This is a genomic window from Pseudomonas sp. Irchel 3F3 (assembly GCF_900187545.1).
Classification (GTDB): Bacteria; Pseudomonadota; Gammaproteobacteria; order Pseudomonadales; family Pseudomonadaceae; genus Aquipseudomonas; species Aquipseudomonas fortuita.
Genome location: NZ_FYDS01000016.1, coordinates 64,913 through 109,328, shown reverse-complemented (window position 1 = coordinate 109,328; position 44,416 = coordinate 64,913). Strand labels below are relative to the sequence as shown.

42 protein-coding genes and 2 pseudogenes are annotated in these 44,416 nt (G+C 61.0%); 12 read left to right on the top strand and 32 right to left on the bottom strand.

Annotated elements, in window-relative coordinates; genetic code table 11:
- Nucleotides 1-283 precede the first annotated feature (283 nt).
- The 12 genes from CKW35_RS26270 to CKW35_RS26215 form a co-directional block, all read right to left on the bottom strand.
- Entirely contained in the window at nt 284-1,066 is a 783-nt protein-coding gene (locus CKW35_RS26270; protein ID WP_016485494.1) for a TatD family hydrolase, read from the bottom strand.
- 30 nt (nt 1,067-1,096) lie between these two features.
- Nucleotides 1,097-2,083 (bottom strand): DNA polymerase III subunit delta', encoded by a 987-nt coding sequence (locus tag CKW35_RS26265; RefSeq protein ID WP_016485493.1) that lies wholly within the window; start codon nt 2,081-2,083, stop codon nt 1,097-1,099.
- Nucleotides 2,076-2,708: a dTMP kinase gene (tmk, locus tag CKW35_RS26260; protein ID WP_023048963.1), complete on the bottom strand. Its 633-nt coding sequence runs from the start codon at nt 2,706-2,708 to the stop codon at nt 2,076-2,078. The genes CKW35_RS26265 and tmk overlap by 8 nt, the downstream gene beginning before the upstream one ends.
- A gap of 9 nt (nt 2,709-2,717) precedes the next feature.
- Nucleotides 2,718-3,908 carry an endolytic transglycosylase MltG gene (gene mltG / locus CKW35_RS26255; protein WP_023048962.1) on the bottom strand — a complete coding sequence of 397 codons (1,191 nt, stop codon included), beginning with the start codon at nt 3,906-3,908 and terminating at the stop codon, nt 2,718-2,720.
- A gap of 4 nt (nt 3,909-3,912) precedes the next feature.
- Nucleotides 3,913-4,728 carry an aminodeoxychorismate lyase gene (pabC, locus tag CKW35_RS26250; protein ID WP_070086992.1) on the bottom strand — a complete coding sequence of 272 codons (816 nt, stop codon included), beginning with the start codon at nt 4,726-4,728 and terminating at the stop codon, nt 3,913-3,915.
- Nucleotides 4,728-5,972 (bottom strand): beta-ketoacyl-ACP synthase II, encoded by a 1,245-nt coding sequence (gene fabF / locus CKW35_RS26245; RefSeq protein WP_012271164.1) that lies wholly within the window; start codon nt 5,970-5,972, stop codon nt 4,728-4,730. The genes pabC and fabF overlap by 1 nt, the downstream gene beginning before the upstream one ends.
- Before the next feature lie 189 nt (nt 5,973-6,161).
- A complete protein-coding gene (gene acpP, locus CKW35_RS26240; protein ID WP_008096410.1) occupies nt 6,162-6,398 on the bottom strand; it encodes an acyl carrier protein in 237 nt (78 codons plus the stop codon).
- A 203-nt stretch (nt 6,399-6,601) separates the two neighbouring features.
- Complete coding sequence (gene fabG, locus CKW35_RS26235; protein WP_016485489.1) at nt 6,602-7,342, bottom strand: 3-oxoacyl-ACP reductase FabG; 741 nt, start codon at nt 7,340-7,342, stop codon at nt 6,602-6,604.
- A 15-nt stretch (nt 7,343-7,357) separates the two neighbouring features.
- Nucleotides 7,358-8,296 (bottom strand): ACP S-malonyltransferase, encoded by a 939-nt coding sequence (fabD, locus tag CKW35_RS26230; protein WP_095117217.1) that lies wholly within the window; start codon nt 8,294-8,296, stop codon nt 7,358-7,360.
- Nucleotides 8,297-8,423: 127 nt separating this feature from the next.
- The gene (gene plsX / locus CKW35_RS26225; RefSeq protein ID WP_023048420.1) at nt 8,424-9,434 is read right to left on the bottom strand and encodes a phosphate acyltransferase PlsX; all 1,011 of its coding nucleotides are present in this window, start codon (nt 9,432-9,434) and stop codon (nt 8,424-8,426) included.
- A gap of 3 nt (nt 9,435-9,437) precedes the next feature.
- Nucleotides 9,438-9,620: a 50S ribosomal protein L32 gene (gene rpmF, locus CKW35_RS26220; protein WP_016485486.1), complete on the bottom strand. Its 183-nt coding sequence runs from the start codon at nt 9,618-9,620 to the stop codon at nt 9,438-9,440.
- Nucleotides 9,621-9,633: 13 nt separating this feature from the next.
- Complete coding sequence (locus CKW35_RS26215; RefSeq protein WP_016500896.1) at nt 9,634-10,161, bottom strand: YceD family protein; 528 nt, start codon at nt 10,159-10,161, stop codon at nt 9,634-9,636.
- A gap of 96 nt (nt 10,162-10,257) precedes the next feature.
- Between CKW35_RS26215 and CKW35_RS26210 the strand changes: the two genes are divergently transcribed.
- Nucleotides 10,258-10,836 (top strand): nucleoside triphosphate pyrophosphatase, encoded by a 579-nt coding sequence (locus CKW35_RS26210; RefSeq protein WP_023048422.1) that lies wholly within the window; start codon nt 10,258-10,260, stop codon nt 10,834-10,836.
- A gap of 281 nt (nt 10,837-11,117) precedes the next feature.
- Here the strand turns inward: CKW35_RS26210 and CKW35_RS26205 are convergent, their stop codons facing one another.
- Genes CKW35_RS26205 through rluC form a run of 3 tightly spaced genes read right to left on the bottom strand, consistent with a single transcriptional unit; the run spans nt 11,118 to nt 13,748 of the window.
- Nucleotides 11,118-12,107 carry a S49 family peptidase gene (locus CKW35_RS26205; RefSeq protein WP_016485483.1) on the bottom strand — a complete coding sequence of 330 codons (990 nt, stop codon included), beginning with the start codon at nt 12,105-12,107 and terminating at the stop codon, nt 11,118-11,120.
- A gap of 6 nt (nt 12,108-12,113) precedes the next feature.
- A complete protein-coding gene (locus CKW35_RS26200; protein WP_016485482.1) occupies nt 12,114-12,788 on the bottom strand; it encodes an HAD family hydrolase in 675 nt (224 codons plus the stop codon).
- Between the two features lie 3 nt (nt 12,789-12,791).
- Complete coding sequence (gene rluC, locus CKW35_RS26195; protein ID WP_024718201.1) at nt 12,792-13,748, bottom strand: 23S rRNA pseudouridine(955/2504/2580) synthase RluC; 957 nt, start codon at nt 13,746-13,748, stop codon at nt 12,792-12,794.
- A 795-nt stretch (nt 13,749-14,543) separates the two neighbouring features.
- On the opposite strand from rluC, the gene rne reads away from it, so the two are divergent.
- Complete coding sequence (gene rne, locus CKW35_RS26185) at nt 14,544-17,846, top strand: ribonuclease E (RefSeq protein ID WP_016485480.1); 3,303 nt, start codon at nt 14,544-14,546, stop codon at nt 17,844-17,846.
- Nucleotides 17,847-17,961: 115 nt separating this feature from the next.
- Here the strand turns inward: rne and murB are convergent, their stop codons facing one another.
- From murB to CKW35_RS26145, 8 genes are all read right to left on the bottom strand, one after another.
- A complete protein-coding gene (murB, locus tag CKW35_RS26180; protein ID WP_016485479.1) occupies nt 17,962-18,981 on the bottom strand; it encodes a UDP-N-acetylmuramate dehydrogenase in 1,020 nt (339 codons plus the stop codon).
- Entirely contained in the window at nt 18,978-19,442 is a 465-nt protein-coding gene (locus CKW35_RS26175) for a low molecular weight protein-tyrosine-phosphatase (RefSeq protein ID WP_023048424.1), read from the bottom strand. Before CKW35_RS26175 ends, murB begins: the two co-directional genes overlap by 4 nt.
- A complete protein-coding gene (gene kdsB, locus CKW35_RS26170; protein ID WP_095117215.1) occupies nt 19,442-20,206 on the bottom strand; it encodes a 3-deoxy-manno-octulosonate cytidylyltransferase in 765 nt (254 codons plus the stop codon). The genes CKW35_RS26175 and kdsB overlap by 1 nt, the downstream gene beginning before the upstream one ends.
- Nucleotides 20,203-20,388: a Trm112 family protein gene (locus CKW35_RS26165; RefSeq protein WP_003247142.1), complete on the bottom strand. Its 186-nt coding sequence runs from the start codon at nt 20,386-20,388 to the stop codon at nt 20,203-20,205. Before CKW35_RS26165 ends, kdsB begins: the two co-directional genes overlap by 4 nt.
- A gap of 44 nt (nt 20,389-20,432) precedes the next feature.
- Nucleotides 20,433-21,434 (bottom strand): tetraacyldisaccharide 4'-kinase, encoded by a 1,002-nt coding sequence (gene lpxK / locus CKW35_RS26160; protein ID WP_016485477.1) that lies wholly within the window; start codon nt 21,432-21,434, stop codon nt 20,433-20,435.
- Nucleotides 21,434-21,868, bottom strand: a complete 435-nt coding sequence (locus tag CKW35_RS26155; RefSeq protein WP_016485476.1) for a biopolymer transporter ExbD — start codon at nt 21,866-21,868, stop codon at nt 21,434-21,436. Before CKW35_RS26155 ends, lpxK begins: the two co-directional genes overlap by 1 nt.
- Nucleotides 21,865-22,500, bottom strand: coding sequence for a MotA/TolQ/ExbB proton channel family protein (locus CKW35_RS26150; RefSeq protein ID WP_016391244.1), 636 nt, complete (start codon nt 22,498-22,500; stop codon nt 21,865-21,867). Before CKW35_RS26150 ends, CKW35_RS26155 begins: the two co-directional genes overlap by 4 nt.
- Before the next feature lie 204 nt (nt 22,501-22,704).
- The gene (locus tag CKW35_RS26145; RefSeq protein ID WP_016485474.1) at nt 22,705-24,918 is read right to left on the bottom strand and encodes a DNA internalization-related competence protein ComEC/Rec2; all 2,214 of its coding nucleotides are present in this window, start codon (nt 24,916-24,918) and stop codon (nt 22,705-22,707) included.
- A gap of 142 nt (nt 24,919-25,060) precedes the next feature.
- Between CKW35_RS26145 and CKW35_RS26140 the strand changes: the two genes are divergently transcribed.
- Nucleotides 25,061-25,687, top strand: a complete 627-nt coding sequence (locus tag CKW35_RS26140; RefSeq protein ID WP_016485473.1) for a DUF2062 domain-containing protein — start codon at nt 25,061-25,063, stop codon at nt 25,685-25,687.
- Here CKW35_RS26140 and CKW35_RS26135 read toward each other — a convergent pair.
- The 3 genes from CKW35_RS26135 to CKW35_RS26125 all read right to left on the bottom strand — a co-directional run bounded on the left by CKW35_RS26135 (nt 25,571) and on the right by CKW35_RS26125 (nt 28,038).
- A complete protein-coding gene (locus tag CKW35_RS26135; protein WP_016485472.1) occupies nt 25,571-26,350 on the bottom strand; it encodes an ABC transporter permease in 780 nt (259 codons plus the stop codon). The two genes, CKW35_RS26140 and CKW35_RS26135, sit on opposite strands and share 117 nt — an antisense overlap.
- Entirely contained in the window at nt 26,347-27,279 is a 933-nt protein-coding gene (locus CKW35_RS26130) for an ABC transporter ATP-binding protein (protein WP_016485471.1), read from the bottom strand. The genes CKW35_RS26135 and CKW35_RS26130 overlap by 4 nt, the downstream gene beginning before the upstream one ends.
- Before the next feature lie 135 nt (nt 27,280-27,414).
- Nucleotides 27,415-28,038, bottom strand: coding sequence for a glutathione S-transferase (locus tag CKW35_RS26125; RefSeq protein ID WP_095117212.1), 624 nt, complete (start codon nt 28,036-28,038; stop codon nt 27,415-27,417).
- Nucleotides 28,039-28,304: 266 nt separating this feature from the next.
- Here CKW35_RS26125 and CKW35_RS26120 point away from each other — a divergent pair, with 266 nt between their 5' ends.
- Nucleotides 28,305-30,752 carry an acyl-CoA dehydrogenase gene (locus CKW35_RS26120; RefSeq protein ID WP_024718202.1) on the top strand — a complete coding sequence of 816 codons (2,448 nt, stop codon included), beginning with the start codon at nt 28,305-28,307 and terminating at the stop codon, nt 30,750-30,752.
- A 51-nt stretch (nt 30,753-30,803) separates the two neighbouring features.
- On the opposite strand, the gene CKW35_RS26115 is transcribed toward CKW35_RS26120, so the two are convergent.
- A complete protein-coding gene (locus CKW35_RS26115) occupies nt 30,804-32,327 on the bottom strand; it encodes a hypothetical protein (protein WP_016485469.1) in 1,524 nt (507 codons plus the stop codon).
- Between the two features lie 142 nt (nt 32,328-32,469).
- Here CKW35_RS26115 and CKW35_RS26110 point away from each other — a divergent pair, with 142 nt between their 5' ends.
- The 3 genes from CKW35_RS26110 (at nt 32,470) to CKW35_RS26100 (ending at nt 34,397) form a co-directional block, all read left to right on the top strand.
- Nucleotides 32,470-32,880, top strand: a complete 411-nt coding sequence (locus tag CKW35_RS26110) for a PA2817 family protein (RefSeq protein WP_016485468.1) — start codon at nt 32,470-32,472, stop codon at nt 32,878-32,880.
- 169 nt (nt 32,881-33,049) lie between these two features.
- Nucleotides 33,050-33,601 carry a fimbrial protein gene (locus CKW35_RS26105; protein WP_016485467.1) on the top strand — a complete coding sequence of 184 codons (552 nt, stop codon included), beginning with the start codon at nt 33,050-33,052 and terminating at the stop codon, nt 33,599-33,601.
- Between the two features lie 58 nt (nt 33,602-33,659).
- Nucleotides 33,660-34,397 (top strand): molecular chaperone, encoded by a 738-nt coding sequence (locus tag CKW35_RS26100; RefSeq protein WP_016485466.1) that lies wholly within the window; start codon nt 33,660-33,662, stop codon nt 34,395-34,397.
- 9 nt (nt 34,398-34,406) lie between these two features.
- Here the strand turns inward: CKW35_RS26100 and CKW35_RS26095 are convergent, their stop codons facing one another.
- The 5 genes and pseudogenes from CKW35_RS26095 to CKW35_RS26075 all read right to left on the bottom strand — a co-directional run bounded on the left by CKW35_RS26095 (nt 34,407) and on the right by CKW35_RS26075 (nt 41,081).
- A complete protein-coding gene (locus CKW35_RS26095) occupies nt 34,407-35,855 on the bottom strand; it encodes a hypothetical protein (protein WP_023049044.1) in 1,449 nt (482 codons plus the stop codon).
- Between the two features lie 64 nt (nt 35,856-35,919).
- Nucleotides 35,920-37,119 (bottom strand): annotated as a pseudogene (locus CKW35_RS26090) (autotransporter outer membrane beta-barrel domain-containing protein); the annotation flags it as partial.
- The gene (locus tag CKW35_RS26085; RefSeq protein ID WP_095117210.1) at nt 37,104-37,316 is read right to left on the bottom strand and encodes a hypothetical protein; all 213 of its coding nucleotides are present in this window, start codon (nt 37,314-37,316) and stop codon (nt 37,104-37,106) included. The pseudogene CKW35_RS26090 and the gene CKW35_RS26085, both read right to left, overlap by 16 nt.
- Nucleotides 37,317-37,485: 169 nt before the next feature.
- A complete protein-coding gene (locus tag CKW35_RS26080) occupies nt 37,486-39,429 on the bottom strand; it encodes a hypothetical protein (RefSeq protein ID WP_143499816.1) in 1,944 nt (647 codons plus the stop codon).
- Nucleotides 39,430-39,668: 239 nt separating this feature from the next.
- Nucleotides 39,669-41,081, bottom strand: coding sequence for an RHS repeat domain-containing protein (locus tag CKW35_RS26075; RefSeq protein WP_143499814.1), 1,413 nt, complete (start codon nt 41,079-41,081; stop codon nt 39,669-39,671).
- Between CKW35_RS26075 and CKW35_RS26070 the strand changes: the two genes are divergently transcribed.
- From CKW35_RS26070 to CKW35_RS29000, 5 genes and pseudogenes are all read left to right on the top strand, one after another.
- Nucleotides 41,028-42,038: a hypothetical protein gene (locus CKW35_RS26070; RefSeq protein WP_095117204.1), complete on the top strand. Its 1,011-nt coding sequence runs from the start codon at nt 41,028-41,030 to the stop codon at nt 42,036-42,038. The genes CKW35_RS26075 and CKW35_RS26070 overlap by 54 nt on opposite strands.
- A gap of 294 nt (nt 42,039-42,332) precedes the next feature.
- The gene (locus tag CKW35_RS26065) at nt 42,333-42,857 is read left to right on the top strand and encodes a hypothetical protein (protein WP_095117202.1); all 525 of its coding nucleotides are present in this window, start codon (nt 42,333-42,335) and stop codon (nt 42,855-42,857) included.
- 21 nt (nt 42,858-42,878) lie between these two features.
- Nucleotides 42,879-43,841 carry a hypothetical protein gene (locus CKW35_RS26060; protein ID WP_095117200.1) on the top strand — a complete coding sequence of 321 codons (963 nt, stop codon included), beginning with the start codon at nt 42,879-42,881 and terminating at the stop codon, nt 43,839-43,841.
- 389 nt (nt 43,842-44,230) lie between these two features.
- Nucleotides 44,231-44,371, top strand: a pseudogene (locus CKW35_RS29005) (hypothetical protein); the annotation flags it as partial.
- Nucleotides 44,359-44,416, top strand: a 58-nt coding sequence (locus tag CKW35_RS29000; RefSeq protein ID WP_371855236.1) for a hypothetical protein, incomplete at its 3' end; no start/stop codon positions are given. The pseudogene CKW35_RS29005 and the gene CKW35_RS29000, both read left to right, overlap by 13 nt.

Here is a 44,416-nt window from a genome sequence, read left to right as displayed (position 1 = left end):
ACGCGACAAAAAGTAACCAAAAAACGCTGCGCTCCCATCATCCGGCCCCTACGCTGCGCTCCGGGGTCCCCTCGCTCCGGGCTTGCTCCCGGGAGGACCGCGCTGCAGGCCCCATCCTGGGGCCCAGCGCTTGACGGGCATCCATGCCCGTCACCTCCCTCCGCAAGCCCTGCGCTTGGCCTCCTGAAGTCGCAATCTGCGTTGCCTGAGCTACCGCGCGCTTAGAAGCCAAAGCCGAAGCAAGAGCAAGAGCAAGAGCAAGAGCACTCAGGCTCGTGGGCCATCAGGCCACCCGCGCCAACGGGAACAACCGCTTGAAGTTGGCAGTAGTCTGCTCAGCCAGTTGGTCATAACTGGCGCCCCGCAACGAAGCCACATACTCAGCCACTTCCCGTACATACTGCGGAAGGTTCGGCTTGCCACGGTACGGAATGGGTGCCAGATACGGCGAATCGGTCTCGACCAGCAAACGATCGACCGGCACCTGCCGAGCCACTTCACGCAGGGCATCGGCGTTGCGGAAGGTTACGATGCCAGACAGCGAGATGTAATACCCCAGGTCCAGCGCGGCCTTGGCCATCTCCCAGTCTTCGGTGAAGCAATGCAGCACGCCAGCCTGTGGCAGGTTGGCTTCACGCAGCAGCGCCAGGGTATCGGCACGTGCCGCCCGGGTGTGCACGATGACCGGCTTGCCGGTCTGCCGCGAGGCTTCCAGGTGCAGGCGGAACGAAGCCTGCTGCAGCTCGGCAGCTTCCGGCTCATAGTGGTAATCCAGCCCGGTTTCGCCTATCGCCACCACATGGGGGTGGGCCAGTTCGCGCAGCAACCATTCCAGCGCCGGGGTTTCACCCGGCGCCAGGTCAAGCGGGTGCACGCCCACCGAGCAATCGACATCGGCGTACTGCTCGCTCAACGCCTTCACGGCACCGGCGTTTTCGGCACTGACGCCAATACACAGAAAATGACCGACCCCACGCTCACGCGCTGCCTGCAAAGCGGCATCGAGGGAGCCCTGGTGGGCGCTCAGGTCAAGACGGTCGAGGTGGCAATGGGAATCTACGAGCATAGGATGACGACACACATGAAAAAGTGAAAATCAGCGGGTACCGGGCAGTTGCAGCCAGTGAGCCAGCAGCGATTCGAGCAGCAGGGCGCGGTTGAGGTTGGCCTTGCCCAGCACCTTCTGACGCTGCTCCAGGATCCAGGCCTGCACCTCCAGCACCTTGGCCTGGCGGCTCTTCTGCGCCAGGTATTGCACCACCTTGCGCATATCAGCCAAGCCTAACCCCTCCTCGTCCTGGGTCAACTGGTAGCGCAGGATCAGATGCGACCAATCGCAGAACCAGTCGAACAGCAACAGCAGTGGCACGCCGTTCCAGGCATCGGCCAACTGGCTGGGCGATTGCTGCTGCTTGATCAGCTTCTTCACCCCGTCAGTAACCAGCGCACGTTGCTCGCGCACACCTTGTGCCTGCAGGCTGACCGCCATCAATGGCGAACCGGCAGCCAGCGTCAGTAGCTCGTCACGCTCGGCCTCGTCACTGTCAGGCAACGCACCCGCCAGCCAGGCCTGGCTCTGGGCCAGGCTTGGCTGCGGGCACGCCACCTGCTGGCAGCGGCTCTTGATAGTCGGCAACAAGCGGCTGGGCTGGTGCGTGACCAGCAGCAGCACCGTGTCGCCAGATGGCTCTTCGAGGCTTTTGAGCAGCGCGTTGGAGGCGTTGACGTTCATCGCCTCGACAGGCTCGATCAGCACCACCTTGCGCCCACCCAATTGCGCAGTTTGCACCACGAACGCCACCAGCTCGCGCACTTGGTCGACCTTGATCGGTTTGTCGGCCTCTTCAGGCTCAAGCACAAAATTGTCCGGGTGGCTGCCGGCCTTGAGCAACATGCAGGCCTTGCACCCGCCGCAGGCATCCAGCCCTTGGGGCTGCTGGCACAGCAGGCGGGCCATCAGGCGTTCGGCCATGGCCCGCTTGCCGATACCCTGCGGCCCGTGCAGCAGGTAGGCGTGCGCGTGCTGGCTGCGGCCGGCCAGCTGCTGCCAAATAGCCTGCTGCCAGGGGTAGGCGTCAGCCACGGCAACGCTCCACAATCGCCGGGAGTAGCACATCGATAGCGCGCTGCACGGCCTCCAGCGATTGTGCGGCATCGAGCAGGCTGTAGCGCTGCGGCTCGCGCTGGGCGCGCTGCAGGTAAGCCTGGCGTACAGCTTCGAAGAACGCCTGGCCCTCCTGCTCGAAACGGTCCAGGCGGCCGCGGGCGGCAGCACGGGCCAAGCCCACTTCCACTGGCAGGTCGAAAACCAAGGTCAGGTCCGGGCGCAGGTCACCCTGGACGAATTGCTCCAGGGTGGCGATGCGCTCGACCAACAAACCGCGCCCACCGCCCTGATAGGCATAGGTAGCGTCGGTGAAGCGGTCACACAGCACCACGGCGCCGCGGGCCAGCGCCGGGCGGATTACCTGCGCGAGGTGTTGGGCGCGCGCCGCGAACACCAGCAACAGTTCGGTGTCGGCCGCCATGCTTTCATCGGTGGGGGCCAGCAGCAGCTCGCGCACTTTTTCGGCCAGCGGCGTACCACCCGGCTCACGGGTCAGCACGACATCCAGGCCCTGCTCGCGCAAGCGTGCAGCCAGGTAGTCGCGGTTGGTGCTCTTGCCCGCACCTTCGGGGCCTTCCAGCGTAATAAACAAGCCGCTCACAGGCAGTCCTTAATGTTGTTCGTCAGGCGTCGGCCGTTCGGCCGCTTGCGCGCCACCCGCAGGGGCATCCTGCGCAGGCGGCGCTTCGGGTGATGGCTGCGCAGCCGGCTCGTCAGTTGCAGGCACCTGGGGCTGGGCGTCGTCAGTACCCGGCTGTGCCTCTTGCTGCGGTGCGGGGCTGGAGCGGTAGCCTGCACGTCGCTTGAGCTGGAACTCACGCACCGCCGAGTTATGGTCGTCGAGGTCGTCGGAGAACACATGGCTGCCATCGCCGCGGGCGACGAAGTACAAGCTGGTGCCATCGGAAGGGTTGAGCGCCGCGTGAATCGCTTCACGGCCGACCATGGCAATCGGCGTGGGCGGCAACCCCGTCATGGTATAGGTGTTGTAGGGTGTCGGTTCGCGCAGATCGGCGCGGGTAATCTTGCCGTTGTACCGCTCACCCATGCCGTAGATCACCGTCGGATCGGTCTGCAGCATCATGCCCAGGCGCAGGCGCCGCACAAATACACCGGCAATCTGCCCACGCTCCTGGGGGATACCGGTTTCCTTTTCCACCAGCGACGCCATGATCAACGCCTGGTACGGATCGCGATACGGCAGGTCGGTGGTGCGCTCGGCCCATTCCTTTGCCAGCACTTCGTCCAGGCGCATGTAGGCCTGCTGCAGCAGCTCGACATCGCTCATGCCACGTACAAAGCGGTAGGTGTCCGGGAAAAAGCGCCCTTCCGGGAACACACCGGTATGGCCGAGCTTGTCCATCACCTCGGAATCCGACAGGCCGTCCAGGGTATGCTTGATTTTTTCATGCTTGGCCACGGCCGAGCGTACCTGACGGAAGGTCCAGCCTTCCACCAGGGTGAGGTTGTATTGCACCACGTCGGCCCGGCGCCAGGCGTCGAACAACTGTTCGACCGTCATGCCTGGGGTAAGGCGATACTCGCCTGTGTGCAGGGCAGTGCCTGCCATGTTGAAGCGCCAGTACAAGCGCAACCAGACGGCGTCGTCCAGCAAACCTTCTTGCTCCATGCGATAGAACATGCGGTTTGGGTTGGTGCCATTGGGCACGTCGAGCAGGCGCTCCTGCGTCACGTGCAAGGGCTGCTCAAGGACCGAGTTGACCTTCCAGGCCGACCAGCCAAGCGCCAACCCGGCAATGATCAGGCCCATTTCCAGCAGTAGCAGGAATTTACGTCTCACGAATTCAGGTTTCCAGTAACGTACGGGCAACGGCCTGCAGTTTACGGGTGAGCGGGCCAGGCGACCAGTTTAGCGCGGCTACGCCTCGCACGGGCCAGATGCCGTAAACGCTATTGCAAACAAATACTTCATCTGCCTGCTCCAACGCGTCGAACGGCAGGTCACATACCTGCGCCGGAATGCCCAGCAGCGCGGCCTGTTCCAGCAGTGCCGCACGCATCACCCCGGCCACACCACAACGGCTGAGGTCGGCAGTGAACAGCACGCCATCGCGCACCAGGAACAGATTGCTGTACACCCCTTCGATCAGCCTGCCCTGCCCGTCACGCATCAGGCCTTCGGCATGGTCGCTGTCCTGCCATTCGGCACGGGCCAGCACCTGCTCCAGGCGGTTGAGGTGTTTGAGGCCGGCCAGCAGCGGTTGTTCCCCAAGCCGGGTCTGGCACAGGAACAAGCGCACGCCCTGCTCGGCATGCTCGACAGGATAGCCGGGTAACGGGCTGCCCTGCAGAATTCGCCGCGGCGCAGCACCGGCAACCGGCGCATAGCCACGCTGGCTGTCACCACGGGTAAGGATGAGTTTGGCTACACCGTCACCGAGCTGGCTGGCATAGCGCAGGAGTTCGTCGCGCACCAGCACCAGGTCGGCGCTGAGCGCCAGGCGCTGGCAACCCAGCGCCAGGCGTGCAAGGTGGCCTTCCAGCAAGCGGGGCTGGCCACCACGCACAGCGATGGTTTCAAACAGCCCATCGCCGTAGGCCAGGCCGCGGTTCTGCAGGTTGACTGCAACCGCAGGCTGGCCATCGACCCAGCTCTGCATCAACCGGCGAACCGGCGGAACACCAGCGAGCCGTTGGTGCCACCGAAGCCGAACGAGTTGGACAGCACCACGTCGATCGGCATGCTGCGCGCCTGGTGCGGCACGAAGTCGAGGTCGCAACCTTCGTCCGGTTCGTCCAGGTTGATGGTGGGCGGGGCCATCTGGCTGTTGATCGCCAGCACACTGAAGATCGCTTCCACCGCGCCTGCGGCGCCCAGCAGGTGGCCGGTCATCGACTTGGTCGAACTGACAGCCAGCTTGTAGGCATGTTCACCGAATACGCGCTTGATCGCGGCCACTTCGGCCACGTCGCCCGCAGGGGTCGAGGTACCGTGGGCGTTGATGTAGCTGACCTCTTCCGGCTGGATACCGGCATCGCGCAAGGCGTTGGCCATGCAGCGGGCAGCACCCTCGCCGGTGTCGGGTGGCGAAGTCATGTGGTAGGCGTCGCCGCTCATGCCAAAGCCAACCAGCTCGGCATAGATGGTCGCACCACGGGCCTTGGCGTGTTCCAGCTCTTCGAGTACCAGGGCACCGGCACCGTCGGACAATACAAAGCCGTCACGGCCCTTGTCCCACGGGCGGCTGGCCCGACTTGGCTCGTCGTTGCGGGTGGACAGCGCACGGGAGGCACCGAAACCGCCCATGCCCAGGCCACAGGCAGCCATCTCTGCGCCACCTGCAATCATCACGTCAGCTTCACCGTAGGCGATATTGCGCGCTGCCATGCCGATGCAATGGGTGCCGGTGGTGCAGGCGGTGGCAATGGCGTAGTTCGGCCCCTGCAGGCCCAGGTGGATCGACAGGAACCCGGAGATCATGTTGATGATCGAGCCCGGCACAAAGAACGGGGAAATGCGACGCGGCCCCGAATCGTGCAGCGTACGGCTGGTTTCCTCGATATTGGTCAGGCCGCCGATTCCCGAGCCCATGGCCACGCCAATGCGCTCACGGTTGGCGTCGGTAACCTCCAGGCCGGCATTTCGCACCGCCTGGAAACCGGCCGCCAGGCCGTACTGGATGAACAGGTCAAGCTTGCGGGCCTCTTTGGCCGACAGGTATTGCTCAACCTCGAAGCCTTTCACCGAGCCGCCAAAACGGGTGGAGTAAGCAGACAGGTCCGTGTGTTCGATCGGACCAATGCCACTGCGGCCAGCCAGAATGCCCTGCCAGGTGCTCGGTACATCGGTACCCAGTGGCGACAGCATACCCATACCGGTGACCACGACGCGTCTACGCGACACAGTACTCTCCTTTTCTAATAACAGAGTCTCTTGCGATTACATTCAAGCGCTGGAATGGAATGGCAACAGGCTCTTGGTGCGCGGTGAGCGAAGCCGGCTCGCCAAAAAGCAGCACGTTCGCAAAGAAAAAACCGCACGCCGGCAAAGGCAGTGCGGTTTTTCTCGTCAAGTAGCGACGACTACAGCGTCTTAGGCCTTGTGGCTGTTGACGTAGTCGATAGCGGCTTGAACGGTAGTGATTTTCTCGGCTTCTTCGTCAGGGATTTCGGTCTCGAATTCCTCTTCCAGAGCCATCACCAGCTCAACGGTGTCAAGCGAATCGGCACCCAGGTCATCGACGAAGGACTTCTCGTTAGTCACTTCCTCTTCCTTCACGCCCAGTTGCTCGGCGACGATTTTCTTGACGCGTTCTTCGATGGTGCTCATACCTAGTTTTCACTCCTAATGGATATATGTCAGGCAGCTGGCCGGTGGCTAATTTTATAGAAAGACGTTCGCTTTTCAAGCTAAACGCACTCTCAGGCTAGACACCCTACCCGCTGCCTGGAATCTGGTTGCAGCTTTATAACGGATTTTAGGCTCGCAGTATGACTCTTTTTTTACGAAATCCGTCACATTGAGTTGCAGTGTTACATGTACATCCCGCCGTTGACCGGCACGGTAGCGCCGGTCACGTAGGCTGCACCGTCGGACGCCAGGAACGACACCACCTTGGCGATTTCGTCGGCCTGGCCCAGGCGGCCCAGCGGAATCTGGGTTTGCAGGGCTTCACGCTGCGCTTCTGGCAGCTCGCGGGTCATGTCGGTGTCGATGAAGCCCGGAGTCACCGAGTTTACGGTGATGCCACGCGAGCCCACTTCACGCGCCAGGGCGCGGCTGAAGCCTTCCAGGCCAGCCTTGGCGGCGGCGTAGTTGGCCTGGCCCGCGTTACCCATGGCACCGACGACCGAGCCGATGCTGATGATACGACCCCAACGTGCCTTGGTCATGCCACGCAGCACGCCCTTGGACAGACGGTAGAGGCTGTTCAGGTTGGTGTCGATCACGTCGAACCATTCGTCGTCCTTCATGCGCAGCATGAGGTTGTCGCGGGTGATACCGGCGTTGTTGACCAGGATGGCCGGCGCGCCAAACTGCTCGGCGATTGCACCCAAAACAGTTTCAACGGATTCGGCGCTGGTCACGTTCAGTTCCATGCCGGTGCCGGTGATACCGTGCTCTTTCAGGGTGGCAGCAATACGCTCGGCGCCGGAGGCCGAAGTGGCGGTACCGATCACGGTCGCGCCCTGGCGGCCCAGCTCGAGGGCGATGGCCTGGCCAATGCCACGGCTGGCGCCGGTGACCAGTGCAACTTTACCTTGCAGGCTCATGCAAGCTTCTCCAAATCAGGCCAGTGCCGCGCGGGTGGCGGCAACGGCGTCAGGGGTATTGAGGTTGTAGGTGGTCACGCCGTCGGCGCAACGCTTGTTCAGGCTAGCCAGGACCTTGCCCGGGCCGCACTCGACCAGGTTGACCGCACCGTTGGCAGCCAGGGTCTGCACGCACTCGACCCAACGCACAGGCTGGTACAGCTGTGCCAGCAGGTCATGCTTGAGGGCATCGAGGTCAGGGGCAATGGCAGCGGTGACGTTCTGCACCACCGGAATTTGTGGCGCCTTCCATTCGATGGCGTTCACGTTCTCGGCGAAACGCTCGGCGGCCGGCTTCATCAGGGCACAGTGCGACGGTACGCTGACCGCCAGTGGCAGGGCGCGCTTGGCACCAGCCTCTTTGCACAGCTCCATGGCACGGTCCACCGCAGCCTTGTTGCCAGCAATCACAACCTGGCCCGGCGAGTTGAAGTTCACCGCGCTAACCACTTCGTCTTCGGCCGCCCTACCACAGATCTCGACCACCACGGCGTCATCCAGGCCGAGGATTGCGGCCATGGCGCCATGGCCGGCCGGGACGGCTTCCTGCATCAGCTGGCCGCGACGCTCGACCAAGCGCACGGCATCTTTCAGCGACAGGCTGCCTGCGGCAACCAGGGCGCTGTATTCACCCAGGCTGTGACCAGAAACGAAAGCCGGCGTGGCGCCGCCCTCCTCCAGCCACAGGCGCCACAGCGCGATGGAAGCGGTGAGGATCGCAGGCTGAGTCTTGTCGGTTTGATTGAGTTGTTCTTCCGGGCCTTCCTGGACCAGCTTCCACAGGTCGTAACCCAGAGCGTCGGAGGCCTCCTTGAAGGTCTCAACGATCACCGGCTTTTCGGCGCCCAGTTCCTTGAGCATGCCCAGGGACTGGGAACCTTGACCGGGGAAGACGAATGCGAGGGATGCAGACATTGAACAAGCCCTTATGATCTTGTCGTCGAATGAGGTGCGCCGAGCCGTGGGCTGGACGCAGAATCTGAAAACTTGGATGAATACGCAGACCAAGCGGTCACATTTAAGCACTTCATCGGCGAAATGCCTAAGGCAACAAATCTTCAAGGCGGCCATGCAGGCGCTGCGGCAGGTTTTCCTGAATTTCGATCAACGCCCTCTGGATGGCGCTCTGGAAGCCCTGCACGCCGGCCGAGCCATGGCTCTTGATGACGATACCCTGCAACCCCAGAAAGCTCGCACCGTTGTGCCGCGCCGGCGCCAGGTCGGCCTGCAGGCGCTTGAGCAACGGCATGGCCATGACCCCGGCAACCCGGGCAAAAGCACCGCCCTTGAACAGTTTTTCGATGCGCGCACCGATCATCGTCGCCAAGCCCTCGCTGGACTTGAGCAGGATGTTGCCGACAAAACCGTCGCACACCACCACGTCCGCCTCACCCCTGTACAGGCCATCCCCTTCGACGAAACCGACATAGTTGAGGCCGCGAGCGTTCTGCAACAGCGTGGCCGCCAGCTTTACCTGCTGATTACCCTTGATGTCCTCGGTGCCGATGTTAAGCAATGCCACACGCGGCCGATGCACACCCAGGGCCTGGGCGGCCACCGAGCCCATCACCGCGAACTGATAGAGGTTTTCTGCACTGCAGTCGACGTTGGCGCCGAGGTCGAGCAACTGACAGTAACCCGCCTGGGTGGGAATCGCCGCCACCATGGCTGGCCGATCGATACCCGGCAAGGTCTTGAGCACGAAGCGTGACAGCGCCATCAGCGCCCCGGTGTTGCCGGCACTGACGCAGGCCTGGGCCTTGCCGTCGCGCACCAGTTCGAGGGCGATGCGCATCGACGAGTCCGGCTTGCCGCGTAGCGCCTGCGATGGCCGCTCGTCCATACCGATCACCTCACTGGCGGCGACAATCTGCAGGCGCGCGCGATCCGCAGCTGCAAGGCCACTGACAAGATCTTCTAGGAGGGAGGGTTGACCGACGAGGGTCAGGTGCAGCGAGGGGGTAGCCGAAAGGCAGGCAATGCTAGCCTGGACAATGCTGCGGGGACCGAAGTCCCCGCCCATTGCGTCGATCGCGATGATCTGAGCAGACAAGGATTACTCGTCAGCGCCCTTATCGATCACTTTACGACCACGGTATACGCCTTCTGGCGAAACGTGGTGACGCAGGTGAATTTCACCGGTGGTCTTTTCTACCGACAGCGCGTTTTCCGACAGGGCGTCGTGCGAACGGCGCATGTCACGGGCAGAGCGGGATTTTTTGTTCTGCTGAACAGCCATAATTGATTAACTCCTAAACGTTTGGGTCACGCTTTAACTGCGCCAAAACACTGAACGGGTTGGACCGCGATACCTCGTCCTTGCTCGATTCGGGCTCGTCTGCGCCCGCCGGCTGCTGGCATTCTTCCGGATGGTGAGCAGGCACGATTGGCAAGGCGAGCAGAAGCTCTTCCTCGACCAATGCCTGCAGATCCAAAGGATCTTCGCCCAGTTCCAGCACGTCATAGCCTTTCGGCAACGACTGGGTATTCGCACCCTCCTTCACCACAGCGTATGTACATTCGCTGTAGATCGGCAGGGTGACCAGCTCAAGACAACGCTGGCAAACCATCTTGACCTCGACGTTCAGCTCGGTGTGGATAACCACTACGTGCTGCTCATCTCGTTCAAAATCGAACTTCGCCTGCACCGTACCGACATTGTCGGAAAGCGGGTCGCAGAGTCTTTCCAAATCAGCGAGTTGCAGCGAACCGTTAAGGGTTACGCCACGATCGGCTAATTTGCGCGGGTCAACGTGAGGTGGAATCGGGTCATTCAACATAGGCGCAGCATTCTAGGGATGCCCCCCGCCCCTGTCAAAGGAAATTAGGCGGCATCGTGCGTGATAGGATTGGTTCAACCGAACCCGGAGTCTACCATGCTTCCTTTGTTACTGGCTTCCAGCTCTGCCTACCGCCGCGAACTGCTCACACGCCTGCGCCTGCCCTTCACCTGGGCAAGCCCTGATATAGACGAACAGCGACAGGATGACGAGCCCGCCGTGGACCTGGTGCGCCGACTGGCCAGGCAAAAGGCCGAGGTATTGGCGGGCAGCCACCCCGGGCACCTGATCATCGGCTCGGACCAGGTTGCGGTGCTGGGCGAACAGGTACTGGGCAAGCCGCACACCTTCGAGCGGGCTTGCGAGCAACTGCTGGAGTGCAGCGGTCAGCAGGTGAGTTTTCTGACCGGGCTGGCACTGCTGAACAGCGCCACCGGGCACTGCCAGGTGGATTGCGTGCCGTTTACCGTGACGATGCGCGAGCTGAGCCGCGAGCGGGTGGAACGCTATGTGGCGGCGGAACAACCACTGGATTGCGCGGGGAGCTTCAAGGCGGAGGGGCTGGGGGTGAGTTTGTTTCAGAGGACCCATGGGTGCGATTCGACCAGCCTGATCGGGCTGCCGTTGATTCGGTTGGTGGATATGTTGACCCGGGAGGGGGTGGTTGTCCCTTGAGCCTGGCTCGAGATTTTCTGCGCCTGTGAGACCGAGCGCCGCCCGCGCGGCGCTTCGCGGGGCAAGCCCGCTCCCACATCTGTTTCAGGCCAATTTCTCCTGTCACCATTGGCGCGCGGACCCTTTGGCGCATGACACGATATCGCGTCGTACCTCCAAGGGGGCGCGCACCAATGGCTCAGGACTGAACGGCCCAAAACAAATGTGGGAGCGGGCTTGCCCCGCGAAGCGCCGCACGGACGGCGCTCGATCTCACAGGCACCGCAAAATGCACGCCGAACTCAACGCAACTGCGGCCCCTGGAACCCCATCCACATCGCCAGGTGCTCAGCCACGCTGGCACCTACGCGCTTGGAGAAGCGATCGAAAGGCGATTCCTGAACGGTAAAGTCCACCAGCTCCTTCTCGCCAACAATCTCACGTGCCACATAGCTGGCACTGCCCAGCCCATCCACCAAGCCCAGCGCCTTGGCCTGCTCGCCCGACCAGACCAGGCCGCTGAACAACTCAGGATGTTCCTTGTCCTTCAAGCGTTCGCCACGTCCCTGCTTGACCATGGCAATGAACTGCTGGTGCGTGGTATCCAGCACACCCTGCCAGAACCGGGTTTCTTCGGGCTTTTCAGGCGAGAACGGATCAAGGAAGGCCTTGTGCTCACCCGAGGTGTAGGCGCGCCGCTCCACGCCCAGCTTTTCCATGGTGCCAACAAAACCGTAACCGGCCGCCGTCACACCAATGGAGCCCACCAGGCTGGCTTTATCGGCGTAGATTTCGTCCGCCGCACTGGCAATGTAATAGGCACCAGAAGCGCCGAGATCGGCGATGACTGCATACAGCTTGATAGCCGGGTATTCAGCACGCAGGCGGCGGATTTCGTCGTACACGTAACCCGCCTGCACCGGACTGCCACCCGGGCTGTTGATGCGCATTACCACCGCCTTGGTCTTGCTGTCCTTGAACGCCTCGCGCAGGCTCTTGACGATATTGTCCGCGCTGGCGGCCTCCTGATCGGCAATCACCCCGCGCACCTCGACCAGCGCGGTATGGCTGGCACTGCGCGATGCCGCCTTGTCGAAATCCATCAGCGGCGTGAACAACGCCAGGAAGCCGAACAGGTAGATGAAAGTCAGCAGCTTGAAGAAGATCCCCCAGCGCCGCGCCCGGCGCTGCTCCTGCACACTGGCCAGCAAGGTCTTTTCCAGCAGCTGCCAGCTCTTGCGCCCTTCGCGCTCCTCGGGTTCGGCCTCGGGGGCTTTCCATTCGTCTGCCATGCTTACCTACCTTGGAAGTGGAATTGCGGAACCACCCAGCCACTCGCGCAGCTGGGAAAAATGATCGATGCACACCTGCGGACCAAACTCGGCCAGCGCCTGCAGCGGCATGGCACCATAGCCCACCGCCACCGAATGCATCCCGGCATTGCTGGCCATCTGCAGGTCGAATGCCGAATCTCCGACCATCAGCGCACGCGCCGGTTCGACGCCGCAATGGCCGAGGATTTCCTCGAGCATCAGCGGGTGCGGCTTGCCACGGGTTTCGTCGGCAGCACGGGTGATGTCGAAGAACTGCTCCCAGCCATTGGCCTTGAGTACCCGGTCCAGCCCGCGACGCGCCTTGCCCGTAGCCACCGCCAGGCGGTAACCCTCGGCACGAAAGGCATCCAGCGACTCGACCACGCCCTCGAACAGTGGCGAAGGCTGCTGATCCAGCGCCATGTAGATATCAGCATAGTGCTGACGGAAGCTGTCGACCTGCGCAGGTGCCAGGTGCGGGTACAGGGTATGGATCGCCTCACCCAGGGCCAGACCGATGATGCCCTTGACCGCATCCTCACGGCTGGCGACCTCGCCGGCACGCTCGGCGGCGGCATTCATGGCCTCGACAATACGCCCGATAGAATCGGCCAGGGTACCGTCCCAGTCGAAGATCAGTAGCTCATAGCCTTTCTTCATGGATCAGGACGCACTCAGACGTTCAATGGTTTTCGCCCAGACTTCATCCACAGGCGCTTCAAGCTTCAGCTCACCACCATCCGGCAGCGGCACAGTCAGCGCATAGGCATGCAAGAACAGGCGTTTGCCCCCCAGCTCGCGAATTTCGCGGCTGAAGTCTTCGTCACCGTACTTGCTGTCACCGGCAATCATGTGCCCCGCATGCAGGGTATGCACGCGAATCTGGTGGGTACGCCCCGTGATCGGACGGGCCTCGACAATGGTGGCGAACTCGCCAAAGCGGCGGAGCACGCGGAACAGGGTCAACGCGTCCTTGCCCTCTTCGTTCACTTCAACCATGCGCTCGCCGGAGCGCAGGTTGCTCTTGAGCAACGGCGCATTCACCTGCTTCTTCGACGTCGGCCAGTGGCCGCGCACCAGCGCCATATAGCGCTTGTCGACCCCGTCACCGCGCAGGGCGGCATGCAAGTGGCGCAGCATGCTGCGCTTCTTGGCAATCATCAGCAGGCCAGAGGTGTCGCGGTCCAGGCGGTGCACCAGTTCGAGCTCCTTGGCGTCCGGGCGCAGCTGGCGCAGTGCCTCGATCACACCAAAGCTCAGGCCGCTACCGCCATGGACGGCAATGCCGGACGGCTTGTTCATCACGATCAGCGCCTTGTCTTCGTAGACAATGGCCGCCTCAAGGCGCTGCAGCAGGCCCTGGGCCACCGGTGCCGGCTCGTCACGCTCCGGCAGGCGGACGGGCGGCACCCTCACGATGTCGCCGGCCTGGATCTTGTACTCAGGCTTTACCCGACCCTTGTTCACCCGCACTTCACCCTTGCGCAGGATGCGGTAGACCAGCGTTTTGGGCACGCCCTTGAGGGCCGTGATGAGGAAATTATCAATGCGTTGGCCGGCAAGCTCCGGCGCGACTTCGATCAGCTGAACGCCGGAAGTCGGAGGGGTATTGGTCGTCATTGCGGGATCATAACAATTTTTTATGGAATTGAAGCACTTAATCATTGCTGCTATAGTCGCGAACGCCGCCAAAAGCGGCAGGCCAGCGGCAACAGGCTTTCAGCCGGCCCTGACCAACGCAATTCTCCAGGACGCGAGGCCGTCCTACGGGGTGTTCGCCAGTTTACCGAATTGCCTGGAATCGCCACCAGCGCCGTGTAGAGAAGACCGAAAAAAAACGACAAGCGCGGTGTTTCACCTGCTTACCCGATTCTTTTCGCAGCCCCTCTGCCCGCCCCGTCGCTTCCACGCAACGCACGGCGAATGCTTCGGAAATACCTGCCTTGGATATGAATGGCGCCAGTGCAGTACCTGCAGTGGCGAAAAATGCAACCCGTTGCGGATTCAGCGCGCGGCAGCACCCGAATTATCAGGGATACGTGCAGGGTGGAGATGCACAGCCCTCGGACCGTGTAGCACCGCGTCCGGCCACCAGCCCACTGACGGCTGGCGAGCGGATAAGGTCCTGAACAGATGCCCCCGGGCGTCCACGGCTGAAGGTTGATTCCTCCTCCTGACTGAGTGCACAAGGCCCGCTTGGTTGATTCGATCTCCATTCGAAGCCACCGGGGCCTTGTTGGCACCGCAGCAAACAGGACGCGTCGTCGCGACAACGGCAGGCTGGGCAACTGGCTGGTGCCGAACGTCGCTCGACACGGGGGTGGCCCGGCCACCCTTTGCGCACCTTGGCACCGACCATGAGAAGTCGTGTGTGCCGAACGCCGTTTCCGGCAGCCCGGAAACCGACGGTACAACATGAAAAGAATGCTGATTAACGCAACTCAACCCGAAGAGTTGCGTGTAGCCCTGGTGGATGGCCAACGCCTCTACGACCTGGACATCGAGTCTGGTGCGCGCGAGCAGAAAAAGGCCAACATCTACAAAGGCAAGATCACCCGCATCGAACCCAGCCTCGAAGCCGCCTTCGTCGACTTCGGTTCCGAACGTCACGGCTTCCTGCCGCTGAAAGAAATCTCCCGCGAATACTTCAAGAAAGCCCCCGAAGGCCGGGTGAACATCAAGGAAGTGCTCAGCGAAGGCCAGGAAGTCATCGTCCAGGTCGAGAAGGAAGAGCGCGGCAACAAAGGCGCAGCCCTCACCACCTTCATCAGCCTGGCAGGTCGTTACCTGGTGCTGATGCCCAACAACCCACGTGCCGGCGGCATCTCCCGCCGCATCGAAGGCGAAGAGCGCAACGAACTGCGCGAAGCCCTGAACGGCCTGACCGTGCCGGGCGACATGGGCCTGATCGTGCGCACTGCCGGTCTTGGCCGCAGCAGCGAAGAAATGCAGTGGGACCTCGACTACCTGCTGCAGCTGTGGACTGCCATCAAGGAAGCGTCCCTGGACCGCGCTGCGCCATTCCTGATTTATCAGGAAAGCAACGTCATCATCCGCGCTATCCGCGACTATCTGCGCCAGGACATCGGCGAAGTGCTTATCGACAGCATCGATGCCCAGGAAGAAGCCCTGACCTTCATCCGCCAGGTAATGCCGCAGTACGCCAGCAAGGTGAAGCTGTACGAAGACAGCGTACCGCTGTTCAACCGCTTCCAGATCGAAAGCCAGATCGAAACCGCCTTCCAGCGCGTGGTCGACCTGCCGTCCGGTGGTTCGATCGTGATCGACCCGACCGAAGCCCTGGTGTCCATCGACATCAACTCGGCGCGGGCCACCAAAGGCAGCGACATCGAAGAAACCGCCCTGCAGACCAACCTGGAAGCGGCCGAGGAAATCGCCCGCCAGCTGCGCCTGCGTGACATTGGCGGCCTGATCGTCATCGACTTCATCGACATGACCCCGGCGAAAAACCAGCGTGCCGTGGAAGAGCGCGTACGCGAGTGCCTGGAGGCAGACCGTGCCCGTGTTCAGGTCGGCCGCATTTCGCGCTTCGGCCTGCTGGAAATGTCCCGTCAGCGCCTGCGCCCATCGCTGGGCGAAAGCAGCGGCATCGTCTGCCCACGCTGCTCCGGCACAGGCATCATCCGTGACGTCGAATCGCTGTCGCTGGCCATCCTGCGCCTGATCGAAGAAGAAGCCCTGAAGGACCGCACCGCCGAAGTACGCGCACAAGTGCCGATCCCGGTGGCCGCATTCCTGCTCAACGAGAAACGTAACTCGATCACCAAGATCGAACTGCGCACCCGCGCACGCATCATCATCCTGCCGAACGATCACCTGGAAACCCCGCACTTCGAAGTCCAGCGCCTGCGCGACGACAACCCGGAAGTGCTGAACAACCAGTCCAGCTACGAGATCGCCGCCACCGAGACCGAAGAGGCACCGCAGCAGACCGCCACCCGCACCCTGGTTCGCCAGGAAGCGGCGGTCAAGACCGCACCGGCCCGCACCAGTGCGCCAGTACCGGCTGCTGAAGAGCCACAGGCTGTCGCCCCGGCTGCCCCAGCCCCGAGCGCCCCAGAGCCAAGCCTGTTCAAAGGCCTGGTGAAGTCGCTGGTCAGCCTGTTCGCCGGCAAGGAAGAACCTGCTGCTGCCCCGGTCGTCGCCGAGAAACCGGCTGCCGAGCGCAGCCCGCGCAACGAAGAGCGCCGCAACGGCCGTCAGCAGAGCCGCAACCGCAACGGCCGCCGTGACGAAGAGCGCAAGCCGCGTGAAGAACGTGCCGAGCGCGCCCCGCGCGAAGAACGCCAGCCACGTGAGGAGCGTGCACCACGCGAAGAACGTGCACCACGTGAAGATCGCGCCCCACGCGAAGAACGTGCACCACGTGAAGATCGCGCCCCACGCGAAGAGCGTGCACCGCGCGAAGAACGCGCCCCACGCCAGCCGCGCGAAGACCGCCGCAGCAACCGTGGCGAAGAACGCGTACGCGAGCTGCGCGAGCCGCTGGATGCCACCCCGCCAGCCGAACGCGAAGAGCGTCAGCCACGTGAAGAGCGTGTAGCCCGTGAAGAACGTGCTCCACGTGAAGAGCGCGCACCTCGCGAAGAACGTGCCCCGCGTGAAGAGCGCGCACCTCGCGAAGAACGTGCCCCGCGTGAAGAGCGCGCACCTCGTGAAGATCGCGCCCCACGTGAAGAACGTGCTCCGCGTGAAGAACGCGCACCTCGCGAAGAACGTGCCCCGCGCCCACCGCGCGAAGAGCGCCAGCCACGTGTAGCGGAAGAAGCGGCCGAGCAGGCTGCCGAACTGGCCGAAGAGCAACTGCCGAACGAAGAGTTGCTGCAAGACGAACAGGAAGGCACCGATGGCGAGCGCCCGCGCCGCCGCTCCCGTGGTCAGCGTCGTCGCAGTAACCGTCGTGAGCGCCAGCGCAACGCCAATGGCGAGCTGATCGACGGTGGCGAAGAGGACGAAGGCAGCGAAGAGCAGCCACAACAGCACAAGGCCACCGAGCTGGGTGCCGAACTGGCCGCCGGCCTCGCCGTGACTGCCACTGTTGCCAGCAGCAACATCAGCGCCGACGCCGAAGCCCAGGCCAACCAGCAGGCCGAACGTGCCACCGCCGAAGTCGCTACCGCTGCAGAGGCCGACAACCGCGAGGCCGCCCAGCCGGCCGAGCAAGCTGAAAAGGTCGAGCAGGTCGAGGCCGTCGCCAAGGCTGAAGAAGTTGCCGTGGCCCCAGTGGTCGAGCAGCCTGTCAGCCAGCCGGTAATCGTGGCCGAGGTCACTGCCGAGCCAGTGGTCGAAGTTGCTCCGCAGCCAGTGGTTGACGAAGCACCTGCAGCCGAGCCTGCGATCATCGCAGAGGCACCTGTTGAAGCGCCTGCCGTCGAAGCGGGTGAAATCGAACAGGCTCCGGCCGTGACTGACACCGCTCCAGCTGCCGAGCAGCCTGCACCGGTTGTCGAAGCCCAGCCAGAAGTGGTGGCCGAGCCTGCCCCTGTGGTGGTCGAGCCTGCGCAAGTCGAAGCCCCGGTTGAGGCAGAACCTGCCACTGTCATGCTGGCCAACGGCCGCGCGCCGAACGACCCGCGTGAAGTGCGCCGCCGCAAGCGTGAGGCCGAGGCCGCTGCCAAAGCAGCCCAGGAAGCTGCTGCAGCCTCCCAGGAACCCGCCCTGGAAGCCGCCGATGAGCACAAGCCTCATCACGGTTGATAGCCAAGGCTGAATGAAAAAGCCCCGCCAGTGCAAACTGGCGGGGCTTTTTCTTGGCTTGACGCTTAATGTCAATGCTGGCTGCCGCATTTGTAGGAGCGGCATCTGCACCGCCTCAGTAAAGGTTAGGCTCCATCTCCAGCTCCACCCCGAACCGCTCCAGGATATCCGCCTGGATCTGCCGCGCCAGCGCATGCATCTGCGCCCCGCTCGCCTGGCCGTAGTTCACCAGCACCAGCGACTGCAAGCGATGCACGCCCGCATCGCCATCACGATGGCCCTTCCACCCCGCCTGCTCGATCAGCCAGCCCGCCGCCAGCTTCGCCTGACCATCGGCCTGGGGATAAGCCACCACTGCCGGGTGTTTCGCACGAATACGCTCGACTTGCTCCGCAGACACCACCGGGTTCTTGAAAAAACTCCCGGCATTGCCGAGCTCCACCGGGTCTGGCAGCTTTTCGCGGCGAATGCTGCAAATGGCATTACTGATCGCCTGCGCGGTCGGTTCGGCTACACCCTGCTCCGCAAGGCGCTGACGCACCGGACCATAGTCCAGGTGGGCCTGCAGGGTGCGGCTCAAGGCAAAACGCACGCGCAGGATCAACCAGCGCCCGGGGTTGCGCTTGAACAGGCTGTCGCGATAACCGAAGGCACATTCTGCCAAACCAAAGTCATGCAGTTCGCCAGTCTCACGGTCCAGGGCCGTCAGGCCGGCAAACACGTCCTTGATCTCCACCCCGTAGGCGCCCACGTTCTGCATCGGCGCGGCGCCCACCGTACCGGGGATCAGGCTGAGGTTTTCCAGCCCGCAATAGCCCTGCGCCAGTGTCCACTGCACGAACGGGTGCCACGGCTCACCGGCCTCGGCCTCGACCACGATGTGTTCGCCATCGTCACTGAGCACGCGGCAGCCACGGCTGGCCATGTGCAGCACCAGTGCATCGACATCGCGGGTCAGCAGCAGGTTGCTGCCGCCGCCGATCACCAGCACCGGCAGACCTCGCTGCTGCGCCTGGCACAGCGCCTGTCGCACCTGCTGATCATCCTGGGCCTGGCTGAAAAAACGCGCCTTCACGTCGATGCCGAAGGTGTTAAAGGGTTTGAGCGAAACCTGCTCCTGCCACTGCACTGTCATAGGCGGCCCTTGATTTCCAGCACCAGTGCCTGGCACGCCGCCTCGACCAGGTCGAGCACCTGCTCGAAGCCATCGGCGCCACCGTAGTAAGGGTCAGGTACTTCATCCAGCACTGAGCCATAGCGGCGCAGGAACAGGTCGAGTTCGCCCGCTGCAGTGGGCGGGCGCAAGGCGCGCAGGTCGCGCAGGTTGCTCTCGTCCATGGCCAGCACCAGGTCGTACTCGGCAAAATGCGCTGCCTTGACCTGCTGGGCACGCTGCGCTGAGAGGTCGTAACCACGTGCCAGCGCTGCCTTGCAGGTGCGGCTGTCTGGCGCCTTGCCAACATGCCAGTCGCCGGTGCCGGCAGAGGCCACGTGCACCCGGTCGGCAAGCCCGGCGGCCTGCAATTGATGGCGCAGCACGCCTTCGGCGGTGGGCGAGCGGCAGATGTTGCCAAGGCACACGAACAAAACGCGCATCAAGCCTCCAGCAAGCGCCGTACGCGCTCCAGGTCTTCAGGGGTATCAACGCCTACGGCTGGCGCCTCGATGGCGTCCTCGACGTGAATGCGCACGCCGTGCCACAAGGCACGCAGTTGCTCCAGCGCTTCGGTCTGTTCAAGCCAGCATGGGCCCCAACCGACAAAGTTCTGCAGAAAGCCGACGCGGTAGGCGTACATGCCGATGTGGCGGCGATACGGCACGCCTTCGGGCAGCACATTGCGGTCGCTGGCAAAGCCATCGCGGGCCCACGGCAGCGGCGCACGGCTGAAAGTCAGGGCCAGTCCGTTCTTGTCGCTCACCACCTTGACTGCATTGGGGTTGAACACGGTTTCCGGCTCATGGATCGGCTCGGCCAGAGTAGCGATGCCGGCCTCTGGATGCGCAGCCAGGTTGGCCGCCACCTGGTCGATGATCACCGGCGGGATCAGCGGCTCGTCGCCCTGCACGTTGACCACGATGGCATCAGCCGGCAAGCCCAGGTGCACAGCCACTTCGGCCAGGCGGTCGGTGCCCGATTCATGGTCGGCGCGGGTCATCAGCACTTCGGCGCCGAACGCCTGGCAGGCCTCGAAGATACTGGCGTCATCGGTGGCGATAACCACACGGCTCGCGGCACTTTTGCGTGCCTGCTCCCACACGTGTTGCACCATCGGCTTGCCGGCAATCGGCAGCAGCGGCTTGCCTGGGAGCCGTGTGGAGCGCAACCGGGCGGGAATCACCACGGTGAAGTCCAGGCTCATTTGTCCAGACGCTCGTCGTCGGTCAGGGTGCGCGCCTCGCTTTCCAGCATGACCGGAATGCCGTCGCGGATCGGGTAGGCCAGGCCGGCGCCCTTGCTGATCAGCTCGGTCTTGTCGGCACTGAGCTTGAGCGGGCCCTTGGTGATCGGGCAGGCCAGGATGTCGAGCAGTTTAGTGTCCATTGGAGGCTTCCTTTAGGCCAGGTGGCCGGAAATTGAAAACGGGCTCAGGGCTTGCGCAGCAGCCGCTGCAGCTGGTTGTCGAACCAGGTGCTGAACGCTGGCGTGGGCTGGGCCTCGACGGCCAGGTACCACCAGTCGTCAGCGGCGAAGGCTCGGCATTTCACCGCATCCTTCTCGGTCATCACCAGCGGCAGCGGCGGGCTGAAAGCCAGGCTCCGGGCGCTGAACTGTGCATGGTCGGCGAAGGGATGCGGCACCGGCTGCCAGTTTAGCCCCAGCAGGGTATTGAAGAAACGTTGCGGGTTGCCAATACCGGCCACCGCGTGCAGGCGCTGGCCTGGTGGGAAATGGTCGAGGGTACGACGTTCGCCGCTGCGCACGTTGACCAGTGCGGACGGTTGCAGGCAGAAGCCAAAACCATCGGCGCGGTCGGCACTGGCACCATTGAACAGCACCGCGTCGGCGCCTTGCAGGCGCTCGACGGGCTCGCGCAACGGGCCGGCAGGCAGGCAGCGGCCATTGCCCAGGCCGCGGGCGGCATCGATCAGCACCAGCTCCAGGTCGCGGGCCAGGCGATAGTGCTGCATGCCGTCGTCGCACAGGATCAGGTCGAGCGGTTCGCTGGCCAGCAACGCCTGCACGGCGCGGGAACGGTCAGGGTCGATCATCAGCGGCACGCCGGTGCGCTGCACGATCAGCAGCGGTTCGTCGCCCGCCTGTTCGGCCGGCTGGTCGGCCTGCACCCGCCAAGGCAGCTGTGGTGGCTTGGCACCATACCCACGGCTGACCACACCCACCTTCAGCCCCTGTTGGCGGCAGTGTTCGATCAGCCAGAGGATCATCGGCGTCTTGCCGGTGCCGCCCACGGTGATGTTGCCCACCACGATGACCGGCACTGGCGCCCGGTAGCTGGCACTTTCGCCACTGAGAAAACGTGCCCGCTTGCGGGTGACCACGCGGCGGTACAACGCCTCCAGCGGGCGTAATAGCGCCAGGGCGGGGTGCCCGGCGTACCAGGCGGCGAGCAAACCGTCGGCGAAAGGCATCAAGGCGTGCCCTGTGCCGCCTCGACGGTGGTCATGCGCAACTGGCTGAAACCGAGCTTGCCGGCGGCATCCATTGCGGTGACCACAGCCTGGTGCGGGGTCTTGCCGTCGGCGCTGATGGCCAGCGGCAGCGTGTTGTCACCGCCCGACTCACGCTCGATGGCCTCGCTCAAGGTGGCCAGGTCGCTCTTGGGCAGCAGGTGGTTGTTCACCGAATACACGCCTTCGGCGCTGATGGTGATTTCCACCAGCTTGTCCTGGTCGGCTGGCGCCTTCTCGGCGCTGGCAGCTTCGGGCAGCTCGACACGCAGTTGTGTCTCGCGGGTAAAGGTAGTGGTGACCACGAAGAACAGCAGCAGGACGAACACCACATCGATCAACGACGCCAGGTTGATGTCGACGTTCTCCCGCTGACGATTGCGCCGGAACTTCACGCCTTGCCTCCGGCCACTTCCACTTCACGGTCGCCCTGGATCACTTCCACCAGCTTGATCGCCTCCTGTTCCATGCCCACCACCAGCTCATCGATGCGGCGCAGCAGGAAGCGGTGGAAGAACACTGCCGGGATGCCGACCATGAGGCCGGCCGCAGTGGTGACCAGGGCCTTGGAGATACCACCGGCCAGCACGGCCGCATTGGCGGTCATTTGCGAGCCCATGAAGGCGCTGAAGATGTCGATCATGCCCAGCACGGTGCCCAGCAGGCCCAGCAGCGGCGCCATGGCGGCGATGGTGCCGAGCGTGCTGATGTAGCGCTCCAGTTCGTGAATGACGCGCGAGGCGGCTTCCTCGATGCACTCTTTCATGATTTCGCGGCCATGACGCGAGTTGGCCAGGCCAGCAGCAAGGATTTCGCCCAATGGCGAATCGGCGCGCAAGGCCTTGAGCTTGTCACTGGTCAGTTGCTTGTCCTTGATCCACATCCATACCTGACCGAGCAGGTGCGGCGGGGTGACGCGACTGGCGCGCAGGGTCCACAGGCGCTCGACGACGATAGCCATGGCAGCGATGGAACTCAGAATGATCGGCAGCATCATCCAACCACCGGACTTGACCAATTCCCACACAGTAAACGCCCCTTCGCAAAAAGGCCGCCACTCTACCATAGGACCGCCCGAGGGCTCATCTGCCGGAGGTCAGGGAATTGGCGTGCCGGGCTGGGAAGCGTACTCCGTTACAAGTGTGGTGCCTGTGAGATCGAGCGCCGCCCGCGCGGCGCTCGATCTCACAGGCGCTGAAAATACCATGGCATGCACCTGCCTGCCTCCCCCTCACTCAGCTCGAACCCGCCAAAACCGCCGCTGCCCCCTGATACCCTCAACCTCCCCATGCCGCCCCAACACCAACCGCAACGCCCCCTCCACCGCCGTGTCATGCACCGCCAGACCATGCCGCTGATAACGCTCCATTACCTGCACATGCGGGTGCCCGAAGCTGTTGTTACGCCCTCGCGAAATCAATACCCCGCGCGGCGCACTAGCCCGGATGAACGCCTCGGTGGACGAACTGCGGCTGCCATGATGCGGTGCCTGCAACCAGTCGATACGCGGCATTTCTGTGTCTGCCAGCCAGGCCCGTTCGGCCGCAGCTTCCATATCCCCCGCCAGCAGCAAGCGCTCACCCTGCGCCTCTACCAGCAAGACACAGGAACGGTCATTGCTGCTCTGCCCGTCCGCCCAGCGCCACAGCGAAAAGCGCACGCCATCCCAGTTCCATTGTTCGCCACTGGCACAAGGCTGCAACGGCACATCATCCAGCGCTTCCCCCCCGATCAGCCGCCTGACCGGCAGCCCACGCTGTATGGCCGCAGCACCGCCCGCATGGTCGGCATGCGCATGGCTGATGACCATCAAGTCCAGGCTGCCCACCCCCAGCTTGCTCAAGGTCGGGAGCACCACCCGCTCGCCCAGGTCGGTCTCCCCTCTGGCCGGCCCGGCGTCGTACAGCAGGTTGTAATGCCGGGTACGCAACAGCACCGCCAGCCCTTGGCCAACGTCTAGCTGCCAGACCTCGACCTGGCCGAGCGGCACCGGCTCCCTGGGCACCCACAGCGCCAACAACATGACCCCACCCAACCCCCGCAAAGGCACGCCACGAGGCAGCAGCACCAGCAGCGCACCCAGCAATACCAGCAGCCAGGCCCACAACGGCAAGGCCGGGGCCAGCCACGCCGGGCGCTGATGCGCCACCAACGCCAACAGCCGGAACAGCCCATCCAGCAGGCCACCCGCCAGCCACAGCAACGCTTCCCCTACCCCACCCAGCGGCAGCAGCAACGTCCCCAGCAACGCCAACGGCAACACCGCCAGGCTGACCCATGGCACCGCGACAAGATTGGCCAGCGGCGCACTCAGACTCACCGGTAAACCTGTGGCCAGCAACACCGGCAGCAAGCCGATGGCGATCACCCATTGCGCGCGCGTCCAGGCCTGCCAGGGCCGCCAACCGCCCAAACGGCCGCTGAAGCAGTAGATGAGCGTGGCCACTGCGGCAAACGACAGCCAGAACCCAGGCAGCAGCGCCGCCAAGGGTTCGACCAGCAGCACCGCGACCAGCGCCAGCAATAGCGGCAGCATTGCGCCGAGGTGGCGAAAACGCAGGCGCCACAACAGCACTACCGCCAGCATCAGGCAGGCACGCTGCACCGGTACACCCGCACCGGCCAGCCAGCCGTAGGCCAACGCCGCCGCCATGGCCAGGGCACAGGCACAGGGCAGCCACGGCAACCGGGCGGGCCACAGCCCCCAACGCGCCAGCCCGGCCACCAGGCCGTACAGCAGACCGGCCACGAGGCCGATGTGCTGGCCAGAAATAACCAGCAAGTGCACCGTACCGGTGGCCTGCAACGTCTGCCAGTCCTCCCGGGCCAGGCCAGCGCCGTCACCCAGCACCAGTGCCACCAATGCGGCCTGCCGGCCATTGGCTTGGACCACCAGCAAGCGCTGACGCAGCGCATCGCGCCAACCACCGCTTACCGGCGCCAGTAGCTGCCCGGCTTTTACCGTACCGGTGGCGCCCACCCGCCGCGCCAGCAGTTGCGCCTCCCGGTCGGGCCCATGTGGGTTGAGCAGCCCGGCCGGGCGCTGCAAGGTCACCGCCAGCCGCCACTGCTCGCCCGCCCGCAGCGGCGGCCCATCGAACCAGCTCAGTTGCAGCCGTTGCGGCAGTTCGGCCCGCCGCGAGCGTGCCGCCTCCAGCTCGAAGCGCACGCCCTGCGCAGTTCGCGCTGGAAGGCCGACCACCCGCCCCTCCAGCCACAAGGTGCGGCCGTCCAGGCCGGCAGCCAGGCGATCGTCAAGGGCCTGCTGGGCAGACCAGCACGCCCAACACAGCCCCAGCACAAAACAGCCCAATGGCCAAACGCGGGTAAACACGCTGACGGCCGCGCAGGCAGCCAGCGTTATCAACCATCCGACCGATGGCAATGCGGGGAAAAGGCCCGGGCACAACAGCCCGAGCGCGAGCGCAAACATCCCTGTGCGCATGAGGTAGAGCTCCAGAAGGTAAATCACCCCCTGAGGCATAGCTCAATTGCCGGCAACGCTTGCTCAACAATTGTCACAAACTCTAAACGAGGCCGAGCAGGATTAAAGGCATACTGCCCGGGTCAACGCTCCGGGAGCCTACATGCCGCGCCGACTTTTCAAACGCTACATGCCGGACCCGACCAGCATTCGGGAACACAAGTCCTTACGCTTTTTCGGCAAGCTGCTGCACGACCCCAACCTCTGGCACCTGAACCGCCACTCGGTGGCGCGGGCCATGGGGGTGGGCCTGTTCGCGGCGCTGATTCCCATCCCCATGCAGATGCTGCTGGCGGCGGCGCTGGCAATCCCGGTACGCGGCAACCTGCCGATCGCCGTCAGCCTGGTGTGGCTGACCAACCCGCTGACCATGCCGCCGGTGTTCTTCGTCACCTACATGACCGGCGCCTGGCTGATGCAGGTGCCGCCGCGCACCTTGCCCGACGAATTGACCTTCGAGTGGATCACCGACCAGCTTGCCACCGTGTGGCAGCCGTTCCTGCTGGGTTCGGTGGTGTGCGGGGTGGTGCTGGGCATCGTCGCCTACTTCACCACCCTGCTGTACTGGCGCTGGTGGATTGGCCGGCAGTGGCGCCGGCGCAAGCTCCGTTGCTCATGCACGCATGCCGCGGCCGCTGACCAGCAGCCGGATGCACAACGCGTAGAGCACAGCGGTGGCCACCAGCATGAAGGTGATCGCCGTGCCAATGCTGATATCCGACACCCCTAGGATGCCGTAGCGGAACGAGTTGACCATGTGCAGCACCGGGTTTGCCAGCGATACGGTCTGCCAGAATGGCGGTAACAGGTTGATCGAGTAGAACACCCCGCCCAGGTAGGTCAGCGGCGTCAGCACAAAGGTCGGAATGATCGAGATATCGTCGAAGTTGCGTGCAAACACGGCGTTGACGAACCCCAGCAGCGAGAAGATGGTGGCCGTCAGCAGCACCACGACCACGGTCACGCCCAGGTGGTGCACCTGCAGGTCGGTAAAGAACATCGACAGGATGGTCACGATCACACCGACCGCCAGGCCGCGCAGCACGCCCCCCAGCACATAGCCGACGAGAATGGTGTGCGGCGACACCGGCGACACCATCAGCTCTTCGATCGAGCGCTGGAACTTGCTGCCGAAGAAGCTCGACACCACGTTGCCGTAAGAGTTGGTAATCACCGACATCATGATCAGCCCCGGCACGATGTACTGCATGTAGGTGAAGCCACCCATATCGCCGATCTGCCGGCCGATCAGGTTACCGAAGATGACGAAGTACAGGACCATGGTGATGGCAGGCGGCAGCAAGGTTTGCGGCCAGATGCGCAAGAAGCGCCGCACCTCGCGGTAGACGATGGTGTTCAGGGCGACCCAGTTGGTGCGCAGTTCCACACTCATACGGCCACCTTCGACAGGTTTTTTTCCACCAGGGACACAAACAGCTCCTCAAGTCGGTTGGTCTTGTTGCGCAGGCTCTGCACCTCGATGTTCTGCAGCGCCAGCTGGCCGAACAGCGCGGTAATGCCAATGTCCTTGTCCACCTGCACTTCAAGGGTGTGCGGCGTCAGCAGGCGGCATGGGTAGCCCTGCAGGGCCGGCGCCTGGGCCAGGTCCTGCCTGAGGTCGAGGACGAAGGTCTCGACATGCAGCTTGCCCAGCAGCTTGCGCATGCTGGTGTTCTCGACGATGGTGCCGTGGTCGATGATGCCGATGTTACGGCACAGCTGCTCGGCTTCTTCCAGGTAGTGGGTAGTCAGGATGATGGTGATGCCCTTCTGGTTGAGCTCGGTGAGAAAGCTCCACATCGAGCGGCGCAACTCGATGTCTACCCCGGCGGTCGGCTCGTCGAGGATCAGCAGGCGCGGCTCGTGGATCAGTGCACGGGCAATCATCAACCGGCGCTTCATCCCGCCCGACAACGAGCGCGACTGCACATCGCGTTTGTCCCACAGGCCGAGCTGGGTCAGGTACTGCTCGGCGCGTTCCTTGGCCAGCTTCGGCGGGATACCGTAGTAGCCGGCCTGGGTCACGACGATGTCGAAGGTTTTCTCGAACTGGTTGAAGTTGAATTCCTGCGGCACCACACCCAGGCAGCGCTTGAGCGCCGCCGGCTCACGGTCCAGGTCATGGCCGAACACGTTGACCGTACCGCTGGTCTTGTTGACCAAGGTCGAGAGGATGCCGATGGTGGTGGATTTGCCGGCGCCGTTGGGGCCAAGCAAGGCGAAGAAGTCACCTTCGGCAACATCCAGGTCGATGCCCTTGAGGGCCTGGAAGCCATTACCGTAGGTCTTGGTCAGCTGTCGGATGGACAGGGCAGAACTCATAGCGGGTCACGTACCGAATAAAGAATGGTTCAGGACACGCCAGGCGAAGTCACTGGCGCAGTGAGTGCGGCCATGGTGCAAGGCCATGCCGCACAAGTACAGTCACATCTATTGATAATGACTATCGAAGCAGGTTCAGGTCAGTGCAGTCATCACTGCCGCCTGGTAGGCCGGGCGCTGTTTCAGACGTTGATACCAGGCTTCGAGGTGGCGCATGGCCGGGCGCTCGATGGGCATTTCAAACCAGGCATAGACAAAGCTACCCAGTGGGATGTCGCCCATGCCGATCTGGTCACCGGACAGGTAAGGTTGTTTGGCCAGGGTTTCGTCAGCAATGGCCAGCAACTGGGCACATTGCTTGTGCGCGGCGTTGATCGCCACCCAGTCGCGCTGGTCTTCAGGCGTGCGCAGCAGGCCCCAGAACAGCGGGCGGAACGGGGTGGCGAGTGACGAGGTTGTCCAGTCCATCCACTTGTCGGCCAGGGCGCGCTGGCGCGAGTCGTCCAGGTACCAGCCCTGCTCCGCACCGTATTCGGCGCACAAGTAGCGGACGATGGTATTGGATTCCCACAGCACCAGGTCGCCATCTTCGAGCATGGGCACCAGGCCGTTGGGGTTGAGGGCGCGGTAATGCGGTTCGTTGACCACACCGAAAGCGCCGCCGGCGTCGATGGACTCGAAATCCAGGCCCAACTCGTGGGCGATCCACAGCGCCTTGCGCACATTGCTCGAATTCTTGCGGCCCCAGATCTTCAGCATGGCAACGTCCTTATGAATGCGGAGATCGTGCAGTCTACTCCAGACCTTCGCCGCCTGTACCGGCCTCTTCGCGGGGCAAGCCCGCTCCCACAATCAATACGTTGTTCAATGAGAGCGGGTATGCCTGCAAAGAGGCCGGCACTCACGAACAAATGAACTGAAACTCCCACCGCCACACCCTGTCACTGTTCTGAAGCTGCCGTTCACAGCATTGCGTCTAAGCTGTCTGGGACGGCTCAAGCCCTTGGTTCCAAGGAGGACCGATTATGTTGCTGTTGTGGTTGGTAGTGCTGGTGATCGGCGCGGCGTACCTCACGCACCGGCGCCTGGCGCCCTTGCAGATTCTCGGCATCATGGCGGCCTATGTGCTGCTGATGGGCATTTTCAGCAGTGCCCCTGGCTGGCTACTGGCCCTGATCTGGGTGGTGCTGGCCCTGAAGATCGCTTTGGTGGCACTGCCGGAGTGGCGGCGCAAAGTGTTTACCGCTCCGGTGTTCCGCTGGTTCCAGCGCACCCTGCCACCCATGTCGCAAACCGAGCGCGAAGCCATCGATGCTGGCACGGTCTGGTGGGACGGTGAACTGTTCAGCGGCCGCCCAGACTGGCGCACCCTGCTGGCCTACCCGGCACCAAAGCTGACCGAAGAAGAGCAGGCGTTCATCGATGGGCCTACGGAAGCACTGTGCGCCATGGTCAGCGACTGGCAGATCGGCCAGGACCTGGACCTGCCGCCCGAAGCCTGGCAGCACATCAAGGAGAACGGCTTCTTCGCCCTGATCATTCCCAAGGAATACGGTGGCAAGGGCTTCTCTGCCTACGCGCACTCGCAGGTTGCGATGAAACTGGCCACACGCAGTGGCGACCTGGCCTCCACGGTCATGGTGCCCAACTCCCTCGGCCCGGCCGAACTGCTGCTGCATTACGGCACCGATGAACAACGCAACCACTACCTGCCACGCCTGGCCCGCGGCGATGAGATCCCCTGCTTCGCACTCACCGGCCCCCTGGCCGGGTCCGACGCGGGCGCCATGCCCGACACCGGCATCATCTGCAAGGGCCAGTGGCGCGGCGAAGAAGTGCTGGGCCTGCGCCTGAACTGGGAAAAGCGCTACATCACCCTGGGCCCGGTCGCGACTTTGCTGGGCCTGGCATTCAAGGCCTACGACCCGGACCACTTGCTGGGCGAGCAGGAGGAACTGGGTATCAGCCTGGCCCTGATCCCCACCGACACCCCCGGTGTCGAGATCGGCAAACGCCACCTGCCGCTGGGCGCGGCCTTCATGAACGGCCCCAACAGCGGCAAGGACGTGTTCGTGCCGCTGGACATGCTGATAGGCGGCCAAGCCATGCTCGGCAAGGGCTGGATGATGCTGATGAACTGCCTGTCGGTAGGGCGCTCCATTTCCCTACCAGCGGTCGGCACTGGTGCGGCCAAGTACACCAGCCTGGTCACTGGCCAGTACGCGAACATACGCGAGCAGTTCAACGTGCCGCTGGCGGCCTTCGAGGGTATCCAGGAATCGCTGGCACGCATTGGCGGCAACGCCTGGTTGATGGACAGCGCTCGCCTGCTGACCGCCAAGGCCGTGGACCTGGGCGAGAAGCCTTCGGTGCTGTCGGCAATCCTCAAGTACCACCTTACCGAACGTGGCCGCGAATGCATTCAGCACGCCATGGACGTGCACGGCGGCAAAGGCATCATCATGGGCCCCAACAATTACCTGGGTCGCAACTGGCAAGGGGCGCCGATCTTCATCACGGTCGAGGGCGCGAACATTCTCTCGCGCAACCTGATGATCTTCGGCCAGGGTGCCATCCGCTGCCATCCATTCGTGCTGAAGGAAATGGCCTTGGCCGGGCGCGAAGACCGGGAGCAGGCACTGATAGCGTTCGACGACCTGCTGATGAAACACATCATGTTCGCAGCCGGCAATGCCGCCAGCACGCTGGTGTTCAACCTGGGCCTTGGGCACTTCGAGCCAGTACCTGGGGATGCCTTGAGCCAAGGTTACTTCCGTGCCCTCAACCGTCAGGCCGCCGCCTTCGCCCTGCTGGCTGACCTGTCGATGATGCTGCTGGGCGGTGCGCTCAAGCGCCGCGAACGCCTTAGCGCGCGCCTGGGCGATGTGCTCAGCAACCTGTACCTGTCCAGCGCCGCGCTCAAGCGCTATCACGACCTGGGCTCACCCGAGCATATGCAACCCTTGCTGCGCTGGGCCATGGAAGAAAGCCTGGGCCAGGCGGAAAAAGCTCTTGATCAGCTGCTCGACAATTTTCCTAACCGTTTCGTTGGCTGCGCACTACGCCTGCTGGTTTTCCCCTTCGGCCGCCGCCACACCGGGCCAAGCGACGAACTGGATGCCGAGATTGCGGCCCTGATAGGGCGCAGCAAGGGCGATCCGGCGCTGGAAGAGCTGCTGGCGGGCTGCTTCAGGCCGCAGGCCAAAGGCGACCCGGTGGCGCAGCTGCAACGGGCAAGCGATTTGCTGGATGAAACAGCGCCCGCGCGCAAGGAACTGCATCAGGCGCTGAAGGACGGCAAAGTGAAGCCTCGACATGGGCAATCGTCAATCGACGCGGCAGTTGAGGCGGGCATCCTTCAGCAGAGCGAGTGCCAGCGGCTGCAAGCGTTGGAAGCCGCGCGAAGACTGGTGATCGATGTGGATGCCTTCGACCCACAAACGCTGCTACCAACCAAAGGCCAAGTGCGCTGACTGCACACTGCACGCGCTCCCGGCAACGCCGGGGGCGCGCATTGGTGTGGCTCATTGCAGATCCACCAACTGATCGACAGCTAGCGGCGGCAACACGGCGACCGCCCAGTACCATCTACGGTTATCCGACTCGACGGCCAAAATAGCCGAACAGCCACGCAAATCCGTACCAGGGGTGTACAGGCCCTCTTGAGAAACCGAGCCGTTGCCCGCCAACACCGTCCACTCAATATCTGCGGGGTCGACAACCTCCTCGACATCGTTTTTGTTGATGAAACACAGTGACAGCTGCAGCTTCCCCTGGACCTTCCCCAGGCGTAAGAAATGAGTGGGTGTCATGTTGAAGATAAGAAAAGCTGCGGAAGCTGACGCCCCACCGCCATCAATTTGTGCGATGTCAATATTTACCGGGACCAGATCGCCTGCCTTCAAGACGGCCAAGGGTACGGTTTTACTGTCGTCGTCAGGCGTCACACTCGATGCTGGCAGGACGGGTGGCGATTTATAGAACCATACCCCAGCCTCGCGCTGCAAAGTACCGCGGACGTCTCCTATCAAAGAGACGCCTGCGGGGTGAGTCATCGCCACCTGCATGGGGTAACGCACCGATCCGCGCTGAACCACCGTGATGATCGGATTGATGTCCTTTATTGCATCCAGCGGTTCAGCACGTACTGTGATCGCATCCGGTAAAGACAGCCTTGGCAAGAAGATCATCTGGTAGATCTCTTCTGAAATGGGCTGCCACTGCCCTGCCCTGAGCGTCTGATAGGGATAGATGATATAAGGCAGGTTCAGTAGCCACTCGCTTTCTGCGTCCCCGGGAACGCGCTTCGTGGCCATGCGCACCTGGACCATGAATGAGTGGTTTTTATCGTGTTCGACCCGATGAACTGGAGTCGTTGGTACAGCAGATCGCAACGTGTCGCGTATTGCTTGCGAAAACGAAAAATACAGTACGAGCTCTTCACTATAAATAATTGGCTTGACGACGGTGAGTTTGAACGAAGCATTGGCAAACAGTGGCGAGTTGTACTGTTGCCTACCCAAACTCATGAGGGAATCATTGATACTACGCAGCGCCTGCGCATATCTGGCAGCCATAAGCGTATCGTCCTGGCCATCTCGAATCAGGTGGTAATCAGCAGCAGGCACGTCGCTAAGCACCACTAGCCCGTCCGGCCGATAGGTGCCCTCACGTTCAGCCAGGAGGAAATCCGCCCGCAATAGCGCGTCACGGCTGGGTTTACTGACCTGCATGACGCTTCTGACGGGCACTCCCGAATTCTTGCTCATGATCAATTCGACAGCTTCCGAGAGCACACGGGACAACGATGCAGAAGCCGCTGAACCCGCAGTGCTACCCACAGCAAGCAAAGGAGCCCCCACTACGCCGTAGGACCTGAACCAGGTCTGCCCAGGGGTAATGATCGTTTCAAGCATCAAGGGCTGAGAATCAGTTTGCTCGTGTGCTTTAGCCAACGCAGTGTTCAGTTGGTTTACGCTGACCATGATCAGCCCGTCCCACCCATTCAGTTCAGAGGACGATTGGTTGTGTTCGTTATCCATCGCCATGCTTGCTCTCCCAGGTCAGGTGTAAGCGAACACTAGACCCGCCTCGCTGAGCCCTACAACTGGCAAAACTATCAGTACGTGCCCCTGCTCGTCGGTCACGCGTATACTTCAACCTCGTTTTTTACACCCCGAGGACCGCCTTATGGCCAACCCACATCTGGAATACCACCTGCAACTGCTGAACCACCTGCGCACTATCCTGGTGGCACTGGGTGAAGCCGAGCAGGTACCGCAGGAGAGCCACGGCCTGTTCCTCGAACGCTTCGACGAAATGCTCACCCTGCTGCCGCAAGACCCGCTGGAAAGCCAGTATCTGGGCCAAGACCTGCTCTGCCAGGTAGTCCAGCGCTACCCTCAAATTGCCCACTTGGTGCCACGCGACCTGTTGTGGTTCTTCGGTGGCGACTGCCTGCACTACATGCCCGACGAGGAACTCGCGCTGTATCAACAACTTGAGGAACTGCGCTACGAAGCCGGTGAACGCGGCGAACCTTTCGACTGGCACCAGCACAAGCAACTGCTTAGCCTGTCAGGTAACAGCCAGAACCAATGACCGGGGGCCCCTGCTAGTGGTAGGGGTCTGTCGAAAATGCCCATCGGTTTGCATGACTCGACCTACAGCCCCAAGCAATCACCATCCCTACCCTGTACGGCGCACTGGATAAATACAGAAAGTGCCGTGCGTTTGGCGCACGCCAACCAACAGCGTAGGAAGCACATCAATGAAGATAGCCATCATCCCTCTGGCACTGGCGTTCGCCAGCACTGCCGCCATGGCAGCACCGGCAACAGGCACTATCAATTTCTATGGCGCAGTGACCGATGGGGGCCCATGCCCCATCGAGGTGGTTGACCCCGACTCCGGCGTCCCTGCCCGCGTTGAACTGGGCCATCCATACACAAGCCACTTCAAAAACGTCGGCGATAAGACCGAGCCTCGTCAGTTTGCCCTCAAGATCACACCCAACAGTGAGTGCAGTATCCCTAGCGGCACGGAAGTGGATGTCACTTTTAATGCCGTAGGCAGCCCTGTTGGCCCAGCAAGCGACCTGTTCCCGCTCGTGGCTGGCGGTACCTCGACCCCGGATCTCGCCATCTCGATCCGCGACAAGACCGATACCCGCCTCGCCCCGGGAGAAACCTCGGCGAGGTACCTGCTGGACGAACTTGCTCCCACGCTCATGCTGTTCTCCGCCCATTACGAGGCCATCAGCACACCGGTCAAGGAAGGGTCTGCGCTCGCCAACGTGAATTTCGTCGTTAACCTTCCATAACGCAGCACGCCGGGTGCGCCAGCACCCGGTCCTTGCTCTCAACCGCCAGGCTTACACAATGTCATTCACTTCTCCCCGGCTGCGCTCTGCCGCCTGTCTGTTCGCGTTGCTCGGCTGCCTGAACAGCGCTCACGCAGCTCTAACACTCAGCAACAGCCGCATCATCCACGAAAGCGACAAGAACAGTAGCTCCGTCACAGTCGGCAATCCCAGTACGAAAACCTACGCGGCGCAAGCGTGGGTCAACACCGAAACGGACGACACCACCACGGCCGTGCCGTTGATCGCCTCTCCCGCCCTGTTCCGCATACAACCGGGCGATGAGCAGTCGGTACAGATCAACCGCCTGCCCAATGACCTGCCGCAAGATCGCGAGTCGCTGTTTTTCTTCAACCTGCAAGAAATCCCCCAGGCCGAGGCCAATGAGCGTAATACCCTCAACATCGCCTTGCGCACCCGGATCAAGCTGTTTTACCGGCCGAGCCAGCTCAAAGGCAACCCGCAAACCCACCTCAAAGACCTGAAGTGGTCAGTGCAGCGCCTCGAGGGCCAACTGCGCCTGGTGGTCGACAACCCCTCGCCGTTCCACTTCACGTTCGGCATGCTCGAAGTCAAGGGCAAGGGCAAGACAGAACCGCTCAAAGGGCGCGAAATGGTAGCGCCGTTCGGGCGCCAAACCTACACGCTTGCCAGCACCACGGAGTCGGACGACCTTTCATTGACGCTCAATGCGTACAATGATTACGGCGGGATCACGCCAGCCATCACGGTGCCTCTGCCCGTCGCGGTCCAGTAACGCGGCCATTCATAGTATGTTCATCCAGAGCCTGCCAAAGTTGGGCAGTAGTGGCCAGGTTGTACCATTGTCGTAGCTGAGCTTGGCGGTGACCTCCAGCTGTGAGCCGGGAACCAACTGGCGGAGGTATGACAGCGGAATAGGCACTGGCACGCCGCTACCGATACCTTCGGCCACATCGGTTTCAGACAACTTGTAATTGACCAGAATAGGGTGGAGTACCTGGCCGTTGCGGGATAATCCCTCTGCCTGGAGCGATACCCGTTGATCGACGCTGATGTGCAACCACGTTCCCAGCGTGACCAAAGGATCCGAGGTCAACCCTCCTACGTCCAGGTTGCCTCCTGAGCGTCCGCCGAGCTGTGGCGTAGGCATATTGGCCGTTGGAGTAGGGGTCACTTTGACACTGCGTGTATCTGAAGGCAGTGGCTCGTCACCCACCAGCACCCGGTAGTACAACTGTGCTTGCTTGCTGGCCATGGCCACCACATTACGCAACGGAACGGCGTAATCGTTCTTTCCTGGGACGCCTTCCTCACGCCAGGCGCCGAAGCACTCCTCGTCGCCCCAGAGCAACTCGAATGCCTCACCCGGTTTTATGACCGCAGCCTGCGGAATGCTCACATCAAGCGCGGCGTTGAGCTTTCTCAGCTCCAGCTCGGCCGACTGGCCCAACAACGGCACTTCCAAAGCCGGCAGTACACGCGGCGCCGGCTGCGCAGCGACCTCCAGGACCGATGGCGTCGCGACCTGGCTGGCATTACCAGCGCGATCCTCGATGAGGTACTGCGCATAACGCATCCCATCCCCTCGATCAACGATCACGTCGCCTGTGTAGGCAAACTCCAAAGGTTTTGCAAGGTCCTCGCGGGTGAGCACCCAACGGTCGACCTCGTTGTTTTCAAACGGTTCGCTGTCCCAGTAATAGATGATGACATCCCCCGGCGCTGCGCCCTGGTAGTCAGGCATCAGGGCCAGCAGACGATTACCGTGGGTGAGCAGGAAATCTTCCGTCAGGTCGCTGTCACCCAGTTCGGGAAACTGCAAACGCCCATTGTTGGCGCCCAGCACCGGCGGGGTCTTGTCGACTGTCAGTGTGAGGTCATCTGAACGCAGTTCGCTGGCGTTATAGACATGCCCCACATAGTGAAACTGCAACGTGCCTTCGCTGAAGCAGTCGGGCGTGATTTCCACGAAACGTTCACTTTCTGGTAATGGCTGAGTCCATCTCCTGTCGCCTACCTTGACACCCTCACAGAAAATTTCGACCGACTCGGGTTCCGTCGGCGTCGGCCTGGAATGCTGCCACAACGTGAACTCGAGACGCACAGGGTCGGCCAATGCCTTGATGGGCATCAGGTTCGGTACACCCCCCGGGATGTTCGGCAGAGCAGCGGGGGCGGTGGGCGCCGGCAGGGCATTGGCGACCCTCACTCGAACGATGTCTGCATTATCCATAGCGGTCTCCTGGCTCAATGGCGAAAAAAAAGGGTAGGCCCAATGCCTACCCTGTACTAATGCCTCACCAGCTGTAGCGCACCCCGACATTCGCCCCCCAGGGCTGTTCAATGTGTTCACCATTGCTGTAGTCGAAATCGGCATGCAGTTGCAGCCGCTCGTTAAGTGATATCGCCAGCCCCGCCCCCAGTTCACCACGTGAGCCGGACAGGTCGTTGTCGAAACGGTTGTCATTGACTTTGACGTCGTTACTGTTGACGAACTCATGAGCGTATGCCAGGCGCACGTATGGCTGAGCGAAGCGCCCTTGGCCAAGGTCGTAGGTACGGCCCACGGTAGCGCCGACTTTGCCCAGCAGCGAGCGGGTATCGTCGCTATTTGCCCGCAGGCCGTTATCCAGCTGGTAATCCTTGCCTTCGATACTGACGGCCGACCATTGGGTGTAGGGCTCGACGAAATAGCCATTGCCCAGTTCGACATGGCGGCCGAACTCGGCAGACACGCCCAGCCCGAGGTTGTCGTAATCACCCTTGGTACGCTTGCCATCACTGAGGGTCACCTCGGAGGAGTTGTCAAACCGGTTGAGTTTGACGACACCGTCGAAGTAATACCCGCTCGCGGCATCCAGCCACGTGCTGTAAAGCCCCAGGTAATAGCTTTTCACGTCGGCCGAAGCCCCGCGATCAAGGTTCAGGTCCGAACTGCTATGGCCCGCCATGACCCCGACCAGCCACTGCCCATCACCCACCGGCAGCGGGGCATCGGCACCGATGGAGAACCCTTGCTGGACCTGTTGATAGCCGCTGCCGGCTGTGGTCGATACATTGAATTTGTTGCCGTATGCCCGGACCCAGCCACCCGCCTTGCCTTCATCCTGGCGCAATTCACCCATACGGCTACGCAGCGTGGTGAGTTCGCCATACCAGACAGTAGGGGCGGTGTTGAACAAGGCCAGCACCGACGCCGTGCCCGGGCTGATGATCTTCCTCGAACCATCCAGGAACCAGTCGTTACCCCGCTGCGCCAGTTCATAGGAGAACGCGCCAAGGTCGACCGAGCCGTTGAGGAGCGAAAACTGTGCATCACCACTGCCAGCATGAACCAGGTGAAGCTGGCTTGCCTCCAGCGGATCCGCGCCGCTGCTGCCAACCAGCAGGCTGTGAGCACCCGTGGCAGAGCCGGTCACTTCAAGAAAGTCAGTTTGCCCGGTGCTGAAATCGGCATCCATGATGAAGGTGCCATTGCCACTCAACTCCCCATCCGAAGCGTACCGGCACGCACATCGATCCTTTCGGTTGTGGCACCTTCGGCAACCAGTTCCGCCCCCCGGTTGACGCGGTAGCTGTCAAGAGGCGTATCTTGGCCAATGTTCAACTGATCATCGACAATCGTAACCGCGTGGCTGACTTGTGACATTGAAAATGCCGAGGCCAATAGTAAGGCGTGGGCGAGCGGATGCATTCTTGCATGTCCAGGAATCATGGATTTTACCCCGTTAATACTTCGTATAAATGAACTGTTCTGACGCTACGAATTCCCGAGATTACAAGTCCAGTTCCGAAATAACTGTAGGAAAATTCTGATTTTCATTTTGACTTCATCCGTGACTTTTCTACGCACCCCACTCCACCTACGGTTTAGGTCTCAAGTCGCAGGTTGTTAGGCCGTTATGCATGGTAGCAATCGTCTCCTGAACGGGGGACTCGTAAGTTTTTTCATTCAAAACAAACGAATAATTCGCTCGCGCACGACCATCGGGCCTATTATTCTCCGGGTCATAAATTTGCTTCACGTATGTTTCGAATGGTACTTTCCAGATATACCCTTGTGCTTTGATCTGCCCCCAAGTTAACTCTTCATCCAACGCAGCGCCCGCCACAGGATCTTCGCCAGTATAATCATGCACTGCGGACCAGTGCATAAATACTTGGTCCTCGTCCTTCAAACCATGCTCGGCCAGGTCTGGCACTTTCACACGGACTGCCGGCTCCACGTCATCTTCACCTACGTAAATCGATCTACAGTCCAACCAACCCAATTCGCTAAGCCCGAGGAAATCAGGTGCAACAGGATGAATACCCACAGCCTCTACCAGCACACGGGTCTCTTCCGAGCGAATCGGGTTCGGGTTTCCTGGGCGTTGCACTCTGTAATAAACGAGCACGGTGTCGTCGCCTCGCGCCTTGATAACGTCCCACGGGACTGTTTTGGTTATTTCAGTTCCGGGTTCGCCATCCTGAACTTCATGATCTATACCTTCTATATAGACATCGCCCCAATAAAAGGTCAGCACATCACCCTGCTTGAGCGCGGCATTGACTAGAAGTGTGAGCGTTGCCGGCTGTTCATAGTCCCCAGGATCTACCAAGTGGTTCTCCCCACCCGATTCCCCGTTGATCGTGACTTTCTCCAGCCCCGGATTCAACGGATCCGGCCACTTAGGGTTACCAGGGCCAATTTGCTCCAGGTTGACATTCACAACGATGTTTTTCGAACCTTGCGGCACAGTGCCGCGACGAACCTCATAGGCCACGGAAGTTGATTTATCCCCTGTACCGTCTGCGCCGTAGTCCGCAAGCAAGGTGTCAGCATGGATGGAGAACGCCAGTGGGAACACCGGCGAGTCAGTGACCGGCCGCCACTCCGAAGGGGCCTGCTCGCCCCAAATAACCCGCACCTGGTCGGTGGGTTTCCAGTTGTCAAACTTGGGGACCTGCACAATAACCCCGTCAAAGGCATCCTGCTGGTAGATTCCCCCATCCGCCGCCTGCGGTACGATCGGGTCCTTGAGGTTTGCGGGCAGCGCCCCTAGGGCGACGCCGATGTGGGTGATATCTGACAGGTGGCTGTTGTTGCCTGCCTTGTCCAGCAAGACGTAGACAGCCATTACACCGCCATCCCCCACCCTCTCGATCACGTCGGCTGAAACAGGCAGTTGTGCCGGTAGTGCACCAACTTCCACGATACCGACCGGGTCAACACCCCACGGGTCTTCAGGAATCGATGCTTCCCACCAGTAGGCAACCCGGTCACCAGGCTGGTAGTCAACATATTCGGGCAGTTCGAGTTTGACGCCGCCTTTGTTGGCATCCGTGACTGCAGGGATAGCCGGGATTTTTGTAGGTGCAGTCTGATTGTAGGGTGGCACACGGTCGAAAATAAGTTCAAGGTCTAGCGAGTCACTATGCTCCCCATGGTAATGCGCAACTTCATAAGTGAAGGTATTTATACCCTCCCCCCACTTAGCAATCAATTCCTTTGGCACTTCGCAATCAAAGGGGAATTTTCCTTCGTCTCCCCGAAAAAACTCTGCGGTCGTGATTTCTGTACCGGTTTGCACATGCAAAATCGTCAGCGTATCGTGAAAAGTAGGATGGCCCGGCATCTGCCAAGGATTTTCAATCGTGATAATCAGTCGCGATGCTTCCTCCCTGAGGTACTTCACAAGCACAGTATTATCCTTTGGAACCGCCAGCAGTTCGTCCTTGATCGTCATGGCGTCCAACGTTGCCAGGGGTTGTGCACCGGCGTTGCGCATGTGGCGCACGAAACCTGAATTCTTGGCACTGTTCATGTGTAACCTCGCACAAGGTTTACGCTGTATTGAGGCGCAGAACAATCCACCTCCCTTTTCGTCCATACTCGTATCTGCACTGCCCTCACGCAACTGGCACTTTTATCAGTTGACAATGCGCCATACCCTAAGAAATTTTATTCATGGACTGCCGGTTACTGGCTCCCTCGAACTTGCGCGAGGCACCATAAAAAAACCCGCCTGTTACGGCGGGCTTCTAACTATTTGAAAGGGTCTGATTAATATGCCTGACTGGTCAATCTGTCCAACGCATCATACCCATACTCTGCAGTTTCAGCGCGCTGTACGGTGTCACACCACAAGAGCCTGCCGCTTTCCTCACGCCAGGCTGACAACAGCTTCCCTCCAGCCCCTTGTCTGCGCCTAACGCCACTGATTGGGCGTGTTACAGATGGCACATCCACCCTGATCACATTGCCTTGCTCGTCAGCCGTGAATCGCCGATTACCCTGGTCCCAGACACGGTTGCCCTGTTGGTCGAACGCCTCGCCGAACAATTGGGGGGCTTCCACACTGATCAGCCGCCCGAGCCCATCGTACGTCAACTTGCGCCCGGCATCGTCGCAGGTAAGATTGCCATCGCAGTCATATTCCAGCTTGATATTGGTCGGGTAATCTGCATGGCTGTTTTCGATGCGGCTCAGTTGCGCCGGGTCGTCTTCCTCGAAGTAGTACCTGGCCAGGTTATTACCTTCGGGATAGGTCGTACTGACCCGGGTAATGTTGTCCAGTTCATCAAACCGGAACACCTGCTCCCGTATGATATTGCCATACGGGTCCTCGGGAGAAAGGCGGCCCTCGCAATTATAGATGCGCAACCGGCCACGAATGTCGTATACGTAGGTTTCATGGCGTAACACTTCAAGGATTTCACCTTCACCCAGTGTCTTCCACACGATCGCATCTTCCGCATCGTAACCTTGGGTCAGCGATTGCAGCGTAGCGCCCGTGTCGAATTCACGCTTCACTTCTCTGTCGAATTCGTCAAATGCCAGTCGTGTTTCAAGGTATTGGCTACCTTCCGTGGTCCGGGTCTTGAACAGCCGCCCAAGGCCATCGTATTCGAAGTTCGCCGTCATCGTGCCCAATGTCGTTTTGTCCAGCCTGCCGTAGCGGTCGTAGGCATAGGACTGCTGCCCGCCGACTACGTCGGTGTAAGCCAGCTGGCGCCCCAGCAAACTGGTCTGGTAGTGCATGACATGGGTTTCACCCTCATACTCCCTGGTCTCGCTCTTGACCTCCCCGTGGCTGAAATACTCACGCGACAGTACCAGCCCCAGTTCCTCGCAGCGCTTCAGACGCGCGTTCTTGTTGTCGAACTCGTAGTCGGCCTTGATCCCCTTCTCGACGATCTGCCGCAACTGCGGTTCGTCACTGAGCTCAGGCTGATAGCGGTACTCGATCAGTTGATTGCTTGGGGTCAAGACCGTGCTGGGTTTCATCTCGCCCGGCTTGAAACCGAATTCGCGCACCCGCCCACCCGTGATCGATTTGACCATGCGGTCCAGGCCATCGAAACGCTGCTCGCCCAACACCATGCCGTTGACACTGATCTGGACAGGCAGATCCTCTCGGCTATGCTCGGCGTAGTCGCGGTGCACCACGCTGTCATCAGCGAGGGTTTCATCCATCAGACGATCGAATACATCGTAGACAAAGCGCTGGGTTTCACTGCGAGCATTGACTTCACGCGCTTTGCGCTGCAAACCATCATGGAACGTCAGGTTGATGCTGTACGACTTGGCGTCGGCATCAAACCGCTCGAAGGCTCAGGCAAGCTCACACAATATGAATTCAATCTTCCGGACTCGAGCTGCAAAAATATAAAACCACGCACAATACAATTTGATGGCCTCCCCAGCGCCGCGACAATCCTGATTACCGATGGCCTTGGTTGCGACTTGGAAGATGCCAAGTTCCGACTAAAACTTCGCACTACCCGCCGCGTAACATCCATGCCCGCCTTCGAATTCGAAGACTTGGTTTCATTCGAAAACCACATCGCACCCGGTGTGCTAGTGATTGAAAAAGACTTCACGCAAGACAGCGACGCCCGGGACAGCACTGCTTGTATCCGTATAACGACCTCGCCAGCCACCAAGCGCCCTGATCCTATACCCGCAACGCAGGTTAAAGAAGCCGCATACTTCGTGGATCCAAGGGAGCGATTCACATGCGGCTTACACGAGGTGATCACGGCGCGCTTACATCGGGGCGACGAAACGGATGGCCGGACCGCCTACATATGCGCGACCTTCAAGCAGGCTTCAACTGATCTCTTGATAGGGCCTCTCTCCTGGTCCAACAAAATCATCGAAAGCAGTGGCACTTACTATATGTGCCCTCCAGGAAAGGTCATGGTTGGCCGCGATCACTGGAATGACGAGAATGGTTCCACCACTTATGCCTGTGCCTCACTGAAAAACGGGAGTAAAGATCTGGAAATTATATGGTCTGACGGGTGGTCCGCACCACAAGGAGAGCATGAGAGCGGTTTTGCCTGCCCCACCGATAGCTTTCTGGTAGGGCGCTATCACGATGGCGATGAAGAAGGCCCTACCCGCTACCGATGTGCAACTGCACAGTAAATATTGAACTAAACTATCAAGACCATCACCCCCAACATGGAACGTCTGGGTGAGGGACTTCAACCGCCCCGGCAGATCAGAAAATTGAATTTCATGATAAATTCAGCGCCCCCTTTTCGCTTAGCATACGCACTGGATACTAGCAAAAAAACAATAAGTCGGCATCGGCAGTCTTGTTGTGTTACCTCGAGGCCGCTCACTCCACCTACCTAGTATTTTTGCCAGGTGTTCCACGCGCTGGAACTGGCTAGACTCGACGTGCACTCTTTTTTTCTAGCCAATGAGGACCCGCTCATGAACAGTAAATGGCCCGCACCTGCGGCCGCAGCGTTGCTGCTACTGCTGTGCAACTCTGCCGTTGCAGAACTTGCAATCATCGATCCTAATGAAATTTCGCCCCCTCCGCTAGTGGAGTTTCACCATGACTTCAAGTGTAAACCCGGCAATGTAATGGTGGGGCGTGTTCGCTTGGAAGACGAAGTTGGGTACGTATGCGGAAGTGTTACTCAAAGCGGGGAGGTGCTCAATACCTACAATGAAATCAAAATTATTGCAACAGGCGCTCTCGCCAACTGCCAGAGTCCGAAGATCATGACCGGGCGTGGCCGAGACATACTTGACGCCTCAAACTACTGGATACATTGCGCTGAAGTCAGAGACATCTGGGGCCAACCATTGACCCCCTCTCATACCAGCACCCGGAAATTCAAAGAGCCTGACCACGGCATGCAATGCGCTGCAAATGAAGTACTTTCGGGCATGGCGCTTTCCAGTGACAAGGAAATGGAGACCGAGTACTACTGCAGCAAACTGTTCTGACCAAACATCCGAGGTTTCATCATGTCAATCGCACTCAGACTCAGCATCATTGCTTTACCCCTACTGCTGGCCAGCCTGCATCAAGCGGTGCAGGCAGCCACACAAAACGGCACAATCCTTATCCGGGACAAAGACAATGCGCAATGTTCACTGACTGTTCCCGGCGAAGGCTCAGGCGAACAGGTAAACTATGAATTCAACTCTCCCAACACCTGGTGCAAAGATATAAAGCGACGCACCATACAGTTCGATAACCTCCCATCTTCCGTGAACATCCTGATTACCGATGGCATTGGTTGCAACACAGAGGATGGCAAGTTTTCGATGGAACTTCGCACCACGAGGCGCGTGACGTCCACCCCCGCCTTCGAATTCGAAGACTTGGTTTCCTACGAAGACAATACGATCATCGCCCCGGGTTTGATGATGGTTAAAAAAAGAAAAACGCAAGACAGCGACGCCAGGGACAGCACTGCTTGCATCCGTTTAATTACATCGTCACGCACCCCTCTACGCCCCACGAATCAATATAGAGTGAAGGTATATGAAAACGTAGGCACCCTAGATGAATTCAAATGCGGGCTGAACGAGGTGATGACGGGGCGCAAGGTAGTAGATGGCAACCTAAAGCAAATTTATACCTGCGCGGGATTCCAGCAAGATTCAGCCTCTCTCATGGTAAGAGATCCATCTTGGTCCGATGATATCCTTGAAAATGATGACGTTTACTTTATGTGCCCGCCTGGGAAGGTCATGGTTGGCCGCAAACAAGAGACTTTTTATTTTGGACCCACCAATTACGCCTGCGCCGCACTTACAAACGGCGACGAAAAGCTGAACATTCGATGGTTCGACGGATGGTCTGCACCACAAAATGAGAATGAGAGCGATTTTACCTGCCCAGACGATAGCTTCCTGGTAGGGCGCTATCACGATGGCGGTTTTGATGGCCCTACCCGCTACCGCTGTGCAACTGCACTTTGAACCTGGAGCTGAATTGTCATGACCATCACCTCAAACACAGCGTCCAACGCCTTCAACTTCCTGAGTTTCGTCAATAACAGCGTCGACCCCCGCACCGGCCAATACACGCTGGGCATCGAGTTGCCGGAGCTCGCCGCCAACAATCTCAGCGGCCCGTCGTTGCCCCTGCACATCGGCTTCAACCCGATGAACACCCAGGACTCGGGCTTCGGCATGGGCTGGACACTCAACCTCACCCAGTACGACCCCGCCAGCAACCTGCTGCACCTGCACACCGGCGAAAGCTATAAGGTCACAGGCAGCGACGCCAGTGACGGCACCGGCAAGGTAATCAACGGTTCAAGACGCGCGATGCCGAGGGTGGGCTATGGAAGTACGACTACGACCAACGCGGCAATGTCATTGAAACCCTCGATCCACTGGAGAACAAAACTCAGTACACCTATAACACCGTGGCGCCACCAAGCGCATCGCGGTGCGCAGCTATCGGTACGACGAGGCCGGTCAGCTCACCCATATCAATGACCTGAATCGAGGGGACCTCCGATACCGCTACGATCCCGTAGGCCGGTTGC

Bases quoted from the DNA above. Each gene is read 5' to 3' on its own strand.
- CKW35_RS26270 (WP_016485494.1), bottom strand. From the start codon at position 1,066: ATGCTCGTAGATTCCCATTGCCACCTCGACCGTCTTGACCTGAGCGCC.
- pabC (WP_070086992.1), bottom strand. From the start codon at position 4,728: ATGCAGAGCTGGGTCGATGGCCAGCCTGCGGTTGCAGTCAACCTGCAG.
- acpP (WP_008096410.1), bottom strand. From the start codon at position 6,398: ATGAGCACCATCGAAGAACGCGTCAAGAAAATCGTCGCCGAGCAACTG.
- fabG (WP_016485489.1), bottom strand. From the start codon at position 7,342: ATGAGCCTGCAAGGTAAAGTTGCACTGGTCACCGGCGCCAGCCGTGGC.
- fabD (WP_095117217.1), bottom strand. From the start codon at position 8,296: ATGTCTGCATCCCTCGCATTCGTCTTCCCCGGTCAAGGTTCCCAGTCC.
- rpmF (WP_016485486.1), bottom strand. From the start codon at position 9,620: ATGGCTGTTCAGCAGAACAAAAAATCCCGCTCTGCCCGTGACATGCGC.
- CKW35_RS26215 (WP_016500896.1), bottom strand. From the start codon at position 10,161: ATGTTGAATGACCCGATTCCACCTCACGTTGACCCGCGCAAATTAGCC.
- CKW35_RS26210 (WP_023048422.1), top strand. From the start codon at position 10,258: ATGCTTCCTTTGTTACTGGCTTCCAGCTCTGCCTACCGCCGCGAACTG.
- CKW35_RS26205 (WP_016485483.1), bottom strand. From the start codon at position 12,107: ATGGCAGACGAATGGAAAGCCCCCGAGGCCGAACCCGAGGAGCGCGAA.
- CKW35_RS26200 (WP_016485482.1), bottom strand. From the start codon at position 12,788: ATGAAGAAAGGCTATGAGCTACTGATCTTCGACTGGGACGGTACCCTG.
- rluC (WP_024718201.1), bottom strand. From the start codon at position 13,748: ATGACGACCAATACCCCTCCGACTTCCGGCGTTCAGCTGATCGAAGTC.
- rne (WP_016485480.1), top strand. From the start codon at position 14,544: ATGAAAAGAATGCTGATTAACGCAACTCAACCCGAAGAGTTGCGTGTA.
- murB (WP_016485479.1), bottom strand. From the start codon at position 18,981: ATGACAGTGCAGTGGCAGGAGCAGGTTTCGCTCAAACCCTTTAACACC.
- CKW35_RS26175 (WP_023048424.1), bottom strand. From the start codon at position 19,442: ATGCGCGTTTTGTTCGTGTGCCTTGGCAACATCTGCCGCTCGCCCACC.
- kdsB (WP_095117215.1), bottom strand. From the start codon at position 20,206: ATGAGCCTGGACTTCACCGTGGTGATTCCCGCCCGGTTGCGCTCCACA.
- CKW35_RS26165 (WP_003247142.1), bottom strand. From the start codon at position 20,388: ATGGACACTAAACTGCTCGACATCCTGGCCTGCCCGATCACCAAGGGC.
- lpxK (WP_016485477.1), bottom strand. From the start codon at position 21,434: ATGCCTTTCGCCGACGGTTTGCTCGCCGCCTGGTACGCCGGGCACCCC.
- CKW35_RS26145 (WP_016485474.1), bottom strand. From the start codon at position 24,918: ATGCGCACAGGGATGTTTGCGCTCGCGCTCGGGCTGTTGTGCCCGGGC.
- CKW35_RS26140 (WP_016485473.1), top strand. From the start codon at position 25,061: ATGCCGCGCCGACTTTTCAAACGCTACATGCCGGACCCGACCAGCATT.
- CKW35_RS26135 (WP_016485472.1), bottom strand. From the start codon at position 26,350: ATGAGTGTGGAACTGCGCACCAACTGGGTCGCCCTGAACACCATCGTC.
- CKW35_RS26130 (WP_016485471.1), bottom strand. From the start codon at position 27,279: ATGAGTTCTGCCCTGTCCATCCGACAGCTGACCAAGACCTACGGTAAT.
- CKW35_RS26125 (WP_095117212.1), bottom strand. From the start codon at position 28,038: ATGCTGAAGATCTGGGGCCGCAAGAATTCGAGCAATGTGCGCAAGGCG.
- CKW35_RS26120 (WP_024718202.1), top strand. From the start codon at position 28,305: ATGTTGCTGTTGTGGTTGGTAGTGCTGGTGATCGGCGCGGCGTACCTC.
- CKW35_RS26115 (WP_016485469.1), bottom strand. From the start codon at position 32,327: ATGGCGATGGATAACGAACACAACCAATCGTCCTCTGAACTGAATGGG.
- CKW35_RS26110 (WP_016485468.1), top strand. From the start codon at position 32,470: ATGGCCAACCCACATCTGGAATACCACCTGCAACTGCTGAACCACCTG.
- CKW35_RS26105 (WP_016485467.1), top strand. From the start codon at position 33,050: ATGAAGATAGCCATCATCCCTCTGGCACTGGCGTTCGCCAGCACTGCC.
- CKW35_RS26100 (WP_016485466.1), top strand. From the start codon at position 33,660: ATGTCATTCACTTCTCCCCGGCTGCGCTCTGCCGCCTGTCTGTTCGCG.
- CKW35_RS26095 (WP_023049044.1), bottom strand. From the start codon at position 35,855: ATGGATAATGCAGACATCGTTCGAGTGAGGGTCGCCAATGCCCTGCCG.
- CKW35_RS26085 (WP_095117210.1), bottom strand. From the start codon at position 37,316: ATGCATCCGCTCGCCCACGCCTTACTATTGGCCTCGGCATTTTCAATG.
- CKW35_RS26080 (WP_143499816.1), bottom strand. From the start codon at position 39,429: ATGAACAGTGCCAAGAATTCAGGTTTCGTGCGCCACATGCGCAACGCC.
- CKW35_RS26070 (WP_095117204.1), top strand. From the start codon at position 41,028: ATGCTCGGCGTAGTCGCGGTGCACCACGCTGTCATCAGCGAGGGTTTC.
- CKW35_RS26075 (WP_143499814.1), bottom strand. From the start codon at position 41,081: ATGGATGAAACCCTCGCTGATGACAGCGTGGTGCACCGCGACTACGCC.
- CKW35_RS26065 (WP_095117202.1), top strand. From the start codon at position 42,333: ATGAACAGTAAATGGCCCGCACCTGCGGCCGCAGCGTTGCTGCTACTG.
- CKW35_RS26060 (WP_095117200.1), top strand. From the start codon at position 42,879: ATGTCAATCGCACTCAGACTCAGCATCATTGCTTTACCCCTACTGCTG.